35 protein-coding genes are annotated in these 43132 nt (G+C 42.8%); 15 read left to right on the forward strand and 20 right to left on the reverse strand.

The features are described from left to right. Nucleotides 1-386: 386 nt before the first annotated feature. Together rdgC and KFV02_RS09230 are read left to right on the forward strand one after the other, a co-directional pair. Entirely contained in the window at nt 387-1001 is a 615-nt protein-coding gene (gene rdgC / locus KFV02_RS09225) for a recombination-associated protein RdgC (protein ID WP_252381260.1), read from the forward strand. Between the two features lie 10 nt (nt 1002-1011). Continuing rightward, on the forward strand, nt 1012-1815 hold the full coding sequence (locus KFV02_RS09230) for a hypothetical protein (protein WP_252381261.1): 804 nt from the start codon (nt 1012-1014) through the stop codon (nt 1813-1815). Here KFV02_RS09230 and KFV02_RS09235 read toward each other — a convergent pair. The 8 genes from KFV02_RS09235 to KFV02_RS09270 all read right to left on the reverse strand — a co-directional run bounded on the left by KFV02_RS09235 (nt 1803) and on the right by KFV02_RS09270 (nt 10620). Further along, nucleotides 1803-2153 (reverse strand): 4Fe-4S dicluster domain-containing protein, encoded by a 351-nt coding sequence (locus tag KFV02_RS09235; protein WP_252381262.1) that lies wholly within the window; start codon nt 2151-2153, stop codon nt 1803-1805. The genes KFV02_RS09230 and KFV02_RS09235 overlap by 13 nt on opposite strands. Nucleotides 2154-2279: 126 nt before the next feature. Beyond that, entirely contained in the window at nt 2280-3359 is a 1080-nt protein-coding gene (locus tag KFV02_RS09240; protein ID WP_252381263.1) for a hydrogenase large subunit, read from the reverse strand. Next, nucleotides 3359-3736 carry an NADH-quinone oxidoreductase subunit C gene (locus KFV02_RS09245; protein ID WP_252381264.1) on the reverse strand — a complete coding sequence of 126 codons (378 nt, stop codon included), beginning with the start codon at nt 3734-3736 and terminating at the stop codon, nt 3359-3361. Before KFV02_RS09245 ends, KFV02_RS09240 begins: the two co-directional genes overlap by 1 nt. 5 nt (nt 3737-3741) lie before the next feature. After that, nucleotides 3742-4194 carry an NADH-quinone oxidoreductase subunit B family protein gene (locus KFV02_RS09250; RefSeq protein WP_252381265.1) on the reverse strand — a complete coding sequence of 151 codons (453 nt, stop codon included), beginning with the start codon at nt 4192-4194 and terminating at the stop codon, nt 3742-3744. Between the two features lie 99 nt (nt 4195-4293). Next, entirely contained in the window at nt 4294-5157 is an 864-nt protein-coding gene (locus KFV02_RS09255; RefSeq protein ID WP_252381266.1) for a respiratory chain complex I subunit 1 family protein, read from the reverse strand. Nucleotides 5158-5197: 40 nt separating this feature from the next. Next, nucleotides 5198-7075, reverse strand: a complete 1878-nt coding sequence (locus tag KFV02_RS09260) for an NADH-quinone oxidoreductase subunit 5 family protein (RefSeq protein WP_252381292.1) — start codon at nt 7073-7075, stop codon at nt 5198-5200. Between the two features lie 614 nt (nt 7076-7689). Then, nucleotides 7690-9717 carry a methyl-accepting chemotaxis protein gene (locus tag KFV02_RS09265; RefSeq protein WP_252381267.1) on the reverse strand — a complete coding sequence of 676 codons (2028 nt, stop codon included), beginning with the start codon at nt 9715-9717 and terminating at the stop codon, nt 7690-7692. A gap of 441 nt (nt 9718-10158) precedes the next feature. Beyond that, a complete protein-coding gene (locus KFV02_RS09270; protein WP_252381268.1) occupies nt 10159-10620 on the reverse strand; it encodes a cytochrome c family protein in 462 nt (153 codons plus the stop codon). A gap of 609 nt (nt 10621-11229) precedes the next feature. Here KFV02_RS09270 and KFV02_RS09275 point away from each other — a divergent pair. The 12 genes from KFV02_RS09275 to metG all read left to right on the forward strand — a co-directional run bounded on the left by KFV02_RS09275 (nt 11230) and on the right by metG (nt 25685). After that, complete coding sequence (locus tag KFV02_RS09275; protein ID WP_252381269.1) at nt 11230-12291, forward strand: BMP family ABC transporter substrate-binding protein; 1062 nt, start codon at nt 11230-11232, stop codon at nt 12289-12291. A 220-nt stretch (nt 12292-12511) separates the two neighbouring features. Further along, on the forward strand, nt 12512-13576 hold the full coding sequence (locus KFV02_RS09280; RefSeq protein WP_252381270.1) for an ABC transporter permease: 1065 nt from the start codon (nt 12512-12514) through the stop codon (nt 13574-13576). After that, nucleotides 13573-14493: an ABC transporter permease gene (locus KFV02_RS09285; RefSeq protein WP_252381271.1), complete on the forward strand. Its 921-nt coding sequence runs from the start codon at nt 13573-13575 to the stop codon at nt 14491-14493. The genes KFV02_RS09280 and KFV02_RS09285 overlap by 4 nt, the downstream gene beginning before the upstream one ends. A gap of 81 nt (nt 14494-14574) precedes the next feature. After that, a complete protein-coding gene (gene gpt, locus KFV02_RS09290; RefSeq protein ID WP_252381272.1) occupies nt 14575-15045 on the forward strand; it encodes a xanthine phosphoribosyltransferase in 471 nt (156 codons plus the stop codon). Nucleotides 15046-15187: 142 nt separating this feature from the next. After that, on the forward strand, nt 15188-16681 hold the full coding sequence (locus KFV02_RS09295; RefSeq protein ID WP_252381273.1) for an ABC transporter ATP-binding protein: 1494 nt from the start codon (nt 15188-15190) through the stop codon (nt 16679-16681). A gap of 35 nt (nt 16682-16716) precedes the next feature. After that, entirely contained in the window at nt 16717-17361 is a 645-nt protein-coding gene (locus KFV02_RS09300; RefSeq protein WP_252381274.1) for a class I SAM-dependent methyltransferase, read from the forward strand. A 17-nt stretch (nt 17362-17378) separates the two neighbouring features. After that, complete coding sequence (gene nikR, locus KFV02_RS09305) at nt 17379-17798, forward strand: nickel-responsive transcriptional regulator NikR (RefSeq protein WP_252381275.1); 420 nt, start codon at nt 17379-17381, stop codon at nt 17796-17798. 83 nt (nt 17799-17881) lie between these two features. Beyond that, nucleotides 17882-18676, forward strand: coding sequence for a GTP cyclohydrolase FolE2 (gene folE2 / locus KFV02_RS09310; protein ID WP_252381276.1), 795 nt, complete (start codon nt 17882-17884; stop codon nt 18674-18676). A gap of 131 nt (nt 18677-18807) precedes the next feature. Then, nucleotides 18808-19863, forward strand: coding sequence for a recombinase RecA (gene recA / locus KFV02_RS09315; protein ID WP_252381277.1), 1056 nt, complete (start codon nt 18808-18810; stop codon nt 19861-19863). Between the two features lie 222 nt (nt 19864-20085). Then, nucleotides 20086-22728, forward strand: coding sequence for an alanine--tRNA ligase (alaS, locus tag KFV02_RS09320; protein WP_252381278.1), 2643 nt, complete (start codon nt 20086-20088; stop codon nt 22726-22728). 85 nt (nt 22729-22813) lie between these two features. Then, on the forward strand, nt 22814-23653 hold the full coding sequence (locus tag KFV02_RS09325) for a PSP1 domain-containing protein (protein WP_434800291.1): 840 nt from the start codon (nt 22814-22816) through the stop codon (nt 23651-23653). 109 nt (nt 23654-23762) lie between these two features. Then, nucleotides 23763-25685: a methionine--tRNA ligase gene (metG, locus tag KFV02_RS09330; RefSeq protein WP_252381293.1), complete on the forward strand. Its 1923-nt coding sequence runs from the start codon at nt 23763-23765 to the stop codon at nt 25683-25685. Between the two features lie 388 nt (nt 25686-26073). On the opposite strand, the gene KFV02_RS09335 is transcribed toward metG, so the two are convergent. From KFV02_RS09335 to KFV02_RS09390, 12 genes are all read right to left on the reverse strand, one after another. After that, nucleotides 26074-27552 (reverse strand): prepilin-type N-terminal cleavage/methylation domain-containing protein, encoded by a 1479-nt coding sequence (locus KFV02_RS09335; protein WP_252381279.1) that lies wholly within the window; start codon nt 27550-27552, stop codon nt 26074-26076. Between the two features lie 129 nt (nt 27553-27681). Continuing rightward, a complete protein-coding gene (locus KFV02_RS09340) occupies nt 27682-28080 on the reverse strand; it encodes a GIY-YIG nuclease family protein (protein ID WP_289510135.1) in 399 nt (132 codons plus the stop codon). Between the two features lie 196 nt (nt 28081-28276). Further along, on the reverse strand, nt 28277-28936 hold the full coding sequence (locus KFV02_RS09345) for a type II secretion system protein (protein ID WP_252381281.1): 660 nt from the start codon (nt 28934-28936) through the stop codon (nt 28277-28279). A gap of 265 nt (nt 28937-29201) precedes the next feature. Then, entirely contained in the window at nt 29202-29777 is a 576-nt protein-coding gene (locus KFV02_RS09350) for a type II secretion system protein (RefSeq protein ID WP_252381282.1), read from the reverse strand. A 418-nt stretch (nt 29778-30195) separates the two neighbouring features. After that, nucleotides 30196-30912, reverse strand: coding sequence for a hypothetical protein (locus tag KFV02_RS09355; protein ID WP_252381283.1), 717 nt, complete (start codon nt 30910-30912; stop codon nt 30196-30198). An 82-nt stretch (nt 30913-30994) separates the two neighbouring features. Beyond that, on the reverse strand, nt 30995-32584 hold the full coding sequence (gene mshL / locus KFV02_RS09360) for a pilus (MSHA type) biogenesis protein MshL (RefSeq protein WP_252381284.1): 1590 nt from the start codon (nt 32582-32584) through the stop codon (nt 30995-30997). Between the two features lie 365 nt (nt 32585-32949). Further along, nucleotides 32950-33594 (reverse strand): hypothetical protein, encoded by a 645-nt coding sequence (locus KFV02_RS09365; protein WP_252381285.1) that lies wholly within the window; start codon nt 33592-33594, stop codon nt 32950-32952. Nucleotides 33595-33718: 124 nt separating this feature from the next. Further along, on the reverse strand, nt 33719-35527 hold the full coding sequence (locus KFV02_RS09370) for a hypothetical protein (RefSeq protein WP_252381286.1): 1809 nt from the start codon (nt 35525-35527) through the stop codon (nt 33719-33721). Between the two features lie 338 nt (nt 35528-35865). Then, complete coding sequence (locus tag KFV02_RS09375) at nt 35866-36267, reverse strand: hypothetical protein (protein ID WP_252381287.1); 402 nt, start codon at nt 36265-36267, stop codon at nt 35866-35868. Between the two features lie 149 nt (nt 36268-36416). Beyond that, nucleotides 36417-37643: a type II secretion system F family protein gene (locus KFV02_RS09380; RefSeq protein ID WP_252381288.1), complete on the reverse strand. Its 1227-nt coding sequence runs from the start codon at nt 37641-37643 to the stop codon at nt 36417-36419. A gap of 470 nt (nt 37644-38113) precedes the next feature. Beyond that, nucleotides 38114-39760: a GspE/PulE family protein gene (locus KFV02_RS09385; protein ID WP_252381289.1), complete on the reverse strand. Its 1647-nt coding sequence runs from the start codon at nt 39758-39760 to the stop codon at nt 38114-38116. Between the two features lies 1 nt (nt 39761). Then, on the reverse strand, nt 39762-41309 hold the full coding sequence (locus KFV02_RS09390; RefSeq protein ID WP_252381290.1) for an AAA family ATPase: 1548 nt from the start codon (nt 41307-41309) through the stop codon (nt 39762-39764). Between the two features lie 231 nt (nt 41310-41540). Here KFV02_RS09390 and KFV02_RS09395 point away from each other — a divergent pair, with 231 nt between their 5' ends. Further along, nucleotides 41541-42269 carry a sulfite exporter TauE/SafE family protein gene (locus KFV02_RS09395; protein ID WP_252381291.1) on the forward strand — a complete coding sequence of 243 codons (729 nt, stop codon included), beginning with the start codon at nt 41541-41543 and terminating at the stop codon, nt 42267-42269. Nucleotides 42270-43132 lie beyond the last annotated feature (863 nt).

Below are 43132 nucleotides of genomic sequence, written 5' to 3' on the forward strand. Positions count from 1 at the left end.
AAAATTGTTCTTGAAAACAAAATAAACTAACCAATAAATTTTAACCATTAACTATTGACAAAAAACACAGTTGCTGAGTTAATTTGCGAGCGCATTTTCTTCAATGCTAACAAAGACTTGGACACATCTAAGGCTTGCTTGCGGGCTGTGCATAAAGGGGTTAGGCAATAGAATGTTATTTAATGCCTTTTCTGTTGTTATGATGGGTTTCGAAAGTTCGATGGAATAACCTCCCTATACACAGCACATCCGCAATCTTCGCCAAGATGTGTTACCCAACCCGTTTGTAATGCATTTCAGAAAATGCACTCTTCAATTGTGTAGTAATTTGAGGAAGTTAATCGTGTCAGAAAGTTGAGTTAATAATTTTTCAATAAGGAGAAAAAATGGGGATATTAAGCACCAGTCTTAGCCTGACCAGATATAAAATAGTGGAAAATGTGCCAGACACTCTCTGGTCAGAAATCCAAGATAGGTTACTTAAATTTTCTTTTCAGGATATCGATAACACAACAGATGAGCGTAGCTTTGGCTGGGTCTGCTTTGACAACATGTTAGATTCCCGATGGCAAACAGCACCACCGACAAAAGGTGAATTCCTGGCCTTTGCACTCAGACTGGATACCAGACGAATCCCACCGGCCGTGCTGAAAAAACATTTTCAGATACATTTAGATGAATTCAGAAAAAAGTTAAAAGAGCAAGGACAAAAATATATCTCCAGGGAACAAAAAAAGGAACTAAAAGAACAGGTTAAGCTAAAGCTGCTGACTAAAACGCTGCCTGTTCCTGCCTTTTTTGATGTAGTCTGGGACATGCAGAAAAATCTTGTCTATTTTGCCTCAACAAGACCCAAGGTCCTCGAACTATTTGAAGAACTTTTTACCAAGACCTTTGAGCTACACCTTGAACCTCAAAGTCCTTTTTTTAAAGCCCTGAATATTCTTGGTCAGGAGCAGCTGCCAAAAATTGAAAATTTAGAACCAACCATATTTGTTTAGGCTTCAAAGGATGCGCGACATCTCAAAAAAAGTCAAAAACCTCTTTCTGGTCAAGGCCGAAAAGGACCAAAAAGTGCCCGGTGATTTTGACCTGGTTGAAATGCCTATCGAAGGTGTTGTGGCCTACTGGCTCTCAGTGAAAAAAATTCTGGAGAGCAAAAAGAACGGGGATTTTCTGGAGCAGGAAATAAAAAATACTACAGAACCTTATATCCGGTATTTACTTGAACTATTAAATAGTTCACTTGAACCCGAACAGATAGCCAAGTTTGCCATTATCAAGAAAAATACCTTGCTTAAAGACTTGCAGCGCAAGCTAATACTAATGGCTATTTCTATCCTTGGAATGAGCACCAATGAAAACCCTCAGAAAGTACTGGTACGTATAATATCCAAATTTCCCATTTCACCAATCTACGAGAAGCAAGTCTTTGAGGCAGCGCAGACCATTGTGAATAATCTTGACAGTGAGGACTTAAATAAAAATAAATTCTTTAACGTTGACCACCGGCTCAAGATTGAATCCCTTATCATTAACCTTATCACCTACAACATGCTCGCTAGACGCAAAGACCGACAAGAACTCTCCAATTATCTGCCTTATATCAGATCTTTCTATTTTGCCGAAGGTCTAACCTTAATTATGGATGGATTTGATTATGATTTTATTAAACACCGCTTGAACTCACAAAAAAAAGAAATCCTTGAGCTCACGGAAACCAAAATGGACTTATCTGCAGATCTATGCGTAGGCATAAAGTCAAATATAGCCTACGCAGATCTGCACACAATTGCTAAATCTTATTTACTCTGAGTCTCTTCTCTTTTTTGTTCTATCTTCATGGCTTTTTCTGCTACCGGGGCACGGTAATCTCCCTTGAAATACAAGCATTTAGTCGGGCAGTGGTCCACACATATACCGCAATAGACGCAAATATAAGGGTCAATCTGCCAAATTTTGTTCTTCTTATCTACTTCTATACACGCCGCCGGACATTTTATGCGGCACGAACTACAAAATATACAATCCTCTATGCGGATATCCAGTTCCCCGCGTACATTATCAAAGGGTTCCCTCTTTTTTACCGGATATAATCTTGTCGCGCTTTTAGAAAAGAAATTTTTTAATATGGTTGGCGTCATATGAAGCATGGCTGACCTCGGTATTTATTTTTTTAAGAGTATTACGTTACAGGTGTGACTTACCACGGGTGATAGACTCTTTAACAGTGGCAGCTAAAGAGCCTATCACTATTCCTTATTCATCACCTAAGTAGCTTATCTCTCCGTACAACTGATACATGGATCTATTGACAACACAATAACCGGAACATTCGCCAAATCTTCACCCGGCAACATGGTCAAGAGAGGTGGTATATTGGCAAAAGTAGGAGTCCTGATACGTAAGCGGTCCAATTTCTTGGTGCCTGAAGCTTTGATATAATAAAGAAGTTCTCCTCTGGGCTGTTCACTCCTGGAAATAATCTCCCCTTCCGGATTACCCTTGACCTTTACTCTAACCTCTCCTCCTTCAGGCAGCTTGCTTATGGCTTGTCGAACAAGATCTATAGATTGGAGAACTTCCCTGAAACGAACCTTGCATCTGGCATAGGAATCTCCGTCTTGCTCTACTACAGGCTCAAAATCTAACTGACCATAGCCTGAATATCCTGTCTGACGCAGATCCTGGGCCACACCACTGCCACGCAATGTGGGACCGCATGCACCTAACTCATAGGCCTTCTCCTTGGGCAAAACCCCGATACCCCTGGTTCTCTTTTCAACAGAATAATCATTTATGAAAACCTTTTCCAAAGCCAGAAATTCCTTCTCCACATCCTTTAGTACATCCAGAACCCACTGACACTGTTCCTTGGTCAAATCCCGGCGCACTCCTCCAACCACATTCACAGAAATGATAACCCTGTTCCCTGCCGTGGCCTCCAGGACATCCATAATCTTTTCTCTGATCCTCCAACATTGCATAAACAGACTTTCAAACCCAAAGGCATCGGCTAAAAGTCCCAACCACAATAAGTGGCTGTGTATCCTATGCAGTTCTGACCAAATAACCCGCAATAGATGGGCTCTTTGAGGCACCTCAACCTGCATCAAAGCCTCTATGGCCTGAGCATAAGTCAAGGCATGGATGCAACTACAAATACCACATACCCTTTCTACAACCTGTACCAGTTGATTGTAGTCCTTTAAGTCGGCTAACTTTTCCAGTCCTCTATGCACAAATCCCAATTGAGGGACTACCTCGGTCACAATTTCATCCCGGGTTGTAATCTTTAGATGTAAAGGCTCTGGCAACACAGGATGCTGGGGTCCAAATGGAATGATAGTTGGAGCCATTACTTCTTTCCTCCCTGTTCTCTTCTAATACTCACGGCACAATAAGGGGCCCTTTGCACCTCATCTTCCAAATAAAAATGTCCTTTATAATCTAAAACCAAATCTTTGAAGTTCACTCCAAAATAATCCTGAATCTCATTCTCTACAAGAAGTGCACAAAAATAAATACTTGATATACTCTGGAACTCCTGACTTTTCTCCATTTGCACGCGCATGTTTTTTAACTTCAAGTCCTGGTCAAAATGGTAAATGAGGTCCAACTTATCGCCCAGGTCCACGGCACTAATAGTCACCAGGCGATAACCCTCGTTTTTTAATTGCTTGACCTCGGCAAGCAATTGACTTTGATCCAGCTCAAAAATTTCTTTATCTGTCATTTGCCTTACTCCGGATTATTTTCACTTTTTTCTGCCAAAATGCCCAAAGCCTGAACCACGCCATCAATAATTGCCTCTGGCTTGGGAGGACAGCCTGGCACATAAACGTCCACCGGGATAACTTTATCAATGCCACCAAGGACATTATAAGCATCCTTAAATATTCCGCCGCTATTACCGCAAGAACCTATACTCACAATCACCTTGGGATCAGGCATTTGTTCGTAAAGACTTTTTAACACATCTTTATTGCGATAGTTTACAGTGCCTGTCACCAGTAAAATATCAGCATGCTTTGGGTTACCTACATTGATTATTCCAAAACGTTCTACATCATAAATAGGCGTAAGACAGGCCAAAATCTCTATATCGCAGCCATTACAACTGCCACAATCGAAGTGTAGCAACCAGGGAGATTTAACTCTGGATTTTTGAATAAATCTCTTTATACACTGCATTTACAGCCCCGTTATGTTTAATGTTATAATAGTAGACCGTAGACTCGTGGATGGCTGTTATACCCATCCACCAAACTCAACCTACCTTAAACTTAAATCCTAAAAATACTTGGCATAAAGAAAGGCAATATTAATAAACGACAACCCTATGCCTACTCCCCAAACATATGTCAGCATCCATCGCCAGGTGGCCCTGGTTACCAGGTTGTCGATCAAAATCTCTCCCAAGTATGTTATGACAAGCAAAATAATCATTCCAATCCAACTCGTAGCCCAGAAAAGGGCACAGATGGCCAAAATCAAGACAATCTCATACCAGTGTGCGATTTCGATTATGGCCAAGTGAGGTCCGGAATATTCTGTCAAAACACCCTTTACAATTTCTTGATGAGCATGATGAGAGGTAGAAATGTCAAAAGGAGACTTACGTAGTTTTATAGTCAGGGCAAACCCCAGAACCAGATACATCAAAGGTAACATAAGAAAAATCGGTTTATCATACGCCATAATATCTGAAATTTTAAAACTACCGGTTACAAAATAAATGCTCACGAAAACCAGGATGAGAAGAGGTTCGTAGGTCAACATCTGCATCAACTCTCTTTGGGCACCTATCTGACTATAAGGTGATGGCGTTGATAAAGCACCGATAACCATAAAGACAGAACCTATGGTAAGCACAAAAAAGATCATTAAAAGATCAGAACGCAAAGCAAAAAGCAGAACACAGCTTGCAGCCGAAATCAGATACATATGGGCACAAAATACCTGCCAGTAATTGACGATCATCTTTTTCTTGCCCAGCAACTTAAACACATCATAAAAAGGCTGCAAAATAGGGGGGCCATAGCGGCCCTGGAACCAGGCTGTTAATTTCCGATCCAGACCAGAAATTATGCCTCCAAGTAATGGAGCAACAATAATGGCTATCAAACCAATTAGTAAATTTTTTGTAGTGAACATAGTCTAACCCCTGAATTAGTAGTTGTTGCCATTACGCAGATTAAAAAACTCCAGCCATAATCACGACCAAGATACCGATAGCCACGATATTAATAGCAGTGACAAGCTTTTTTTCTCCAATATAATCATTGAGATAAAAATTTGCTGCACAAAAAGAAACAAAACTATTCATTGGGCCTTTAAAGCCATATTTTTCGCCCTCGCTGCATCCTATGCCTGCCATGTAAGGGAGGGCATAGGCTCTGGCCCCCACTCTTTTACTTGCTCTCAGGGCATAAATTAAGCCTATAACAAAGATAAAGAAAAGAGGATAAACAGAGAATGCACCAATATCGTTGACCACGCCGCCCTGAGATAACAAGTAAAATCCCTTCTCATAATAAGTCTTGATCACTGGCAAAACCATAGCGGAATAAGTCTTGCCGACCAGGAAACTGAACACAACTCCGGCGCAAACCAAGATAAGTAGAGGTAGACGAATAAGTATTGATTGATCTTCTACGACTCGCTCTGTTTCCACTGTGGAACTTAAAATTAGACCAGCCCAACGCGCCCAGAAAACAACCGTGAATGCACTACCAAGAGCAAGCATGACTACCACTAAAGGCTCACGAGCAGCAGCCTCAAGTACCATCCATTTACTGAGCAAGGCTCCAAAAGGAGGCAAAAACATGGTTACCATGCCTAAAAGGGTTATCAGGGTTGTTTTTGGCATTTTAGCGTATAATCCGCGCATATCTTCAATATTTCTACTGCCAATCTTCTGTTCAATTGTGCCTACGCACATAAACAAAAGACCTTTGGCCAGGGCATGAAAAAGAATGAGCAAAATACCGGCGGATATAGCTGCTGGCGTTCCTATCCCCGCACAGGCAACAATCATTCCCAGATTACCAATGGTGGAGTAAGCCAGAATCTTTTTGCCATTCTTTTGACTTAAAGCCAAAGTAGAAGTGGCGATAAATGTGAAAGCCCCAAAAAAAGCCACATACGAGCCAAACAAGGTGTCTTGGTAAATGGGGGCCATCCTCAAAATAAGATACACACCAGCATTAACCATGGTAGATGAATGCAAAAGAGCAGAAACAGGCGTTGGTGCAACCATCGCCCCGGTAAGCCAGCTCTGGAAAGGAACTTGAGCGGATTTGGTAAACCCGGCTACACATAAAAGGGCCATGGCCAGAAGAATTCCTGCTATTTTTTCACCACTCAACAAAGATGTAATTTCTAGCGGTAGACCTTTAAATCTTAACACCAACAAGGCAAAGATAAATGCCACTCCTCCCAACAAGTTCATCCACAAAGCCCGTTGGGAGTTTTCCCTGGCAACTTCCGTGTCGTCATGTCCAATGAGCATAAACGAACATAATGTGGTCACTTCCCAGAAAAAGTACATCCATAATAAATTATTACTTAATACCAAGCCATTCATTGCCCCCAGAAAGACAAGCAGGAAAAAGAAAAATCTTCCCTGCCGTGACTTTTCCAGGTGCAAATGCTCTTCGTGGATGCGCATATATTCCAGGGCATAAATACAAATCAATGATCCAATAATAGATACAATCAGGACCATCATAAGTGAGAACTGGTCTGCAAACAAAGGCTTAGCTAAGCTTTGGCCTTCGCCATGAAAAAATTCCACAATAGCCAGCGGGACAATTTGCAGAATGGTCAAGATTATTATCTTTTTGTTTTTGAGCCTAAAACCCAAAAACAAAATAAAAAACAGAAGAGCAAAATCCAGAACAGCGATAAGAGAGTCCAACTTAAAATTAACCTGCCCCATGCCGGGCTCTAGAGTAAAAGGCCCGTGGGCATACATAAACAAAGAGACAACAGTCAAAATAACGCCTGAGGTTATAACCACAAGCTTTCGCCACGCTGCCAGGTTCACCAGGACCAAAACCCCTGCCAGCATTGGCAATAAAATGCTCGTTCCAACTAACGTTTGCCAGTTCACCTCTGCCCTCCTCTTAAGTAAAAACTTAAAAATAAACTTTAGGGATAGCTTAATGCCCAAAAAAATTTTCTTTGTATCCCAACTTTAGGTTAATGGTCAATTGGGTTACATGAATGGCTACTTTCGACATCAAGTCCCAAACGATAATATTACTCATAACATACTCTATATTTGTCATAAAGTGAAGAGAAAAAAATTAATAAGGGACAAATAAGAAATATTTTTTTGTACACCGCCTTGGTAATTAGTCACCTGTAAAACAAAATAGAAAAAAATTTTTGATTCTTGATCAAAAGAATGCTCCGGTGATACGCAGAAAATCCAAACTTCTTTCCGTGTTGATAGCCTTATCTGCTTAGTACTGTGAAAATTGTAGAAACAGAGGAGAAAACAGGAGGTTGTGGTGGTGAGTGCCGTACCAATTACTGATAGTCACCTACAAGTAAGACAAGATGCCTTACGCGCTGCAGTGCACAGAGGGTAAGGCACCATCCTCGACTCCCAAGCCATTAAAATCAAAAAGGCCGGTTAGAAACCGGCCTTTTTGATTAATCTTTAAAAATTATTAACCTTTAAACCTTTTGCAGCTCCTCAATAAGACGCTTCAGTTCCTGGGCCAACTTGGCCAAATCAGCTACAGCCTGGTTACTCTGGTTCATGCCTTCGGCTATTTCAGAAGTGATGCGATTAATTTCTTCAGTTGATCTGTTAACTTGCTCCGAAGCTGCTGACTGCTCTTCAGAAGCAGTGGCTATACCTCGGACCTGGTCAGTTGTCATTTCCACCAGACGCAAAATTTCTTTCAGCACTTGTCCGGACTCATTGGCTTTTTGGGTACTGGTCTTTACAAAGCTCACTGTATTTTCCGTATTGGCAATATTTTTTTTGGTACTTTCCTGGATATTGCCAATATATTGAGCCACCTCTTTGGTCGCTCCCATAGTCTTTTCAGCCAGCTTTCTAACCTCATCAGCTACCACCGCAAAACCTCGACCCGCGTCACCTGCCCTCGCCGCCTCAATAGCTGCATTCAAGGCCAAAAGATTGGTCTGATCAGCAATATCTTCTATAGTTGTAATGATTTGACCAATACCCTCGGCCTGCTTTCCTAACTCTGCCATATCCTGCATAAGTTCTTGTGCATGTTCAGCCACTTTGTTGATCAAACTAGTAGCCTCGTTAACCACCTTGGCTCCTTGCAAAGCTTGTTCTGTTGTTGATTCAGCGAGTTTAGCCGCATCGGAGGCATTTTTGGCTATTTCTAAAATAGAAGCGTTCATCTGCTCCATGGCTGTTGCTGCCTCTGATGTCATTTGCCTTTGCGAGTTTGTTCCTTCTGTAACTTCTTCAATTTGCGCTGAAAGCTCTTCAGAGGCTGAAGAAACTTGCTCGGCAATGGCATCGGCCTCCCTAACTGTCTTGGCTATAACCTCGTTCTTGGCTTCAAGGGCTTTTTGCTGCTCTTTAATAGCGGTTAAATCAGTAATAATAGAAAAAGCGCCCAGCAATTTGTCGTCCAAATCATATAACGGGGCTATATCAGCCCGCAAATAAAGCTTTTGCCCTTGCCTGTTAACCATTTCAAAATCGTGTTTAACTAAAGGCTGCCCGGTTTCCAGCACCTGATCGGTTAAAGACTTTCTACTGGCATCATTATAAAAAAATTGGCCCACTGTCTGACCATAATAATCTTCCGGTTTTCCCTTCAGACCAACAAGCTCAAGTGTAGCTGTATTGGAAAAGCTTACTTTGCCGCTGGCATCAATAACAAAACACGGCACGCTCATGCCAGTTAGAATACCCTTGGAAAAGCCCAGCTCCCTTTTTATTGTATCGAGCATTCTCCCCAAGTTCTGAGACAATTTACCAAGTTCATCAGCCTTATCAACTGTAAATTGGGCATTATAATCGCCTTGGGCAACTCTCTCACTGGCCTGGGCAAGGAAAGCAACAGGCAATATTATTCCTTTACGAATAAAAAGATTTAGGGTGATCACTAAAATGATTAAGGCCAAGGCACAAATTGCCCCGACAATATAAATCTGTTTGTCGATTTTGCTCATAGCCGAAGAAACATTCTGCAAAACCAACATTTCGCCCAGAATAGGCTTGGAAGAGCCATGACAATGATGACATGAAGGCTTATTGGGGATAGACATGACCCGGACAAAAAAATCCTTGCCTTTATTATTGATCAGCGCAGTTTCTTTTGTAACCTTTTTCAGCCCTTGCTCAGCTAGACTTATTATGTCTTTTTGATCAAAGAATTCATCCAATTTTTTACGTACCACACTCTCATCAGTACTGTAGGTAATATTACCTTCAAAATCCATTAAATAGATATGTACATCATCAAATTTTTCTGACAAATATTTGAACTCCTCACGAGTTCCCTCATCGTCTCCGATAAGCATGGGCTTTTCTATAGACATCATCATAATTTCAGCCAATCTATTCATATCTTTCTGGAGTTCCCCACACATTACCTTTTTTTCCATAAAGGCCATCAACCAAACAATAACGACAAAGATTAACAAAGAGATAAAAGTAACTAACAACCCGGTTTTTAAGCTTAAGTTTTGCTTAATTTTATTAAACATTTTATTCCTCTCTTAATGTGTTTGGCCAGGGTAAAAGGCAATAGGCAAAAAGCGTTAAATGCAAAATTTGTTCCTTTAGACCTTTAATGACTTAAGGTCGCATCCGCTATTTGCACTGATTTTTGAGAAGCCTTAACTTTGACATTCCAACTACTGATTGTCCTCTCTATTCTTGTTCATATTTAGCAAAATTTTGTTATTCCTAAGTAGTCAAACCTGTTTAGATGCTCTGTGCAGTAGTAATAATCCGGAATCTGGCGGCAATCAGAAGAAAATTCTGCTACTGACTCGCATATCCACTCTGCTCCGTCTGCATTGGCCAAGCTTCTAAAGTCTCAAAAACCATTCTTATATCATCCATCTCCACCCTACTCACCTCACTCAACCACTCTCCTACTCAACTACTCACCCCAAGTGCAGCCATCGGACAGCACCCAAGACTTAATGAGCTCCAGCATGGATAAGAGGTTTGAAATTAAAAGCTTTTACTCGCTCTTCATTATGACAAGAACTACACTCATCCTGTGACATATCACCCCTGATCAAACTGGGGTCACCGCCGGCATCAATATGTTTTCTCCCGGGGCCGTGGCAAGTCTCACAACCCACATCTGAAAGATGAGGGGTTTTTTCATAGGATATAAACCCACCCTTGTTATAACCAGTGGTGTGACACTCGTAACAACCTTGCAATTCTTCGGCCGTCAATTTTGGAGCCAAAACCTGAATATGCTTCCATGATTTGGCTTTTTTCGAATAAGTCTTAAAATTATTGTATTCATCTTCATGACATTCTGCACAGGCCTTTGAGCCCACATAACCGGAAATTTCTTGAGATTGAACTTGGCCCACGTAAAGCAAATTTAAAACGAGCAAAAACATACAGAACCTTTTAAAACTCATTATTCCCCTCCTGACAGTCGTCTAGCTGACCCCATCATTAACGACAATATAAGCAAGACATGTGACACGAGTGAAGAGAAAAGTTGAAATGAATAGAAGAAAGGAGTTTGAAAAATTAAGAAAATGTGAAAATCCAAAGCGATAGACTAGCATCTTATCACTGCCCCCAAAGATAGGCTCTCTCCCAACTCGCATTTATATCTTCCCATCTTCTCGCATCACCAGCCTTGTCTGATTTTCCGGCAACGGGGTCAAAAATGTCCCTTAGTCAACCAGTCAATCCCGTAAAAGTTCAACTTGAAATTTGACTAGAATTTTATTCAATTATTTCAAGTAACTCTCTACTTTTGCATAGGCATTTCTCCCTACTCGTTACATATGTCATTTCACTATCTTTACAAGTTGAGCACAAAAGTCAACACTAATTTTTCTACTTCCCACGCGTATATTTAACAAGCTGTCTCCATTAAACTAAGAAATATAAGCCCATGGAACGCGATGGTTTTCAATTTTTTATTACGCTTCCAATCAAAAACAATTATAAACTTCTTTACGTTTTCCAAATTACAAACTACAAAGCTATCACTGATTACGATAAAGGAGGTTTTTATGCGTAAGGTTCTGGTCCTTTGTCTTATTTGTTTAGGGCTGCTCATTGGCTCGGCCTATGGGAGTAAAAAGGAATTAAAAGTGGGCTTTATTTATGTTTCCCCTATTGGGGATGCTGGTTGGTCTTATGCGCATGACCTGGGAAGAAAGGCCCTGGAAGCCATGCCAGGAGTAAAAACGTTTTATGTAGAGTCTGTTCCGGAAGGCAGTGATGCTGAACGGGTTATTTTAAACATGGCCCGCAAGGGTTATGATATTATTTTTGCCACAAGCTTTGGATATATGGATTCCATGCTTAAAATTGCCAAAAAATATCCAAACATAGTGTTCATGCACTGCTCCGGATTTAAACGGGCCAAGAATATGGGGACCTACTTTGGACGTATGTATCAGGCCAGATACTTAAGCGGAATGGTTGCTGGAGCCATGACCAAATCCAATGTTTTGGGTTATGTGGCAGCCTTCCCCATTCCGGAGGTAATTCGGGGTATCAATGCCTTTACCCTTGGTGCCCAGGCTGTCAATCCCAAGGTTAAGGTACGTGTGGTCTGGACCAAGACCTGGTACGATCCGGCTACAGAAAAGGAGGCTGCCAAGAGCCTTTTAGATGTAGGGGCTGATGTCATAACTCAGCACCAGGATTCGCCAGCAGCCCAGGAAGCAGCCCAGGAAAGAGGGGTTTATTCCGTGGGTTATAATTCTGACATGTCCAAGTTTGCGCCCAAAGCTCATTTAACTGCCCCGGTATGGAATTGGGCGCCCATATATATAGAGATAGTCAAAGAGGTTCGCGAAGGAACCTGGAAAAGCAGAGATATCTGGTACGGTCTTGAACACAAAGTGGTTGACCTGGCTCCTTTTGGTCCCATGGTCCCCAAGGACATCCAGCAAAAAGTTTTGACCAAGAAAGAGGCATTGACCAGAGGCCAGGCCAAGGTTTTTGTTGGTCCCATTAAGGATCAACAAGGCAAGGTGCGCATTGCAGAAGGCCAGGTGGCAACCGATGTCCAGCTTTTGAGCATGGATTGGTTTGTCCAGGGAGTAATTGGCACTACCGAGTAAGGACTTTATAAATCGCTTAAATTTGATATTTACGACCTCATTCTTAAAAGTATAGAAAACCTGACTACCGCAATCAGTAGTCAGGTTTTCTAATTTTTTCACACCATTTAGACATTGCAATCTCAAAGCATATCTGCTTAAATTGCATCTCTTTCATTTTTGAGTTGTCTTTCTCATTGGAGCCAAATATCATTTAAAACCCGGATATTACAATTTCGCTGTGAAAAAAATCAGAATAGTAAGGCAGCATCAGCCCCTGAAATGGGGGTATATTTTTATTTTTTTTATAGCCTTGGGACTTTCTCTAGGGATTGGCGCAATTTTGCTCTCATTGCAGGGTAAGCCTCCCTTGAAAGGGATCGCCCTTCTCTTTCAGGGAGCTTTTGGAGCTGGGTATGCCATAGAAGATAGTCTGATCAAGGCCGTACCCATTTTTTTATGTTCTTTAGGAGTAGCACTGAGCTTTCGTTTACAGATGTGGAATATCGGAGCCGAAGGTCAATATGCCCTGGGAGCGATTGGAGCTACCTGTATGGCCCTTAATTTCCCTCAGCTACCCTGGTTTGTACTTTTGCCTTTGATGTTTCTGGCAGCTTCTGTTTGCGGCGGGATATGGGGGCTTATTCCGGCACTGCTCAAATTGAAGATAAATGTAAATGAGATAATTGTCACCTTAATGCTTAACTATATTGGCATATTGTTTTTAGAATATTTGGTTTATGGACCATGGAAAGACCCCACTAGTTTTGGCTTCCCTATTACACCCGAATTTAGTCCCCAAGCTATAGTGGGGACTATTCCGGGAACAAGACTTAATTGGGGAATTATTTTTTGTGTGCTTATAGGCGTGGTGATGACTGTATTTTTTCGCTATACCCGCCTGGGCTATGAACTTAAAGTCTGTGGAGAAAATTTAAGGGCAGCCAGATACGCACGCATGCCCTATGCCTTTTTAATAATTATGGTCATGGTAGTCAGCGGCGCCCTGGCTGGATCGGCAGGTTTTCTAGAGGTATCAGCTAACTTAAACCGCCTGCAAACAAGTGTAATGGCTGGATATGGTTACACGGCTATTGTCGTTGCGTGGCTGGCTAGGCTGAACCCTTTATACATAGGTATAGCTTCTTTTCTGCTGGCAGGGCTTCGAGTGGGAGTGGAAAATTTGCAGTTGGAAATGGGAATACCAGCTGCATTTGGGGCAATTTTAGAGGGCTTGATTTTACTCTCAGTTCTGGCTGGCGGCTTTTTTCGTGAATATAAACTGGTTATTAGAGAAAAATCATGAACCTGGATTTAATTCTGGCTCTTCTGGCGGCTACCATCCAATCCGGAACTCCTATCCTTTATGCCACGCTGGGTGAAATAATTACTGAAAAGGCAGGCATATTAAACCTCGGCGTAGAAGGGATAATGCTCATTGGGGCCCTGGCAGGTTTTTTAGTCAGCCAAAGCTTTGGCAGTCCGGTTCTTGGGTTTATTCTGGGAGGACTATGTGGAGCTTTTTTTGCAGGCATTCATGGATGCATTTGTCTGATTTTTCAAGGCAACCAGGTTGTTTCCGGGCTGGCTCTGACTATCTTAGGCACAGGTCTGGCCTATTTTTTAGGCACACCTTTTATCGGCCAGAGTGCCCCGGGATTTTCTAAACTAGTTATCCCGGTCTTATCTCATCTGCCTGTTATTGGGCCGGTTTTCTTTAATCATGATATCCTGGTTTATATCTCATATATTCTGCCTGTGGTCATACTTATATTTTTAAACAAAACCAGGTGGGGCTTAAGGCTAAGAGCTGTAGGTGAATATCCGCAAGCAGCCCTGGCAGCCGGGGTAAAAGTTATCTTGTACCGTTGGATCGGTGTTTTGCTGGGTGGGTTTTTAGTGGGCCTAGGCGGAGCATATTTATCTCTGGCCTATACCCATTTATGGACCAATGGTTTGACTTCCGGCCGTGGCTGGATTGCTGTGGCCCTGGTTATTTTTGCTTTCTGGCACCCCTTGCGAGCTATACTGGGAGCCTATCTCTTTGGCGGAATCATGGCCTTTCAACTACGCGTTCAGGCCCTGGGCACTAATTTGCCATCGTCAATTTTACTTATGTTACCCTATGCCATGACCATTATTGTTTTGAGCTTGTCATACAGGAAAGGACATCTATCCGAGGCGCCAGCCAGCCTGGGAACAAATATTGAGCCAGAGGAGTAGAGTTCGGGGGACCAAAGGTTGATGGGTTAGGGACTTTTATCTTCAGTCACTCTAAATTTTAGTTAAAAATTTTAACCGGACATGAGCAAGAGATACAATAAGACTTATCCTATTTCCTGGGAACAACTGCACCGCGATGCCAAGGCCTTGGCCTGGAGATTACTCGAATATACTCCCTTTCAGGGAATTGTGGCCATTGCCAGGGGCGGACTTGTGCCGGCAGCTGTTATTGCCAGAGAATTGGAGATAAGATTGATAGATACCGTGTGCGTCTCCAGCTACGACTGGCAATATCAGGGACAACCCCAGATTTTAAAAAAAGTACACGGCGACGGAGAAGGATGGCTGATTATTGATGACCTGGTAGACACAGGTAAAACAGCTCAGGTAGTCAGAGACATGTTACCCAAGGCCCACTTTGCTACGGTCTATGCCAAGCCTGCTGGAAGGCCCGTGGTGGATACCTATATCACGGAAGTTAGTCAGGACACCTGGATCCTTTTTCCCTGGGACGCAGAGTCCCAATTTGTTCAACCTATAATAAAAAGGTAACTGAATTTACGACTTCCATTTACGAGCTTATTTTCTTAAATATCTCAAACATTACAGCATGTTATAGGCTCTGAAGTTTGAGAAACTAACATGAAGCCGTCAATTGGGATCGTAAAAGCAAGTTAGGTTGGTAGACGCAAAATTGAACAAACAACCCATTGTCAGCTTAAAAGGGATCACCAAGTCCTTTGGCCAGGTAGTGGCCAACGAGGATATCAGCCTGGATATCTATGCCGGAAAAATCAAGGGGCTGCTTGGAGAAAACGGAGCCGGGAAAAGTACCTTGATGAGTATCCTGGCCGGTCGGCTGATGCCGGATAAAGGGCAAATTTTGATTCAGGGCAAACCCAGAATTTTTCACTCGGCCAAAGATGCTATAAATGCCGGTATTGGCATGGTCTACCAGCATTTCATGCTTATAGATGCTATGACCGTGTCCGAGAATATATTTTTGGGGCAAGAAGGGGGAACATGGCTAAGGCCAAAGGAGATGGCCCAAAAAGTAAACGACCTGGCAAAAAAATACGGTTTGGAAATCGATCCCCAGGCCAGAGTATCCTCCCTGTCCATGGGAGAAAAACAGCGTGTAGAAATCTTGAAGCTTTTGTTTCGTAACAGCCAGGTGCTAATTTTTGATGAGCCGACAACCGTACTCACATCTCAGGAAACAGCACAACTTTTTGCAGCCCTGAAAGAGATGGCCGGTCAGGGCAAGGCCATTGTCTTTATCAGCCATAAACTGGAAGAGGTTATGGATTTGGTTGATGAAGTCGCTATTTTGCGCAAAGGACGCATAACCGCCCAAATGGGTGTGAAAGACATAAAATCCAAAGCAGATTTGGCCCTGGAAATGGTCGGTCGGGAAGTGCTTCTGGAAGTTGAGAAAAAAGTGGTGCCTCGGGGAGAGAGGGTCTTGCATATCCATGATTTAAACAGTGGACAGTTGAAGGACGTACATCTGGATGTGTACCGGGGTGAAATCCTGGGGTTGGTCGGTGTGGCTGGCAACGGACAAAAGCCGCTGGTAGAGATAATTTGCGGCCTATCCAGTTTTGAACAAGGCAAAATTGAGATTCTTGGTCAAGACTGGCCAAAATTTTATAAATTTTTTCCCTGGAACAGGTCTTTAAGTTATATTCCGGAAGACAGGTTGGGGCTTGCTACTTGTCCGGGGCTTGACTTGACAGACAATTTTCTATTGACCACCCGAAAGGACTTTAGCTCGGGGCCATGGCTCTTAAAAAACAAAGCCAGGCAAAAAGCAGCTGATTTAATTCGCAGATTCAATGTGTTAGCTCCGAGCACCAAAATTCGGGCCAGACAATTGTCAGGCGGAAATCTACAAAAGATGGTTCTGGCCCGGGAATTTTACCGCCATCCATTGTTAATCGTGGCCGAGCAACCTACACAAGGTTTAGACATTGCGGCTACAGAAGATGTCTGGCGTTTGCTCCTTGAGGCCAAAAAGGAGGCTGGCGTCTTGCTGGTTACCGGCGATATAAACGAAGCTTTGACCCTGTCCGACCGGATTGCCGTTATCTTTAACGGTCAGATCATGGACATTTTCCCTGTTACGGATAGATTTAAGGTTGAAAATATTGGTCTGCTCATGGCAGGAGTAAGGCCGGAAAGTTAAAAGTAGAAAGAGTGACAAGCCGTGGGCTATCAGCTATGAACTCTGAGCTAATAAAGCTAAATGTGGCAAGACAAAAATGGCTCCTTAAGCGTCCCGCAGATCTGGAAACTCTGTGGACTGAGATGGATGAGCTGGATCAGGATGAGCGCATCCCATATTGGGTGGAAGTATGGCCGGCAAGCAAACTTTTAGGTGAGTGGCTGATTAAAAATAAACAGAATATTAGAGGGAAATTGTGCCTGGACCTAGGGTGTGGGCTAGGCCTTACAAGCCTTATTGCCAGTAAGCTTCAGGCCAAAGTTATTGCTCTGGATTATGCTTGGCAAGCTCTTTATTTTGGTCGCCAAAACAGTCTCCTAAACGATGTCTGTTCTCCTTTGTGGGTGCAGATGGACTGGCGTACTCCCGGGTTTAAGGAAAAGAGTTTTGATTATATCCTGGGCAGCGATGTTTTTTACGAACGACGTTTTTTTGAGCCTATAAGCACATTATTTGACCGCTTTCTGGCTCCGGGTGGAAAAATCTGGTTAGGTGATCCTGAGCGCACAGTATCTAAAGACGTGTGGACAAGACTTAAATCTTTGGGGTGGCAAGTACGAAGGGTCGCCTCTAAAAAAGTTGAACTCGAAAACCAAAAAGCCATGGTCAACTTATGGGAAGTGTGTAGACAAACGCAATAAACGCATAAGGAGGAGTTATGGGAAGGACTATACGTTTTGGCGTATCTCTGGATCTGGATCTTTTAAATAAATTTGATGAGTTGTGCGCGGAAAAGAGTTATCAGACTCGTTCCGAGGCCATTCGCGATCTTATTCGCAATGCTTTAGTACAAAAAGAATGGGAAGATCCTGATAAAGAGATTGTGGGCACTTTGTCCCTGGTCTATGACCATCATCAAAGTGATCTGTCCCAAAGGCTGACCGAGATTCAACACGAAGCCTTGGACGTAATTGTTACATCCATGCATGTACACCTGGACCACAACAATTGTCTGGAAGTACTGGTTATGCGTGGACCAGGCAAGCGGATTAAAGAGGCAGCGCAAAAACTTATCTCTACCAAAGGAGTCAAGCATGGCAGCCTCAGCATGTCCACAACAGGAGAAGATATAGTATAAGTAGGGCAAAGGGCAAAAGCATAGAACATAAGGAGAATCAAATTAAACCCTTTAAACTGAATAGAAAATTTATAGAATCAATAATGTTTGATGTTCAGAACGGACCGTCAGAGGTCCCTTTGGCCATTGATCGGGTGGGCGTAAAAAATTTAAAGATCCCACTTATCGTCCAGGACCGCTCTAAGGGTAAGCAACACACTACAGCTCATGTAGACTTGAGTGTGGATTTACCAAGTCAGTTCAAGGGAACACACATGAGTCGATTTTTAGAGGCCCTGAGCTCATGGTCCGGGGTGCTAAACTATGGCAGTTTTAAGCATCTCCTGAGTGATATCAAAAAACGCCTCAATGCCAAACGGGCCCACCTCTGTTTTAAATTTTCCTATTTTCTGAACCAGCAGGCCCCTGTGAGTAAAAATGAATTTTTAATGGATTTTGATGCCTTTATACTAGGACAACTGGATGACGGGCATCTGGACATGACTTTAGGCGTAGAGGTTCCGGTGATGACCGTATGCCCCTGCTCACTGGCCATAAGTGAGACCGGTGCACATAGTCAGAGAGCCAAAGTGAAGATTAAGGCTGGCTTTAATGGGTTGTTATGGCTGGAAGAACTAATTGAGATTGGCCAGCAGGCCGGATCATCTCCGGTCTATCCGTTACTTAAAAGGGAAGATGAAAAGTTTGTTACAGAATCGGCCTTTGCCCAGCCTACTTTTGTGGAGGACGTGGTCCGCAGAGCCGCCAGCGCCCTGGATAAACACGAATTAATTACCTGGTATGAAGTCGAGGTGGAAAGTTTTGAATCCATTCATAATCACAGTGCCTATGCCTGTATTAAAAGGGAAAAGGGCGCTGGGCTAAAGGCTGAAGAATGATAATCCTTATAAAGAAAGGGAAGGTAAAGAGTTAAAGGCGGTTATATTGTTCAATAAATTGCCCTTTTGCCTATTCGCCTATAAACTCACTCGTTCAGTTAACTCGTATAATATTTTAGTTGGAGATAATCATGGCCAAAAAAGCAACCTTATCCCCGGAAGAGCTAAAACGCGAAGCCCTGCAAACAGCAATCACAACCATTGAACGCAAGTATGGTCAGGGCTCTGTCATGCGTCTTTCTGATGATGCTCACCAGGTAATTCCTTCTATCCCGACCGGGTCCATAGGCCTGGACCTGGCCCTTGGTATTGGCGGTATCCCCAGAGGAAGGGTGACAGAGATCTTCGGGCCAGAATCATCAGGAAAGACTACTCTGGCGCTGCATATCATTGCCGAAGCCCAGAAAAAAGGCGGGGTAGCCGCATTTATTGATGCTGAACATGCCCTGGATGTAAATTATGCCAAAAGGCTGGGTGTAAAAACCGAAGAGTTACTCATTTCCCAGCCCGATTATGGTGAACAGGCTCTGGAAATAGCAGATCTTTTGGTCCGTTCAGGTGGGGTTGACGTGGTGATTGTGGACTCTGTGGCAGCACTGATCCCCCAGGCTGAACTGGAGGGGAGCATGGGCGAGACCCAGGTGGGAAGCCAGGCTCGTCTCATGTCTCACGCCATGCGTAAACTCACCGGAACAATCCACAAATCCAGAACCGCCCTGATCTTTATCAACCAGATCAGGATGAAAATCGGTGTCATGGGTTACGGCAATCCGGAGACCACAACCGGCGGAAATGCGCTGAAATTTTACTCTTCTGTGCGCTTGGACATCCGCAAGATCCAGACACTTAAGGATAAAGAAGAAGTGTACGGTAACAGGGTACGTGTAAAGGTGGTCAAAAATAAGGTCGCTCCGCCATTCCGGGAAGCCGTATTTGACATCCTATACGGACAGGGAATTTCCAGAGAAGGCGAGTTACTAGACCTGGGCGTGGAACACGGTATCGTGGACAAAAGCGGGGCTTGGTATGCTTTTGAATCGGAAAGACTGGGCCAAGGCCGGGAAAATGTACGCGCTTTTTTACAGGAAAACAAAGAACTGGCTAAATCTATTGAAGACAAGTTGCTTGTCCATCTGGGAGTAAAAGAAGATGAAACTTCGATGCGGGGAAACGGAGAACCTGACTAGCTAATTTATTCAACCCGCACTACTTACTCAGCTCAACTTTCGGGGTTTCTTTTCAGGCTTGTTTTCGTAATGCTAACAGCGAAGCGAAAACTCGGAATCATCTAAAGCTCGCTTGTAATACATTTCAGAAAATATGCTCTTCGAAAATGCTGTAATGTCAACAAGTTGAACAAGTGGGAAAGTTGAGTTACTCAATCAGAAAGAGATAAAGGAGATAAATTGGTGTTCAAAGCTAGTGAGATCAGAGAAAAATTTTTACAATATTTTGAGGAAAACGGGCATACAATAGTCCCCAGCTCGCCTTTAATTCCCAAAGACGATCCTAGCCTTCTTTTTACCAATGCAGGCATGGTCCAGTTTAAAAAGGTCTTTTTGGGTCAGGAAAAGAGGGATTATATTCGCGCGACTTCAGCCCAAAAGTGCCTGCGCGTAGGCGGAAAGCACAATGACCTGGAAAATGTGGGCCGTACAGCCAGGCACCACACTTTTTTCGAGATGCTGGGGAATTTTTCTTTTGGGGATTATTTTAAAGAAGAGGCCATAAGACTGGCCTGGGAGTTTTTAACCAAGGAACTGGAGCTGCCCAAAGAAAAGCTTTATGCCACAGTATATAAAGATGATGATGAAGCCATTTTGCTCTGGAAAAAAATCGCCGGGCTTCCTGATGAAAAGATTTTTAGGCTGGGAGAAAAGGATAACTTCTGGTCCATGGGCGACACAGGTCCATGCGGACCGTGTTCAGAGATTCTCTTTGATCAGGGTGAACATATGGCCTGCGGACCTGACTGTGGAATAGGTGAATGTGATTGCGACCGCTATCTCGAGATCTGGAACCTGGTTTTTATGCAGTATGACAGGGACGAGAGCGGCAAATTAAATCCTCTGCCCAGGCCAAGTATTGATACAGGCATGGGACTCGAGCGAATAACCGCTGTATGTCAGGGAGTCTATTCAAATTTTGATACGGACCTGTTTACTGGACTTATTCAGTTCACAGAGGCAAAGGCCGGGGTAAAGTACCGGGAAAATGAAGATACTGATACAGCCCTCAGGGTTATTGCTGATCATAGCCGGGCCATGGCCTTCATGCTGGCCGATGGAATTTTGCCCTCCAATGAAGGGCGCGGCTATGTACTGCGTCGCTTGATTCGACGGGCCTTTCGCTTTGGCCGCCTTCTGGGCCTAAAAGATCCTTTTTTGTTTGCTGTGGCCGACGAAGTAATTAATGAAATGGGAGAGGCTTATCCGGAATTAAAAGCAAGCCGGGAGTTCATGCTCAAGGTTATTCGCCAGGAGGAGGAACGATTTTCCGAGACTCTGGATAAGGGATTAAAAATTTTAGAAGAAGAGTTACTGAGTTTGCAAAAGCAAGGGGTACAGACCATCCCCGGTGAGGTAGCCTTCAAGCTGTACGATACTTATGGATTTCCTATAGATATCGTCAATGATATTGCTGAAAAACAAGGCTTTGACGTTGACGAAAACGGATTTAATAAATGCATGGCCGCACAAAAAGAGCGGGCCAAATCAGCCTGGAAGGGAAGCGGAGAAAAGGACCTGGCTGGCCAATTTAAAAGGCTTATTGCTGAAGGTTTACAGACAGAATTTGTTGGTTATGACCGGTTAACTGCCACGGCCCGTGTTGTTTATCTTCTGGATGAGCAAGCCCTTGGCGTGCTGGCACATAGTCTGAGCAAAGGACAGACAGGATTTGTAGTCACTTCCAGGACACCTTTTTATGGTGAATCCGGTGGTCAGGTCGGAGACAAGGGACAGATAAAGACAGCCTCCGGCATCTGTGTTGTTGAAGATACAATAAAACCGGCGGCGGAACTTATTGTACACAAAATACGGGTAACTCAAGGTGAAATCCTGCTGGACCAGGAAGCCGAACTTCAAGTTGACGAAAAAAAACGCATGGCAACAGCCAGAAATCATACCGCCACCCACCTTCTGCATGCTGCCTTGCGAAAAATTTTGGGAGAACACGTCAAGCAGGCAGGCTCTTTGGTCGAAGACAAGAGGCTGCGCTTCGACTTTACCCATATTCAGGCCTTGAGTCCTGATGAAATCAAGGCCGTGGAAAAGGAAGTCAACACTGCAATCTTAGCCAATTTGCCCGTAAAGACCGAAATTATGCCTTATAATCAAGCCGTAGCCAAAGGGGCCATGGCCCTTTTCGGAGAAAAGTACGCAGACCAGGTACGCGTGGTTACCGTGCCTGGAGTATCCATAGAGCTCTGTGGCGGAACGCATTTGCAGAGTACTGGCCAGATCGGCTATTTCAACATTGTCTCCGAGAGCGCAGTAGCTGCCGGGGTACGCAGAATCGAAGCGATTACCGGCTTTGAGGCCATCCACTGCCTGCAGAATCTCAAGCAGGAGATGGAAGAGTTACAATCCCTGCTCAAAGCCGGAAGCGGTCAACTTAAGAACAAGGTGATGGCCCTGCAGGAGCAGATAAAAATCTTGAACAAGGAAAAACAGGCCCTGGCAGACAAGCTGGCATCGGGCCGTGGTAAAGATCTACTTCAAGAAGCACAGGAGATAAACGGTATAATGGTTCTGAGCCAGAAAGTAGAAGCTCCGGATGTAGGCGCCCTGCGTAAGCTCATGGATGATCTTCGCTCAAAGTTAAAATCAGGAATTATCTTGCTGGGCTGTGAACAAAAAGGTAAGGCCATGCTTATCCTGTATGTAAGCAAGGACTTGCACGACAAATTTACAGCTCCAGCATTGGTTAAAGAAGTTGCCAAAGAAATTGGTGGCAGCGGAGGTGGTCGCCCTGAACTGGCCCAGGCAGGCGGACCAAATATCCAGGGACTGGATAAGGCTTTGGAAAAAATAAAAGAATTGATAAGCTAACCAGGGCTAAGGAATGGCTGAAGACGAAAGTTTTTTAGCCATTCCTTAGCCTAACTTCAACAACCCAACAAGCACAATGAACTCAATGAACCCAACACCCCCCGTAGACTCAACAAACTCAAAAAAAATAGTAGGTATTAAATTCAGGGAATCAGGGCCGGTTTATTATTTTCTGGCCAGTCCTTTTGTAATCAATGAAGGTGATAAGGTAATCGTAAAAACAGAAGAGGGGTTGGGACTAGGGACTGTGGTTATAACCCGTGACAGTCTGCCGGAAGGCTTTAAGGAGGAAGATTTAAAATCTGTCTTTCGTTTGGCTAATGAAGAAGATTTAAAAATCGTAGCGGAGAATAAGGTCTTGGCTAAAGAAGCATTTGCTTTTTGTAAGAAGTGCATCGAGAAACATGACCTGCCCATGAAGCTGGTGGACGTGGAAGTCTATTTCGACCGGAGCAAGATGATTTTTTATTTTACCGCGCCCATGCGCATAGATTTTCGTGAGCTGGTCAAGGATTTGGTTCGCCAATATCGGACCAGGATCGAGTTACGCCAGATTGGCGTACGCCATGAAACCCAGATGCTCGGGGGAGTAGGTAATTGCGGACAAGTCTGCTGTTGCCGCCGTTTTCTTCGCAAATTTGAGCCGGTGACCATAAAAATGGCCAAGGACCAGAACCTGTTTTTAAATCCTGCCAAAATTTCAGGTGTTTGTGGTCGATTATTATGTTGTCTGGCGTTCGAGCAGGATCACTATGCCGAATTTCAAAAAAAGTTGCCCAAGATGGGCAAGCGCTACCAAACAGATCAAGGCATGTTGCGCGTCATCAGAGCGAATATTTTCCGCGATACAATCACTGTCTTGAATGAAGAAGGCAAGGAACTGGAAATAAAAATGAAGGACTGGCAGGCCATGGTGAAAAAATAGACAAGAACGGGGAAGCGAGGGCACGGCGAAACAGAAATTTTCTTTAACATTTTCTCTTTTTCTTCCCCCCTTGTCTTAGCTTCATTAAATATATTGAGGGAGGTTAATGTTGAATACCTTTTTTATCTCCACACCTATTTATTATGTTAATGCCAAGCCCCACCTGGGGCATGCTTATACGACCATTGTTGCTGACAGTGTAAACAGGTTCCATAAATTACAGGGTAAAGAGACCTACTTTTTAACCGGGACAGATGAACACGGTGACAAAATAGTCCAGGCTGCGGAGAAGAACAAACAAACTCCCAAAGAGTATGTGGATATAATCAGCAAACTCTTCAAAGACACCTGGCCTGGGCTGGAGATAGAATATAATCGGTTTATCCGGACTACCGATCCTGATCATATTGCCTGCGTGCAGACTTTTCTGCAACGTGTCTATGACAACGGAGACATTTATTTTGGCGAATATGGCGGCTTTTATTGTTTTGGCTGCGAACGTTTTTACACGGAAAAGGAACTTCAGGATGGTCTTTGCCCAGACCACCAAACCAAACCGGAATTTATCCAGGAGAAGAATTATTTCTTCCGGATGAGTAAATATCTAAAACCCCTTAGAGAATATATTGAAAGCCATCCCGATTTTATTCAGCCCGAACGCTACCGCAATGAAGTCCTGGGCTTACTTAAAGAGGATCTGGGAGATCTATGTATTTCCAGGCCAAAATCCCGCCTTACCTGGGGTATTGAACTGCCCTTTGACAAAAACTTTGTTACTTACGTCTGGTTTGACGCCCTGATTAACTATATCACCGCCCTGGGATGGCCAGACGGAGAAAATTTTCAGAAATTCTGGCCTAATGCCCACCATCTGGTGGCCAAAGATATTTTAAAACCCCATGCTATTTTTTGGCCTACCATGCTCATGGCCGCAGGCGTTGATCTGTATAAAGGTTTGCGCGTCCACGGCTATTGGACGGTCAATGAAACCAAGATGTCCAAAAGCCTGGGCAATGTAGTCTCTCCAATGTCCATGAAGGACAAATACGGGCTTTCCGCTTTTCGCTACTTCTTACTCAGGGAAATGCAATTCGGTCTGGATGCCAGCTTTTCTGAAGAGGCACTGGTTGGACGCTTAAATGCCGATCTTGCCAATGACCTGGGCAACCTGTTCAGCCGGGTTCTGACCATGACTAATAAATACTTTGCCGGTGAGGTTCCAGAACCGGGTAGCCTGGAAAAGATTGACGAGGATGCGCTGGAGCTTGGCTTTAATGCCCTCAAAAATTACCAGGATCTTTTTCCAAAGTTTCAATTTTCCAAGGCATTAAGCAGCCTGTGGGAGCTAGTCCGTCATTTAAACAAATATATTGATACCTGTGCGCCCTGGAGCCTGTATAAAAATAAAGAAACCGAGCGGTTAAAAACCGTGATCTATATTCTCCTGGAAGGAATGCGTAAAATCGGGCTGCACTTGTGGCCGGTTATGCCTTCTACCAGTATTAAAATGCTCTCGCAACTGGGAGTGGATTTTGATTTACAAAAAGTAAACCTGGACCAGGAGACCAAGCAATGGGGAGGTTTGAAACCAGGCATTAAAGTAGCAAAAAAATCTAACCTGTTTCCACGCCGCGAACTAAAGCTGGAAAAATCTTGTGAGACTAAAACAGAGGCCCAAAAAGTTCGAAAAAGCCAAAAAGAAAAGAACTATATCGAATTTGAAGACTTTGTGAAGGTGGAACTAAAAGTAGGCAAAGTGGTCAAGGCCCAAAAAGTTCCCAAAGCCGATAAGCTATTGCAGGTTTTTGTGGATTTAGGGGAAAATGAACCACGACAGGTTGTAGCCGGTCTTGCTGAATACTATGAACCGGATGAGCTTATAGGTAAACAAGTCGTTGTAGTTGCCAACTTGAAGCCACGCAAATTAAGAGGCGTACTCTCCCAGGGAATGATTCTGGCTGTGCAGGCAAAAGGAAAAATGGAACTGCTAACGGTCAGTGGGGAAGTAAAACCGGGAAGCAAAGTTTCGTAGCCCTAAATTGAGCGATTCTTTTGCGGTTTAAAGTTTGAGATTTTTTTATGACATTGCGAGGAGGGTTGAGATTACGATGTTTGAGATTGCTTCGCTCCACTTCGTTCCGCTCGCAATGACAGGGGCGAGCATATTGTCATTGTGAGGGCAGCGAAGCTGCCCGTGGCAATCTCACCCATTGGGTGAGAATAGCTGGCTCTAAATCTACTTGTATTCCAATGTGTTTGAACATCTGGGCAGGAATTTGAACATTTGGGAAGAAAAAAGTTGAGTGATAAAATAGCTGGAAGCATGAAAACTGCACTAAATGAAATCCCTGGGAGCAAGTTTCCAGTTTAAGACTTTTTGGGGATTTCATTAAAGAGGCAAGAACAATCTTTGCAAAAAATTACAGAAATTTAATCCCAAAATCAGAAATAGTAACATTTTGGGTTTTACCTCTAGTACTCTGAGTCCAGCCAAAAATAATATAATCCATGTTAGAAATGGTCACGCTATCTTGAATAGTCGGCGTTGTGCCATTGTAAGAACTGGTCAAGTCGCTACAATCAATACAATCAACCCACGCCCTGAGCTGAAAATCTCCTGATGTAGCATTACGATCTACCTCCAAACGAAACGTATGCTCCATAGCATCTTCTAGCCAAGTCACCTGCGTTGTATTATAGTAACCTAAATCACCATATTCATTATTTTTTGGGTCGCCCTTATCTGGATCTCCCGCACCATGTGTCACATCATCATCAACATCTTCAACAAGCTTTTTTTTGCGTTTTTTCTCGTATTTTTCTCCCCAGTACATAAGAGATACATGATTGTATGGGGAATAATCATTAAAACCTCCATCTGGATATGTATCAACCTCTACAGCCATTTTTGGGTAACGAACAGGCTCTGTAACTCCATTATCTCCGGCATAACCTAAATAGCCTTTATCCTTGCCGCAAACAGTGCAATCATTGTTTGCTGCGGAAATTAGCGCAAATGTAAAACCATCAGCAAAATCTTTGCTGCTAAGACTTGAATCAATATCGGCAAATCTGAACTTAAAAAATACTCGTACACCATTTCCAAAAGTACAATTCCCATTGTTACAGGGACCAGAATCTCCGGAATACCAGTAACAACCGTAAGCATTTCTATACCCATTACCCAAATTTATAGTCTTATTTTCTTGAACGACCGTTATACTTTGTTTTTTACGGGGATAAATTGCTGCGCCTTGCACAAAATCATCCATGTTTTGCGCAAAAGAAATGTCAGCTCCCAGGGGTCCACTTTCAGAACCAGATGCAGAAGTACATATTTTTTGTTTTAAGTAACCTAGGGTCACGTATTCAACAATATCGTCATAAGGCTCTGGTCTATCTACATCCTCTGGATAGTCGTCCACCTTCTGGCCATATTCGTAAATAGTTACATCATCGGTATTATTGCCCAACTGCAAATTAAAATTCTCCCCCTTACTGGCAATGACAAAGGCAACATTATCCCTTGTATCTGATCCTAGAATTACGCTTAATGTAGAATTATCTTGCGAACATATACTATCGTCGGCAAGCAAGTTACTAGCTGGCCTGTAAAAGAGCGTCCCTTTTCCAAAGATTTCCTCACCGTGTCCGATTTGATCCGGAGAAGAAGGCAGCTTGCCATTCATCACTGCATATCCCACAATCTCATCCCTGGCTATCCGAACCAACCGCCTGGCATTTGTTAACCTATCTCTTTTTATACTTTTTACTATCGCCGGCACGATCATGCTCGCAATCAGGCCAATAATGACGATAATAATGGCCATCTCCACAAGGGTAAAACCCCTTTTTGTTGAGTGGTTAAGTGGCTGAGTGGGGGAGTGGTAAACTCTCATATTTTCCTCTTCTTTCGTAAAGATGAGTTGAGTGAAGAAATATTGACATATACCTAAGTTGAGCGATTCTTAATTTAATTTTACATTAAACACATTGAGGTAAAAGTAAATTTTGAGCCAGGCTATTCTCTACCCATTGGTTAAGATTGCCACGGGCAGCTTCGCTCCCCTCGCAATGTCAATCTCGCCCATGTCATTGCGAGCGGAACGAAGTGGAGCGAAGCAATCTCCTAGTACCAACCCACTGAGAGATCCTTCCACCCTTTTATTTTCCTTCTCAATCAAGGCTATCTTCTTCGCCCTAGAACCTGACTTTATCTGCTTCTCCCGAGCAATAGCTAAATTTATATCCTCATAAAACTCATAATAAACCAGCTTGTTGATACTATACCTTGCTGTAAAAGAGTTTGGCTTTACCTTGTTCTTATGCTCGCAAACCCTCCGTTGCAAATCATTACAAATCCCAGTGTATAAAACCGTGTTATTTTTATTGGTCATTATATAAACATAATAGTTGTGCTCTCTCATAAAAAACAATTTTTCTTGGTTCACGGTAAAATGTCAACGATGAAAAATCTTTCCCTCAATGCTTGAGATTGCCACGGGCAGCTTCGCTGCCCTCGCAATGACAATCTCGCCCATGTCATTGCGAGCGAAACGAAGTGGAGCGAAGCAATCTCAAACTTGGTAATCTCAACCCTCCTCGCAATGTCATAAAAAAATCTCAATCAAAAAGGGCTTGCAATTCCGAAGCAGTAACGATTAATGCCAGGTCATCATAACTTGCATCATCAGGATGATAAAAATTGGGTGGGTTGTCAGGATCTAATGCCGCAGCCAGTGTATCAGAGCTTACAAATCTGTCCCCATAAGAAGAATCATCTGCCTGGCCGTTTTTCCCAAAACTAATAAGGATAAATGCCACGCCGGTGCGTTCCTTATTGTGGACATCAATAACTTTGGAGTCTGGGCTGATTGTAGCCCTTGCCTGGTCCTGGGCCAGGTTTGCTATGACATAGTCACTGCTCTGACTCAAGCCATCTCCGCCCTGCTCAAGTCCCTCTAAGAATCTGAGCCGATTTCCCCAGGCATCTTTTATGCCACACAGGCAAACATCAACATCTTTGGTTTGATCTACACTGGAACAATCAGGTGCAGGTGTATAATCTGGATATTTATTGGTATAAGCAATTCGCCTGAACAAACAATCCTTGGCCTGATTCAATGCCGAACGCGTTGCTGCAATTTTGCGGGCCTGCATCAAGGAGGTCCAAGACAAAACACCACCACCAATAAGCAGACCAACTATAACCAAAACCAAGGCTAATTCCACAAGAGTGAAACCATTTTTTACGGTTCTATTTAGCCTGGATACTATCAACATAACAAGCCTGTAATATTATCGCTTATTTCTTTTCCGTAAGACAAACAAAAAAGCGGATGCTTATAATTTGCATCCGCTTTTTATAATTAGATATTTTTTACTCATCGTTCAAAGTATAAGAGAGCTAAAGAAAGCTCTTTGGTATCATTGGCTACGTACATCGATCTAACTACTACGCCAATGCTTAGTCCATAGACAATTTTTAAAACCCAGGGTCCTACTCAGTTCTGCAAGCGGGACTAAGCTTATAGCGACCCTACCACTTCTAAAACCGAATAAAGGTGTTACCTATCGAACCACTTGCTGGGACGTAGTCCTCACTGGCCACTACAGAACCGGTATTATAAACACCATCGTCTAGTTTGGTGTCGATTTCCAAAGCCACATCCCAGGGCAAATTGTCTAGGCGAAACCAATGGTCTGTAATGCCGCCAGCAGGAGTCTGCCAATACAATAAAATGAGATCGCCAAAAGCATGCTTAGGGTAGCTATCGGTACCATCTCCATCGTAGCTTCCTGAAATCATACCCGCTTTTTGCAGGTCTTCGAAAAGCATATCGCTTTCACCAAATTCTATCTGACCGTCACCATCGCCATCATGTGTATCGCCATCAGGAAAATTTGCCGAATTTTCATCCCCTGGATACATACCATAGCGGTCATAAAATGTTAAGGTCGCAGCGCGAATAGAATCTACCGCCTTCATTACATTTTTGACCTTTGCTTCCTGAATGAGTGAACGGCCCTTGAGTACTCCTGCTATAAGCAAACCAACAATAACCAAAACAATGGCCAGTTCCACTAAAGTAAAACCTTCTTCTCTTTTAACTTCTTTTAACATAGAATTTCCTCCTCCTACAAATTAAAATTTAGTTCAATAAATTTATTCATAATGACATACAAAAAAAACTTTAGCAAGCTTGTTGCCAAATAAAACTTAAGCCTGACGAAAATTACCCTCCCCGCATACACCAAGAAAAATATTTATTGTGTTCTCCCCGAAATGACAACTGCCAATAAAGTATTTTTTTTCAGCAAATTAGCCTATATACCGCCCTTTAACTTTCCGGCCTTTCTATTAGACTCACTAAACTCTCTCAACACGACCTTGTTTTTTGTTGTTTAAGACCTCGTTGGTAACATTTTATCCATAACACATGAGACGATAGGATGACACTTAATTCTCGATACTCTCCTCAAGCAACCTATAAAATATCTTAATGCCCGACGTTTAACCTTTCGGTTTCGTGTCTTTTTGTTTAACGTTCTTCGAATATTCTTTCCAGGCGCAACACACGCCTGTCTGTTGGATAGTTCTGAATCAATTTTGTATACTCCTGCTTGGCCAGCATAAACTTTCGCTGACCTAGTAAAGAATAGATCAAGTTAACACGACAGACTATATCCCCACGATTTCTTATCAGGGCCTGACGAAAAAATTGTTCTGCCTCCTGAAACTTTTTTTTCTTTAAAGCCAGGACACCTTGCCATTTAAGTGTCAAAAAATTGTCAGGACCCAAAAGCTGATTTACCTGAGCCAGTAACCGGTTGAACTCTTCTTCATCTCCTTTGTTCAAGGCCGATGCAAGCCGTGCATTGAGACTCAAGACTCTTTTATTGCGCTTAGCCTGAGCGAAAAAATGTTTTTCCAGGGCCAAAGTGGGTTTTTTAAATTCTTTAGGCAATACCTCTTCTTTTTTTGAGACCTTCTTTTTCAACTTATCCACAGAGGCAAGGGCGAAAATACTGCCCTTATCACCTCCATTTTCTTCAACTCGAGATGTTGCGTTCTGACTTTGCGCCTTTACTGGCTCTGCCTTTTTGACCTTTGCCGTGGTCTTGCGTACCAAAGGCTTTTTTACCTCGGAAACTTGTTGAATCTCTCCTGCAGTCCAAAAAAAACCAACAAACAAAATAAAGCTGATTGCGAGAAGAAAAAAAAGTAGACGTGAGACAACCTCCCTGGGCTTGGGCATAGCGCCCACTGGCACCACCTTAGGTTGTCCTTGGACTTTCTGACGGCGAAGTTGTTGAAGGCTGCGGTAGATGAGACTCACGTCAAATAATTCTAATCGTCATTATAATAACTAACTCACGGACCTGTTCAGTATAATTCTTACCTTTAAATAACCATCCCAGAACAGGAATACGCCCTAACCCGGGGACTTCTTGATCTGTTTTACCAGTTGTCTTATCAATAAGCCCCCCCAGAATAATGGTGTCATTATTATGTACCTTTACGTTAGTACTTACATTTTTTATCTCAATCTTGGGCAAAGTGATTTTGCTTCCATCACCTGTTACATCGCGCAAAGTTAAACTATCAGGGTCAACCTGACTCTTGATAGGAAAAATTTGCAGGTCTGCTTCATTTTCATTATTTATAAAAGGAACAACTCCAAGCAATATCCCATCAAATACAGAGGCTACATCCACAGTATAAGTAACCTGACCATCTTCTTCCTGCCTGGTGACACTGCGCACATAGTTCTCAGATGTACCTGAAGTAAACAAAGCTGGCTGACCATGACGGGCGCGAACATGCGGGTTGGAAACAACCTTAACATTACCAAAAGTTTGCAAAGCCTCTATGGTAGTACGCATCGTTGAGGTGCGGTCATGGCTACCAATGGCACTATCGGGTTTAGTAACCACGGTTAGTGGGATCGTGCCCGCGCCTGCCCCGGTCCACCCAACGTTTACAGAGTAAGCAGTTCCACTAATCAGCCTCTCGGCCACATAGTTCCAGTCAATACCAAAGCGAAAGTCATCTTTTAAACTAACTTCCAGAATCTGAGCGTCAATAATTATCTGTTTTTTCATTTTTTTCTTCAACTGGCGCAAAAAACGACTCACAGCATTCATCTTTTGCGGGCTGGCGCGCACAACCAAAGTACCGGCCAAAGGGTCAAGCGTAAAATACTGGTCACCAGAGCTTGCGCCTGCAGTCGAAGAACCGGCAGAACCACCACCTGCAAGGATGCTGGCTATTGAGGTCTGAACAAAACTGTACAAAGAACCATCTGCAATCCCCTTACCTAAAGAGGCCGTTACCTGAAACTTGCCTGCCATATTGGCACTACCTTCACCCAAGGCCGAACCGAATACATCCCCACCATTATCTATCTCAACAGCAGTCTGAACATTTAAAAAACCAAGGTCAAAAGCCCTCTCTTCAAATCTCTTTACAAAAAGCACGTTGTCCTTGATCTCCCACGCCAGATCATAAGCCTGCAAAAGTTTCTCCACCACAACTGAAGAGGGTGTATCCTCAAAAGAAAGCGTGACCTTGTTCTCCAAGCTAATCCCGGGCTCGATAACCAGGTTTAAGCCAGCATTGCGGGCAATCACATATAACACATCATGCAATGGTTCATCTTTTACTGAAATAGAAACAGGGGTCTCCTCCAAAGGATTAAACCCCGGTATCTCCGGCTCAATAGGCACCTTTAAACGTGGAGTTGTCTTTTCTAGGTCGCCTTCCTTTTCTCTAACCCTGGCTAACGATTCTTGTTCAGCCTGGAGGGCCTTATATAGAGCATCATATCCAAGCTTGGGTTTAAGTCTGTCTTTTGGCGGGGCACAAGACAAACAAATACCCAAAGTCACAACTATCAAAAAAATAGTAAGGATTTTTCTTTTTATCATCTTCTTTTTTCAATTTATTGGTTTATTTTAGATTCCTAAGTTGTACGATTTTTAATTTAATTTTACATTAACCACATCGGAATAAAAGCAGATGTTGAGCAAGCGATTTTCACCCAAAGGATGAGATTGCCGCTGGCAGCTTCGCTGCCCTCGCAATGACAATATGCTCGCCCCTGTCATTGCGAGCGGAACAAAGTGGAGCGAAGCAATCTCAAGCCTGACAATCTCAATTCTTCTCGCAATGACAATGTAAAACTCTATATTAGCAACCTATTCAACAATTTATTATCGAACATTGGCTGCAAAAATAAGTTTTTTTCAGGCGCTTATTTTCATATCAAGCTTAATAAGATAGCTATCACAAATCACTTTTTCTGCAACTGTTTTAAAAGTTTTAATGCCTGCTCAGGCGATAAAAGTTGTTCTTTTGTTTGATTTGCATTCAATGTAGTTAGGGGTTCATCAGTTTGCATCTGGTTTGTAACAGGGTGAGATGTCGTGGATGATCGAGTGACAACATTCTGCGATTGTGCCGGTACAACTTTTTTTAACTCTACTTTTAATGGCGGTATCCATGGCACAATATACGTCTGCTTTCTTATATCTTGCAAATGAACACCATCCTGGTCAATAAGAGCAACCTTTCTTCCATCAGGCAATATGTCGCCAATTGTATAAAACTCACCATTTATAACAGCAAATTTTTTACTCTCTCCCAGAAAAATCAATTGCACCTCAAGGGGGCCAAGCCGTTCTAATGGGTCCACAATGAGCTCAGATAATAGCCGAGGAAAACTCTCCTCCAACCGCAAATTAATCAACTCAGCAGCCTGATAAATCAAATTCTGGTCGCTCTCAGGGGGCAATATGTCCACATGCTGCTCTACTTTTAGCTTCACTGGTAGAACTGAAACATTGGTTATCTTTTGAATAGACCAAAACAAAACTAAACCGGAAATTAAAATAACCAGCAAAAGACGAATGATACTTTGAATACGTAAGGGATGCATATTTTATTACTATGTGCTTAACTTGTACAATTGATTTGATATTTAACCTTTGAGACTGTAGAGCGCTAACGCGCCTCGCAATGACAAAGTAAGATTTCAAACGATTGACGTAACTTTGTAAAAATCACAAGCTGTGTAATAAGGTTAACGCAAAAAAGTTATTCTCCAGGCTTAAGTCAATATCTTTACGTAATATCTTATATCCAGCTTCCTCAAGCATAGCTAAATACTTGGTAAAAACAGACTGAGCTTGAATCAGGTCAGCATCTATTGTCCCTTCCAAGCGCACCTGAACGCCATCTTTAATATATTTTATTTCTAAAGCTTCAATTCGACATACTCGAGGCTTTAACTTAGCAAGGCCATTCCATATTTCTATTAATTTAGGAGACAGGGTAGCATCTTTGATATTTTGGGCCAATTCTCTTAACCTGCTTAAATCCTCTTTACTGTATCTTTGCAGCTTCTGCAAAGGCTCTTGCAATTCTTTGATATCCTTAACAAGCTCTTGAGCCTGCTGCTCTAGCTGAGAAATTTCCAGCTCCACTTGTTTATTTGTCTTGTCGAATAAAATTGCACTAGCACCAAAAGACAGGCTCAACCCCAGCATAGCGGCCCAAACCCATTTTTCAATCTTTTCCAAACCAAGGGCCCATATCTCATTTTTAGGCCCAAAACAGGCTTTTTTAGAAACATGACGCACCGCGCCGGGCAAACTAGACCAAACCTTACGCCCGTCTAGCTCAAGAATATAAAGTGGCCACCTATAAAAAGAAACTCCCTGGGGCAGGATCTGCGGCCAGACAGGATTATCAGCCAAACCCTCAAGCCACTCGATCTGTTCAATATCTTCTCCTCCAGACTGTGTTAACAGATCCTGCACACAGGCAAAAATTCCCTCTTGCAAAGCGTGTTCATCATCTCCAGCCAATGCATAACGCCTGGCCCAAAAAACTCGTCCTCTACGTCCAGCAAGAAGCAAAATGGCTTCCGGAATATGCAGAGCCAGAGCCACCGCCTTTTTTCTTTTCAAACCTAAAAAAAGACCATAGAGTAGCCCCAAGGTATCGAAAAGCAGATATCCCTGCCTCGTTTTTGTCGCCTTATCCAGGAGATTATAATGTTTCTCGCGGGGTAAAAGTTGATATAGAAATTCTGTTCGTGACTTGGAAATTTTTCGCCTGGTCACAAAATGAAGTTCATATTCATCAGTAAGTTCACCCTGTTCCTGCAATTTTTTTCTAGCCAGGATATGGGCATATTTAGGCTGACCATCAATGGTCAAAATTCCCATCTCAGGTGCCAAATAATAATCCACAAAATAAAGCAGATGCTTATTGTATTTATCAATATCAACATCTTGAGCTACAACATTGCCAGAAAACAGATACAATCCGCTTTCCAAATCGAGAACAAAATCAGGATAAGAAGTATGTTCAGCGATGTTCCACCCCTGAGTCAGTAGGATATCATCTTGAAGCTGCTTACTTTCTTCAAACTGACTCCGTTCCCAACCAGGGCCGGTTTCAGTCCAGGCTGACCAAGGTTGCGGAGACTGAGCAGGAGAAGATCCTTCGTCCGGACTTGAACCAAGAGGTAACGTCTCAACTGTTTCAGTTACTGTTGATGCTGTTTCTTTATCATCCTCTTTAATCTCTTGCCCGTTTTCCTGCCCCTCTCCTGGCTCTAGAGCTGGCTTTGAATTTTTCTTGTCAGGTTCTTGACTCTCCGGAAAAAAAAATTCAACTGCCGGCTCTTCTAGATCCGGCAGTTGCTCTGGAATATCATCATCCAGACTAACTTCAGGGATAGAACCCTTGTCCTCACTATAGGCAGAGGAATTAGCCCTTTTATCTGTCGACTCTGAAAACAGCTCTTCCTGCTGCTCCAATTCAGAAACTTTTTTTTGGGGCTTTTTTGTGTTATCAGACATTACTTTATATTTCGTAACTTATGTTGAGTTTCCCATCTATCCAACCGAGCTCACTGCAAAAATTTACTTTCTGCAGACACACCCTTCTCGTGTATTTCGTGGTTAAGTTGAGCGATTTTTAATTTAGTTTACTTAAACATATTGGAATAAAAATAGATTTTAAGCCAGCGATTTTCACCCAATGGGTGAGATTGCCACGGGCAGCTTCGCTGCCTCGCAATGACATAACGATCATCCTGTCATTGCGAGGAGCGAGCGTGAGCGAAACGACGAAGCAATCTCTAGCTTTAAACAGCAAAAAAATCGCTTAACTTAGGGTCGTGGTTGAAATGTGGCAATCATTGAAACATCCTTTTTCTCATCAAAAATTGCCCCTTTAATTTAATTTGATACATATCTTTCTCAGAATCAGTAACTTGTGCACGCAAATGCTGATCATTTGCTTTTTGTTTTGAAGCTGCAATTTTTATGAGCACAAAGAGTTCTGGTTTGAACCAATAGTCTTGCGGATAAGGACGGCCGCGTGAAACCAAATACACGAGTCCCTCCACTTGGGCCCAAGAAAGCTTCTGGTCAATATCTAATGGGTAAAGCAACCAATTATCCGCATCTAACCCTGCGGCATGAACTCGACTTAATATCTGCTTCCATCGCCTGACCTTTTGCGGGTTTGATTGAATTCTATGTAATTCAGTCTGCAACTTGCTGAGCTCACGCTCAACTTGTGCTCTTTTCTGCAAATTAGCCTTAAACCGACTATAAGTTTGAGCAAAAAAAATGCTCGCTCCTGCCAATGCCAAAGTAAGCACAATGCCAGTCGCCCAACTGATTATCTGACGTGTTTCAACTTTCATCTTTCTATTTCAGCCTCTTAGGACTTATATAAGCCCTAACTAATACCACTAATCAAGTCATAGATAGGCAGGAGCAGGCCGGCAATGATCATAGCAAACAAAATACCTACAAAAACTAACAGGGCCGGTTCCAGGGTCTTTCCCAAAACCTCTACAAGGGCATCTAATTTCTGCCGATAGACTCTCGCAATATATTCTGTTTGCTCCTCAATACGTCCAGTTTGCTCCCCAACCGTAATCATCCTCAGTGCAAAAGGATGCATGGCTTGAGTCTGACGCAATGCCTCGGATAAAGTTACTCCCCCTTTAATGGCGTCTTTTACCTGATTTAACCTTTTTTTATACACTTCATTACTAATGGAATCAATAATTATCTCTAAAGCACGCAAAACCCCAATTCCAGCACCAATAAGAATGCCCAAAAACTCACTCACTCTGGCCACCAAAGAAATTGTCAGGATATTGGACAAGAGAGGCAAATGCAATAGGACGTTATCGCTAAAATAGCGAAAATTATAAGACATGCGACGCACAATCATAACTCCAGCGGCTACAAAGGCCACAATAAAAACTGCCATGCCAAAATAATTCTGAAACAAATCAGAAATATAAATTAAAATACGTGTCGGCAAAGGCAGAGCAACCCCCATTTCTTTAAAAAGGGAAACCAGTTTGGGAACTACATACCAGAACCAGAATATAACTGCTCCTACTACCATCACGGAGAGAAACGCTGGGTACATCAATGCTCGTTTAGTCCCGCTAATAATTTCATGCAAATGCTGAATATGCTCGGAACATTTTTTGAGCATTTTATCCAAATTTCCTGTTTCCTCACCAATACGGATCATATGCAGAAGCACGGGAGAGAATATACGTCTATGTTTTTCAATTGCCTCGCCAAAAGTTTGACCACTCTCTATATCTGTACAAATGAGTCTTATGGTTAGTTTTAGAAAAGGATTTTCAGCGTCACCTTCCAATTCTTCCAAAGCAGATAAAATCGGGACTCCTGCCGAAAGAAGCATGGACAGGTTGTTGAAAAATTCGGCCAGCACAGGACGCTTAACATTGAGCAATCCACCTTTTATCGCGCGCATCAAAAAAGAAATAGTATCAGGTATTCGAGTGACCTCTAAAACAACACTACCGCGTCGTTCAAGATAGCGAAGAGCTGCACCAGGATCATCAAATGGCAATTCGACAAAACCGGTTTCTACTTCTCCTTGGGGTGTAAGCAGCTTGAATCTGAAGGTAGACATAATTTTTCAAATCATCCTTAAATTCGTAATCCATCAAAGATTATCGCCTGAATTTCCTTCACCATTACTTTATACCGCCTCACCCACTACTACCTAAATTGAACAATTTTTTCTAACTGCTTAAATTTATTGCTAACTGGTGACTGGATCCTTTTGCGAAACAAAAGTGCCTGCTCCCAGAAACAGAAAGGCTCGAACAACTAATTTAGCTGATGCAAAAACGCTCAATTTAGAAAATACATTTTCATGCACGGGGGGGGGACAAAATCTCTTGTCATTGACGTTTAGGAAAGTAAAAGTAAATTTTTCGCCAGCGATTTTCACCCAATAGATGAGATTCCACGGGCAGCGAAGCTGCCCTCGCAATGACAATTCGTTCACCCCCTGTCATTACGAGGAGCGAGCGTGAGCGAAGCGACGAAGCAATCTCAAAGTTTTTTAAGTTGCAAAAAAATCGCACAAAGTAGGAGCTAGTACCTCGTCGTGCCAAGAACCCTCTTTATCTCTTCTAAAGTTGTTAACCCTGCTTTGATCTTGGCCACACCAATATCAAACATACTTTTAAAGCCCTTTTGTTTAATTGTTTGAGCAAGCTCGTAAATGGGGACCCCCCTTTCCAAAAGAGAACGTAATTCACTATCCAAAAGTAAAATTTCATAAACTAATGTCCGGCCCAAATATCCGCTTTGAGCACACGAATCGCATCCTGCGCCGCGATATAGCTGATCGACATCTTCTTTCAGATAAGCTTTTTCCTCAGCCGATGGCACATAAGGCTGACGACAATGCTTACACACTGTGCGTACCAGCCTTTGACTAACCACACAGACCAAACTTTCAGCAATAGTTAAGTTGTCCACATTTAAATTCTGCAATCTGGCTATAGCACCAAGAGCTGTATTGGTATGTAATGTGGACAGGACCAAGTGACCGGTATTAGCAGCGGTCATGGCTGTCTTAGTTGTAAGTTCATCTCTCATCTCGCCAACCAGGATTACATCCGGGTCATGACGTAAGAAATAGCGCATGGCATTGGCAAAATCATAGCCTGCAGCCTCATTAACCTGGGTCTGTCTGGCCAAAGGCACGACATATTCAATGGGATCCTCTATGGTCAAAACATTTTTGCCCAAGAGGTCCAGAGTCATCAAACCGGCTACCAGAGTGGTGGACTTTCCAGAACCAGTAGGCCCAGTAAGAAGAACAATACCAAAAGGTTCGGCAAAGGCCTGCTGAATCAGACTTAGATCCTCAGGTAAAAAGCCCAAGGATTCCAAGCTGAAGCTGGCCCTTTCCTGAGAGAGAAGACGTAGAACTATGTTCTCGCCATAAGGCGTCACCACAGAGGAGGCGCGAATGTCATAACTTCTATTCAAAATTCTGGCAGTCCAGCGTCCGTCCTGTGGCAGCCTTTGTTCTGAAATATCCATGCCGGCCTGAAGTTTGATGGCTGTGATAATTCGTTTAAGCTGGACCGGAAAAAAATACTCGTTTCTTAAAACCCCATCAACACGGAAAGCTACACTAATGCCATTGCTCATTGGACGAATATGAATGTCTGTTGTTCTTCTCTTCACTGCCAACAAAAGAAGATGCTGAATAAAACTGTCAGGGCTAACTGTCATCCTGGTGTCGGCAGCAAGTACTTCAGCTTCTCTCTGGATAATAGACTCAACAGGGTTTTCCAAAAAATAAAAGTAGTTATAGATAGAAGTAACAACCTGTGTTTCTTCCGCCAGAACAAATCGAGGTCTTTTGCCTGTAAAACGAAGACAGGACTGTTCAATATTTTGGTTTGGCAAGTCCGAGGTCGCAATGAGGATATGATTGCCTTCCTGACGTAAAGGGAAAAAATACTGATTAAGACAAACGTTCCGATTAAATCTCTTCAAAATTGCCGGGTCTGGCTGCTCTCTGGATAGATCCATATATTCCAGTCCTAATTGCTCGGCTACGGTTTTAACCAGATCATATTCACTAACCAAGCCAACTCGGGTGAGTACCTGTCCTAACTTCTCTTTTGTAACCTTTTGCACCTGCAGGGCATAGTGCAAATGTTTATCTTCAATAAGGCCTTTCTCGATTAAAAGATCTCCAAGACGTAGAGGCTTGGACATTTTATTTAGCTCCTCTCTGTTCCAGCCAAAATAAAGTGATGTGATCCGGATAACCTGTCACAGGTAAACCACAATCTCTTTGAAAATCACTAATAGCAACCCAGGTTTTTTTTCCTGCTATCCCGTCAACTCTACCCGTATGATAACCAAGTTTACGAAGGAGAGTTTGCAAAATAGTAATTTCAGGACCTTTTGCCCGATAACAAAATTCTTTAACCATTATCATCGGACGCCAGATAACAATCCAAACCGGACCGTCAGGTACATACTTGGACCAATTCAAAGCAGACCAATTTAATCGCCTGTGTCCAGGTATATGGTCAAGCTCAAGGAGTTGTAATCCAGACGGCAAATGTCTCCGCAACAAATCTACACAGGCGTATTTCTTAGCCTGTTGCAGGTAAGGCATTAATTCCTCAACTCCCCATGGCTGCAAAAATTCTATCCATTCTCGTTCAATAGCATCCTGATCTTTTGCAGGCTCCATAACCTGACTAGCAGACTTCGAGCCAGGCGCTGGTTCTCCCTGGCGTACTATTTTCCCATAGACTATGGGACCGGACGAATCCAAACCCTCCTGCAACTTATAAAAAAGATAGCTGGGCAAATTGACGTCTCCCTTCTCAGGAAGCTCCCAAAGGGGGAAAAAAGTTGTGCACATCAAAAGCACAAGAATGCTTGTCAAAACCATGAGACGCTTCTTCCTTCGAAACTGACTCAACTGTCTGGATATATCTACCTGATAAATGGCAACATCTTCAATGGCAATCTTGATAATTTTCCTGCTTATCGTACTCTCGTTCGCAACAAACAGGGCATAGAGAGACCGCTCCATAACAAGGTTAACCAGGCGTAAATTCCCCTTGGTCGCGTTCCATAACAGATTAATAGCCTGCCGGGTGATCCTGAACTGCGACTCGGCATTAGCCAGTTTAAAGTCAATGTACCCTTTTAATTCTTCTCTGGTCAGATGAGGAAGTTCCAGGAAAATGCTTATCCGGCTACGCACTTGACGCATGCGCGGTTGATCCAAAAAAAGTTTAAGTTCGGGTTGGCCAATGAGCAGAATTTGCACCAACTTCTGCCCTTCCCATTCTAAATTGGAGAGCATACGTAAGGCTTCAAGACACTCACCGCTTAAGTTGTGAGCTTCATCAATAACTATAACGCAATTCTTATTCTCTTTATAATATTTGAGGAAAGATTGATAAAACTGGTCTTGTAAAGAAGACAGGCTTTTTTTGACGGGAAACCCAAAATCCTTGGCTAAAACCTGAAATAATTCAATTTTATTCAAGGCCGTATTAAAAACCCAAGCAAAAGGAATTTCTTCTTTTTTTAGTCTAGCCAGTAGCTGAAGCGACAATGATGTTTTACCTACTCCCACTTCTCCCATCAAAACCAGAAATCCTTTACGGGTCTCTATACCATGCCACAACTCTTCCAAAATACGTTTAGTAGCATCAGTATAGTAATATCCGCCAGAATCAGTAGCCACTGAAAAAGGGTTGAACTTTAAACCTAGAACAGAAAAAATATCTTGTTGCACTCTGTGTGCCCTCTTCCTGCTATTAGAAATTGTTAGTTAACCATTATCTATAGGAGGTACCCTGGTATACCTGACATTTAAATACCAGACTCTAACAATGCTTTGATTTAGATAGAACTTAGTATCATCCTGAAACGTTGGCTAAGCTGAACTTTACTCTAATCTTAGTTTAATTTAAATAGGTTGACTACCCCTTTTAATTAAAAAAAGTCTGCCTGCGAGTAAAAAATTATGAACATAGTTTTACCATTGGCCTTAATCACCTTTTTTGCCGGCTTCACCCAAGGACTGTCCGGATTTGGCTCTATCCTGGTTTCTTTACCTCTCCTGGCCCTGTTTCTGGACATAAAAACGGTCATCCCGTTAATCAGCCTTTTTGCCTTGGTCATCAATACCATCATTATTTACAAGATGCACAAACATCTGCGTTGGAAAGACCTCTACCCTCTACTTTTAGCCACTATTTTTGGTATCCCCACGGGAGTGTATATCCTAAAAATAGTATCACCGCAGATTTTACAGGTTGCATTGGGGGTTATGCTGATCCTCTTTGCCGGCTATGCCCTGTTTATACAGCTACCTCAAAAACGTCTTTCATCCGAGTGGGCTTGGCTGACAGGCTTCACTGCCGGGTGCCTGGGAGGCAGTCTTGGTGCAAATGGACCTCCCATAATCATTTATACCGCTATTCAACCCTGGACCAAAGATAAAATAAAGTCCACTCTGGCTGGATATTTTTTTGTAGCCGGTATAGGCATCTCCTCCACACATGCCCTAACCGGATTGATCACTCCCCTGGTCCTAAAACTTTTTTTTCTTGGAATAATTTTTCTCATCATGGGAGTGATGACAGGAATGTCCTGCTATAAACGCCTTAGTGAACAAAAATATCGCCAATTTATTAGTGTGCTCATACTCATCTTAGGGCTAGTTATGCTGAGTAAGGGAGTGACCAGTTAAATCACAGCCACGTCAAAAGTTGATGTTATGCCATAACCCCTTAAGAGCCTGTGCCCAAATCCCATTTAAACCGCTGATTGAAGGTCCTGGTTTCTGAAATGCATTACAAACGGCTTGGGTAACCCAATCTTAGTGAAGCTTGCGGATAAGCAGAGCATCGGGATGACAAAGCTAATATCCGGGACTACTTGCCATGACTATCTATAGTTTAAATTTAACGATTTTTTTGCAGTTCAAACTTTGAGATTGCTTCGTCGCCTCGCTCACGCTCGCTCCTCGCAATGACAGGAGCGAGTTCGTCATTGCGAGGGCAGCGAAGCTGTCCGTGACAATCTCACCCATTGAGTGAAAATCGCTCAACTTAGGCATAATAAAAGAATATTTATTTGTCCAAAATGTCCCTTTATGCTCTGTCCGCAAGCAAGTTTTGAGAACATGTCCAAGTCTTTGTTCCAGCATGAAAGAAACCAAGACTGGAATGAACTATGGAAATTAAGTTAATAACTCAACTTTCTGACACGATTAACATCCTCAAATTACTACACAATTGAAGAGTGCATTTTCTGAAATGCATTACAAACGGGTTGGGTAACACATCTTGGCGAAGATTGCGGATGTGCTGTGCATAGGGAGGTTATTCCATCGAACTTTCGAAACCCATCATAACAACAGAAAAGGCATTAAGTAACATTCTATTGACTAACCCCATTATGCACAGCCCGCAAGCAAGCCTTAGATGTGTCCAAGTCTTTGTCAGCATTGAAGAAAATGCGCTCGCAAATTAACTCAGCAACTGTGTTTTTTGTCAATAGTTAATGGTTAAAATTTATTGGTTAGTTTATTTTGTTTTCAAGAACAATTTT

Origin of the sequence: Desulfovulcanus ferrireducens (assembly GCF_018704065.1) — a bacterium.
Classification (GTDB): domain Bacteria; phylum Desulfobacterota; class Desulfovibrionia; order Desulfovibrionales; family Desulfonatronovibrionaceae; genus Desulfovulcanus; species Desulfovulcanus ferrireducens.

Bases quoted from the DNA above. Each gene is read 5' to 3' on its own strand.
- KFV02_RS09260 (WP_252381292.1), bottom strand. From the start codon at position 7,075: ATGCTGGCAGGGGTTTTGGTCCTGGTGAACCTGGCAGCGTGGCGAAAG.
- gpt (WP_252381272.1), top strand. From the start codon at position 14,575: ATGAGCAAGAGATACAATAAGACTTATCCTATTTCCTGGGAACAACTG.
- KFV02_RS09300 (WP_252381274.1), top strand. From the start codon at position 16,717: ATGAACTCTGAGCTAATAAAGCTAAATGTGGCAAGACAAAAATGGCTC.
- KFV02_RS09365 (WP_252381285.1), bottom strand. From the start codon at position 33,594: ATGCATCCCTTACGTATTCAAAGTATCATTCGTCTTTTGCTGGTTATT.
- KFV02_RS09285 (WP_252381271.1), top strand. From the start codon at position 13,573: ATGAACCTGGATTTAATTCTGGCTCTTCTGGCGGCTACCATCCAATCC.
- KFV02_RS09370 (WP_252381286.1), bottom strand. From the start codon at position 35,527: ATGTCTGATAACACAAAAAAGCCCCAAAAAAAAGTTTCTGAATTGGAG.
- KFV02_RS09335 (WP_252381279.1), bottom strand. From the start codon at position 27,552: ATGAGAGTTTACCACTCCCCCACTCAGCCACTTAACCACTCAACAAAA.
- KFV02_RS09385 (WP_252381289.1), bottom strand. From the start codon at position 39,760: ATGTCCAAGCCTCTACGTCTTGGAGATCTTTTAATCGAGAAAGGCCTT.
- KFV02_RS09235 (WP_252381262.1), bottom strand. From the start codon at position 2,153: ATGCTTCATATGACGCCAACCATATTAAAAAATTTCTTTTCTAAAAGC.
- KFV02_RS09275 (WP_252381269.1), top strand. From the start codon at position 11,230: ATGCGTAAGGTTCTGGTCCTTTGTCTTATTTGTTTAGGGCTGCTCATT.
- KFV02_RS09345 (WP_252381281.1), bottom strand. From the start codon at position 28,936: ATGTTGATAGTATCCAGGCTAAATAGAACCGTAAAAAATGGTTTCACT.
- KFV02_RS09395 (WP_252381291.1), top strand. From the start codon at position 41,541: ATGAACATAGTTTTACCATTGGCCTTAATCACCTTTTTTGCCGGCTTC.
- rdgC (WP_252381260.1), top strand. From the start codon at position 387: ATGGGGATATTAAGCACCAGTCTTAGCCTGACCAGATATAAAATAGTG.
- KFV02_RS09380 (WP_252381288.1), bottom strand. From the start codon at position 37,643: ATGTCTACCTTCAGATTCAAGCTGCTTACACCCCAAGGAGAAGTAGAA.
- KFV02_RS09265 (WP_252381267.1), bottom strand. From the start codon at position 9,717: ATGTTTAATAAAATTAAGCAAAACTTAAGCTTAAAAACCGGGTTGTTA.
- KFV02_RS09325 (WP_434800291.1), top strand. From the start codon at position 22,814: ATGAACCCAACACCCCCCGTAGACTCAACAAACTCAAAAAAAATAGTA.
- KFV02_RS09270 (WP_252381268.1), bottom strand. From the start codon at position 10,620: ATGAGTTTTAAAAGGTTCTGTATGTTTTTGCTCGTTTTAAATTTGCTT.
- KFV02_RS09245 (WP_252381264.1), bottom strand. From the start codon at position 3,736: ATGACAGATAAAGAAATTTTTGAGCTGGATCAAAGTCAATTGCTTGCC.
- KFV02_RS09355 (WP_252381283.1), bottom strand. From the start codon at position 30,912: ATGCCCAAGCCCAGGGAGGTTGTCTCACGTCTACTTTTTTTTCTTCTC.
- KFV02_RS09340 (WP_289510135.1), bottom strand. From the start codon at position 28,080: ATGAGAGAGCACAACTATTATGTTTATATAATGACCAATAAAAATAAC.
- KFV02_RS09350 (WP_252381282.1), bottom strand. From the start codon at position 29,777: ATGTTAAAAGAAGTTAAAAGAGAAGAAGGTTTTACTTTAGTGGAACTG.
- KFV02_RS09230 (WP_252381261.1), top strand. From the start codon at position 1,012: ATGCGCGACATCTCAAAAAAAGTCAAAAACCTCTTTCTGGTCAAGGCC.
- mshL (WP_252381284.1), bottom strand. From the start codon at position 32,584: ATGATAAAAAGAAAAATCCTTACTATTTTTTTGATAGTTGTGACTTTG.
- KFV02_RS09255 (WP_252381266.1), bottom strand. From the start codon at position 5,157: ATGTTCACTACAAAAAATTTACTAATTGGTTTGATAGCCATTATTGTT.
- recA (WP_252381277.1), top strand. From the start codon at position 18,808: ATGGCCAAAAAAGCAACCTTATCCCCGGAAGAGCTAAAACGCGAAGCC.
- KFV02_RS09250 (WP_252381265.1), bottom strand. From the start codon at position 4,194: ATGCAGTGTATAAAGAGATTTATTCAAAAATCCAGAGTTAAATCTCCC.
- KFV02_RS09240 (WP_252381263.1), bottom strand. From the start codon at position 3,359: ATGGCTCCAACTATCATTCCATTTGGACCCCAGCATCCTGTGTTGCCA.
- folE2 (WP_252381276.1), top strand. From the start codon at position 17,882: ATGTTTGATGTTCAGAACGGACCGTCAGAGGTCCCTTTGGCCATTGAT.
- nikR (WP_252381275.1), top strand. From the start codon at position 17,379: ATGGGAAGGACTATACGTTTTGGCGTATCTCTGGATCTGGATCTTTTA.